This is a genomic window from Enterobacter sp. ENT02 (assembly GCF_019219165.1).
Taxonomy (GTDB): Bacteria; Pseudomonadota; Gammaproteobacteria; order Enterobacterales; family Enterobacteriaceae; genus Enterobacter; species Enterobacter mori.
The window spans coordinates 802,558-860,228 of the sequence record NZ_JAHUWD010000001.1; the positions used below are offsets into that span (position 1 = coordinate 802,558).

The window sequence follows — 57,671 nt, forward strand, 5'->3', positions numbered from 1 at the left end:
ATGCCACTATTGCCATGGCAAAGCTGGTGAAAACCGCCCAGCCGCGTCTGTTTGAGTATCTGTTGAGTCACCGCAGCAAACAGAAGCTGACTACGCTCATTGATGTACCGCAGATGAAGCCGCTGGTACACATCTCCGGGATGTTCGGTGCGTGGCGCGGCAATACCAGTTGGGTTGCGCCGCTGGCATGGCATCCCGACAACCGTAATGCCGTTATCATGGTGGATTTGGCGGGCGATATCTCCCCGCTGCTGGAACTGGACAGCGATACGCTGCGTGAACGGCTTTACACGCCGAAAAACGAGCTCGGCGATCTACCTGCGGTACCGGTGAAGCTGGTTCACATCAATAAATGTCCGGTGCTGGCGCAGGCCAATACGCTGCGACCGGAAGATGCTGACAGGCTGGGTATTAATCGTCAGCACTGTCTGGATAACCTGAAGGTGCTGCGCGACAACCCGCAGGTACGGGAAAAAGTGGTCGCTATCTTTGCGGAAGCCGAGCCGTTTGTGCCGTCTGAGAACGTCGACGCACAGCTTTACAACGGTTTCTTCAGCGATGCCGATCGCGCGGCAATGAATATCGTCCTGCAAACCGAGCCGCGTAATTTACCGGCGCTGGATATTACCTTTGCAGATAAGCGCATTGAAAAGCTGATGTTCAATTACCGGGCGCGAAACTATCCGGGTACTCTGGACGAAGTGGAGCAGGAACGCTGGCTGCAGCATCGACGTAACGTGTTTACACCGGAATTTCTCAACAGCTATGCGCAAGAGCTGGAAATGCTTTACGGCCAGTATGAAGGGAATGCTGAGAAACAGGCGCTGTTGAAATCCCTGTTCCAGTATGCGCAAGAGATTGTTTGAGTGATGGGTACAAAAAAGCCGGAGACATTGTCTCCGGCTTTTTTTGCCCGCTGGCGCGGGCCTACGTGTTTTGTAGGTCGGGTAAGGCGTAGCCGCCACCCGACACACTATTACGCAACGTCTTCGTACTGAGGTACCGGGTTACGGAAGCTTTTGGTTACGCAAGCCAGATAAATCAGACCGATAGCACCCCAGATCAGACCCAGAACCATTGAGCTCTCTTCCAGGTTAATCCACAGCGCACCCACCGTCAGCGCGCCACACATCGGCAGCACCAGATAGTTGAAGTGGTCCTTCAGCGTTTTATTACGCTTCTCGCGGATCCAGAACTGAGAGATCACCGAGAGGTTAACAAAGGTAAACGCCACCAGCGCACCAAAGTTAATCAGCGCGGTTGCAGTCACTAGGTCAAACTTAATGGCCATCAATGCGATTGCGCCAACCAGCAGTACGTTCCACGCCGGGGTACGCCATTTCGGATGAACGTAGCCGAAGAAACGGGTTGGGAACACGCCGTCACGACCCATTACGTACATCAGGCGAGAAACACCTGCGTGTGCCGCCATACCGGATGCCAGTACGGTGACGCTGGAGAAGATCAGCACGCCCCACTGGAAGGTTTTCCCTGCAACATACAGCATGATTTCAGGCTGTGATGCGTCCGGCTCTTTAAAGCGAGAGATGTCCGGGAAGTACAGCTGCAGGAAGTAGGAAGCACCGATAAAGATCATGCCGCCAATCAGCGCGGTCAGGAAAATCGCTCTCGGGATCACGCGCTCGGCGTCTTTGGTCTCTTCAGACAGAGAAGAGATACCGTCGAAGCCCAGGAACGAGAAGCACAGGATGGTCGCACCGGTGATCATCGGCACAACGTGCGCGCCTTCAGACCAGAACGGACGGGTGCTGGCCAGCGTACCTGCGCCTTCACCATGAGACACGCCGTAAATGATCAACCCCACGATAACCGCAACGATACCCATCTGCAGAATAACAATCAGGGTGTTGAAGTTCGCCACGGTCTTGATGCTGCGCAGGTTAGAGATGGTCATAAAGGCCACCAGCGCCACCACGAAGATCCACGACGGAACGGAAGGTACCAGTGCTTCGAAGTAAATTTTTGCCAGCAGAATGTTGATCATCGGCATGAACAGGTAGTCCAGCAGAGATGACCAGCCCACCATAAAGCCAACCGCCGGGCTAATAGATTTCTGAGCATAGGTGTAGGCAGAGCCTGCAGACGGGAAACGGCGAACCAGTTTTCCGTAGCTCAGCGCTGTAAAGAGAATGGCGACCAGCGCAAAGGCGTACGCCGTTGCAACGTGACCGTCAGTAAGGCCTGATACGATACCGAATGTATCGAACAGCGTCATCGGTTGCATATAGGCAAGGCCCATCATAACAACCGGAATCAACGTAAGCGTTTTACGTAATTCCACGCGAGAGGTGTTTGGAGTTGCGTTATGCGACATAGTTATTCTCCTTTACGGTAATAACCGCCACGTAAGCGAAAAATTGCCCCATTTCTTTCTTCCTCAGCGACAACAACTGTCGGATTTTAGTAAATATCTATCCGGTACGAAGCCCGGCCTCTTGGTTTTTAGTTTCGTTTCGTACATGCAAAAAAAAATAACCGACGCCTTTTATATCGTCGATTATTCATTTGTTTGCAGCGGCGGCATTTTGCCCCACATCAGATACAAAAGGCAATAGTTTGCAACGCACCGGGCAATTTTCTTTTTTCTAACTGGCTGATTTCTCGACGCTGCCCTGAGAGTAAACTGCAGCGATAGCACTATTTGCTAAAATTTCGTCCCGCCACCATGCGCTGGCAAGCCCGGCAGTTTGTTCATTCCAGCCCACCCACACCGATTCGTTGCTGCTTTGAGCAAGTACCTGTTTTTCAACAAGCGCACCGCTATCAATAAAGCGCTGCGCCAGATAGCGCGGCAAATAGCCGCACCCCAGACCGCTTATTTGCAGTTCCAGCTTGGTTTTAAAATCAAACACGGTAATCGCCTCTTGCTCATCAAGCAGCTGCGAAGAGACGCCACATTCAGGCCGGGAGCTGTCGCCCACCACAATGGCACGGTAGTTTTTAATAATACGGCGGTTAATGGGCTCCGGTTCATTCGCCAGCGGATGATGGGGTGCGACGGCAAAAATTTGCTCCAGTATACCCAGTCGCGCAAAGCCAAAATCGCTCAACTGGGGGGGCTCATGCAGTGCCCCAACGATGATATCCGCCCTGCCCCGCGTCAGGGCATCCCAGGAGCCGCCCAGCACACCATTAATGAAGATTAACCGGGTCACGCTGTGGCGCTGATAGAACGCTTCGATCAGCGGCGTCAGGAGAGAAAAGGGAAAGGTATCATCCACGCCGATCACCAGTTCGTTTTCCCACCCCTGATGAAGTTTTATGGCCTGTTTTTCCAGTTCGCGAACCGTATGGAGAACATCACGTCCCTTTTCCAGCAGCATCTGTCCGGTTCGCGTAAAACGCGCGCGATGCCCGGAGCGATCCAGCAGCTCAATGTTCAGATCGCTTTCAAGTTTATGCACGGTATAGCTGAGCGCCGAAGGCGTTTTATAAAGCTTCGCTGAAGCAGCGGCGAAGCTTCCCTCTTTTTCCAGTGCATCCAGAATAATAAGAACATCCAGCAGCGGTTTCATCTTCGCCCCCTTACGGTGTGCGATCGTCTCCGCTGATGGCATTATTCCATGGGCATCACCAGCGGATCGGGATACTGATATTCAAATCCCAGTTCATGACAAATACGATTGCCATCAACAATTTTGCCTTTCCCTTCCCCTTTCGCATCGCCAAAGACTGGCGGAGCCAGACCCAATTGACGAGCCATCAGCGGGTAGAAGGTACTTCTCGATGGATGAGAGGGTGCACATATATTATAGATGTGCCCACCCTTCGGAGCCTGTAATAGCAGCTCAATTGCCCCAATAACATCCTCAAGATGGACGAGATTGACGCCATGTTGTCCATCCGGAGCCGATTTTCCGGCAAAGAACCGTCCTGGATGACGGCCCGGCCCCACCAGCCCGGCCAGACGCAGGATATCTACCTGAGTGCCCGGCAGGTTATGCAGCCAGTCCTCCAGCTCTTTCAGCACGCGACCACTCGCGGTTACCGGTTGACGTTCACTGTTTTCCTTCACCGTCCCCTCAACGTCACCGTAGACTGAGGTGGAACTGGTGAAAATGATGCGCGGGATGTGATGCGCCAGCGCGCTGTCGACAATCTCCTGCATCGCCTGGAGATAAAAAGACTCTCCCGGCCCGCTGCGACGGGCGGGTAAGGTAATAACCAGCGCATCGACATCCATCAGCGCATCCAGATCGTCAGCATCACAAACCAGTTCGGGCTCAAGGCGCAGCTCAACGCCCTCGATGCCACACATGCGTGCGGCTTCTACCCCATCCGACGTGGTTTTGCTCCCGGTCACCTGCCAGCCTTTCGCGGCTAATGACATCGCCAGCGGCATTCCTAACCATCCTAAACCGACAATCGCGACCTTTTTCATGAAAACTCTCCGCTTACACATGCTTGTATTAAGGCTACGCCAGCCCGGCAGAACACACAATTCATAGCATCAATATGAAATGAATTAATGATCACAAAAAGCCCTTGCAATCTCCCGGGCAAGTGGTTTAGGTTAAAAGACATCAGATGCATAAGCATTCAACGAGAATTTATATGACACGCGTTCCATTTAAAAACCACCATCACCACCATCATCCTGACTAGTCTTTCAGGCGATGTGTGCTGGAAGACGTTTGGATCTTCCAGTGGTGCGCGAACGCAAGAGAAAGCCCCCGGAAGATCATCTTCCGGGGGCTTTTTTTTGGACCGCATTCAGACAGGTAAAAACAGGTTAACGAGGAATAAAGAATGTTAGATAACTCACGTTTACGCATAGCTATTCAAAAATCAGGCCGTTTGAGTGACGATTCACGCGAACTGCTGGCCCGCTGCGGGATTAAAATCAACCTGCACACCCAGCGCCTGATTGCCCTGGCTGAAAATATGCCTATCGATATTCTGCGCGTGCGTGATGACGATATTCCTGGCCTGGTGATGGATGGCGTCGTTGATCTCGGCATCATCGGCGAAAACGTGCTGGAAGAAGAGCTGCTGACCCGCCGCGCGCAGGGCGAAGACCCGCGTTACTTCACCCTGCGTCGTCTGGACTTCGGCGGCTGCCGCCTGTCGCTGGCTACGCCGGTCGATGAAGCGTGGGACGGCCCGGCTGCGCTGAACGGCAAACGTATCGCCACCTCTTACCCTCACCTGTTAAAGCGTTACCTCGACCAGAAAGGCGTGCAGTTTAAATCCTGCCTCCTGAACGGCTCTGTTGAAGTAGCACCCCGTGCGGGTCTGGCTGACGCCATTTGTGACCTGGTCTCTACCGGCGCGACGCTGGAAGCGAACGGTCTGCGCGAAGTGGAGGTTATCTACCGCTCCAAAGCCTGCCTGATTCAGCGCGACGGCGACATGGCCGACGCCAAGCAGCAGCTCATCGACAAACTGCTGACCCGTATTCAGGGTGTGATTCAGGCGCGTGAATCCAAATACATCATGATGCACGCGCCGACCGAGCGCCTGGACGAAGTGATTGCCCTGCTGCCGGGTGCGGAGCGTCCAACCATTCTGCCGCTGGCGGGCGATCAGCAGCGCGTAGCGATGCACATGGTGAGCAGCGAAACCCTGTTCTGGGAAACCATGGAAAAGCTGAAGGCCCTGGGCGCAAGCTCTATTCTGGTGCTGCCAATTGAGAAGATGATGGAGTAATGCCCATGAGCTTTAACACAATCATCGACTGGAATAACTGTAGCGACGCACAACAGCGCGAGCTGCTGATGCGTCCGGCGATTTCCGCGTCGGAAAGCATTACCCGTACCGTGGCCGAGATCCTCAACAACGTCAAAACCCGTGGCGACGATGCGCTGCGTGAATACAGCGCGAAGTTTGATAAAACCGAGGTTGGCGCGTTAAGGGTCACCGAAGAGGAAATCGCGGCAGCGGAAAGCCGTCTTGGTGACGAGATCAAACAGGCGATGGCCGTCGCGGTGGAAAACATTGATACCTTCCACACCGCGCAGAAATTACAGACCGTTGATGTGGAAACCCTGCCCGGCGTGCGCTGCCAGCAGGTGACGCGCCCGGTTGCATCAGTCGGCCTTTATATCCCTGGCGGCTCTGCCCCACTGTTTTCCACCGTACTCATGCTGGCTACCCCTGCGCGTATCGCCGGGTGTCAGAAAGTGGTGCTCTGCTCGCCACCGCCGATTGCCGACGAGATCCTTTACGCCGCGAAACTGTGCGGCGTGCAGGAGGTGTTTAACGTGGGCGGTGCGCAGGCAATTTCCGCGCTGGCCTTTGGCACAGAGTCCATCCCGAAGGTTGACAAGATTTTTGGCCCGGGCAATGCCTTTGTGACCGAAGCCAAGCGCCAGGTCAGCCAGCGTCTTGACGGCGCGGCAATTGACATGCCAGCCGGTCCGTCTGAAGTGCTGGTCATTGCCGACAGCGGCGCAACGCCGGATTTCGTGGCGTCCGACCTGCTTTCTCAGGCCGAGCACGGCCCGGACTCGCAGGTCATCCTGCTGACGCCGGATGCCGATATGGCGAAACGCGTAGGCGAAGCCGTTGAGCGCCAGCTTGCGGACCTGCCGCGTGCCGAAACCGCACGCCAGGCGTTGTCCGCCAGCCGCCTGATCGTGGCGCGCGATCTCGACCAGTGTATTGCCATCTCTAACCAGTACGGTCCCGAGCACCTGATCATTCAGACCCGCAACGCGCGCGATCTGGTCGACAGCATCTCCAGCGCGGGCTCGGTGTTCCTCGGTGACTGGTCACCGGAGTCCGCGGGCGATTACGCCTCCGGCACCAACCACGTGCTGCCGACATATGGTTACACCTCCACCTGCTCAAGCCTGGGCCTGGCGGATTTCCAGAAACGGATGACCGTACAGGAACTCTCCCGCGAGGGGTTTGCATCACTGGCTTCCACCATTGAAACCCTGGCCGCCGCCGAGCGCCTGACCGCCCACAAAAATGCCGTGACGCTGCGCGTTGCCGCCCTGAAGGAGCAAACATGAATATTGAAGAATTAGCCCGCGAAAATGTCCGTCGACTGACTCCGTATCAGTCTGCCCGTCGCCTGGGTGGTAACGGCGATGTCTGGCTGAACGCCAACGAATTTCCGACGGCGGTGCAGTTCGAGCTGTCGCAGCAAACGCTGAACCGCTATCCGGAGTGCCAGCCGAAAGCGGTTATCGAAAACTACGCCCAGTATGCGGGCCTGAAGCCGGAGCAGGTGCTGGTCAGCCGCGGCGCGGATGAAGGTATTGAACTGCTGATCCGCGCGTTCTGCGAGCCAGGTAAAGATGCGGTGATGTACTGTCAGCCTACTTACGGCATGTACAGCGTCAGCGCGGAAACCTTCGGCGTGGCGTGCCGCAACGTGCTGTCCCTGGAAGACTGGCAGCTCGATCTGCAGGGTATCGCCGACAACCTCGACGACGTGAAGGTGGTCTTCGTCTGCAGCCCAAATAACCCGACCGGCCAGATTATCAACCCGCAGGATATTCGTACCCTGCTGGAAATGACCCGCGGCAAGGCGCTGGTGGTGGCGGATGAAGCCTATATTGAATTCTGCCCGCAGGCGACGCTGGCAGGCTGGATTGAAGAGTACCCGCACCTGGTGGTGCTGCGTACGCTGTCGAAGGCTTTCGCCCTCGCCGGTCTGCGCTGCGGCTTTACGCTGGCCAATAAAGAGGTCATCGACCTGCTGCTGAAAGTTATTGCGCCTTACCCGCTCTCCACGCCGGTTGCCGACATTGCCGCACAGGCGCTGGCGCCGCAGGGTATCAACGCCATGCGTGAACGCGTGGCGCAAATTCTGGAAGAGCGTCAGTACCTGGTGACGGCCCTGAAAGCGATCCCCTGCGTAGAGCAGGTGTTTGACTCTGAAACCAACTACATTCTGGTGCGCTTTACAGCCTCAAGCTCCGTATTTAAATCTTTATGGGATCAAGGCATTATCTTACGAGACCAAAATAAACAACCATCCTTAAGCGGCTGCCTGCGTATTACCGTCGGCACCCGTGCAGAGAGCCAGCGCGTGATTGACGCCCTGAAAGCGGAGAAAGTATGAGTCAGAAGTATCTCTTTATCGATCGTGACGGCACCCTCATTTCGGAGCCACCTACCGATTTTCAGGTCGATCGTTTCGACAAGCTGGCTTTTGAACCCGACGTAATCCCGGTTCTGCTCAAACTGCAGAAGGCTGGCTTTAAGCTGGTGATGATCACCAATCAGGACGGGCTGGGTACGGACAGCTTCCCGCAGCCCGACTTCGACGGCCCGCATAACCTGATGATGCAGATCCTCACCTCGCAGGGCGTGGCGTTTGATGACGTGCTGATTTGCCCTCACCTGCCAGCCGACGAGTGCGACTGCCGTAAACCGAAAGTGAAGCTGGTTGAGCGTTATCTGGCGGAAGAAGCGCTCGATAAAGCCAACAGCTATGTGATTGGCGATCGCGCCACCGACATCACCCTCGCTGAAAACATGGGTATCGCGGGCCTGCGTTACAGCAGCAGCGATCTCAACTGGGCTAAGATTGGCGAACAGCTGACCAAACGCGACCGTTACTCACACGTTGAGCGCAACACCAAAGAGACGCAGATTGATGTGAAGGTCTGGCTGGACCGTGAAGGCGGCAGCAAGATCCACACCGGCGTCGGATTCTTTGACCACATGCTGGACCAGATTGCGACCCACGGCGGTTTCCGCATGGAAATTACGGTAAAAGGCGACCTTTACATTGACGATCACCACACCGTGGAAGACACCGGCCTGGCGCTGGGCGAAGCCCTGAAGCTGGCGCTCGGTGACAAACGCGGCATCAACCGTTTCGGCTTCGTCCTGCCGATGGACGAGTGCCTGGCACGCTGCGCCATGGACATCTCGGGTCGCCCGCACCTGGAATATAAAGCCGATTTCACCTACCAGCGCGTAGGCGATCTCAGCACCGAAATGGTGGAGCACTTCTTCCGTTCGCTCACTTACACTATGGGCCTGACGCTGCACCTGAAAACCAAAGGCAAGAACGATCACCACCGCGTGGAGAGCCTGTTCAAAGCCTTTGGTCGTACGCTGCGCCAGGCGATCCGCGTTGAAGGTGACGCCCTTCCCTCGTCGAAAGGAGTGTTGTAATGAACGTGGTGATTCTGGATACCGGATGCGCCAACCTGAACTCCGTGAAGTCGGCGATTGCCCGCCACGGCTACGAGCCGGTGGTGAGCCGTGACCCGGACGTGGTGCTGCGCGCCGACAAACTCTTTTTACCCGGCGTGGGCACCGCGCAGGCGGCGATGGATCAGATCCGCGAACGCGAGCTGGTCGATCTGATCAAAGCCTGTACCCAACCGGTGCTCGGCATTTGCCTGGGTATGCAGATCCTGGGCCGCCGCAGCGAAGAGAGCAACGGCGTCGACCTGCTGGGCATTATTGACGAAGACGTGCCGAAAATGAACGACCACGGTTTACCGCTGCCGCACATGGGCTGGAATCGCGTTTACGCCAAAGCGGGCGACCGGCTGTTTCGCGGCATCGAAGACGGCGCGTACTTTTACTTCGTCCACAGCTACGCCATGCCGGTGAACGCGAACACCATTGCCCAGTGCAACTACGGCGAGGCGTTTACCGCAGCGGTACAGAAAGATAATTTTTACGGTGTGCAGTTTCACCCGGAACGCTCTGGTGCCGCGGGCGCACAGCTGCTGAAAAACTTCCTGGAGATGTGATGATTATTCCCGCTTTAGATTTAATTGACGGCACGGTTGTTCGTCTCCACCAGGGCGATTACGGCCAGCAGCGCGACTACGGTAACGACCCGCTGCCGCGCCTGCAGGACTATGCGGCGCAGGGCGCTGAGGTGCTGCACCTGGTCGACCTGACGGGCGCGAAAGATCCGGCGAAACGCCAGATCCCTCTGCTCAAAAAGCTGGTTGCCGGCGTGGATGTCCCTGTGCAGGTTGGCGGCGGCGTGCGTACGGAAGACGATGTTGCCGCCCTGCTGGACGCGGGCGTGGCGCGCGTGGTGGTCGGTTCTACCGCCGTGAAAGATCCTGATACGGTGAAGGGCTGGTTCCGTCGCTTCGGCGCCGATGCGCTGGTGCTGGCGCTGGACGTTCGCATTGATGAACAGGGTAACAAGCAGGTTGCCGTTAGCGGCTGGCAGGAAAACTCCGGCGTAACGCTGGAAGAGCTGGTAGATATTTATCTTCCTGTCGGCCTGAAGCACGTGCTGTGCACGGATATCTCCCGCGATGGCACGCTGGCCGGCTCTAACGTTTCATTATACGAAGAGGTCTGCGCGCGTTATCCGCAGGTGGCGTTCCAGTCTTCTGGCGGTATCGGTGATATTGGCGACGTGGCCGCGCTGCGCGGCACCGGTGTGCAGGGCGTGATTGTGGGACGGGCCTTACTGGAAGGCAAATTTACGGTGACGGAGGCGATTCAATGCTGGCAAAACGGATAATCCCTTGCCTGGACGTACGTGACGGCCAGGTGGTGAAAGGCGTGCAGTTCCGCAACCACGAGATCATTGGCGACATCGTTCCGCTGGCGAAACGCTATGCCGATGAAGGTGCCGATGAGCTGGTATTTTATGACATCACCGCCTCCAGCGATGGACGCGTGGTCGACAAAAGCTGGGTCGCACGCGTGGCAGAAGTGATCGACATCCCGTTCTGCGTGGCGGGTGGAATCAAATCCGCTGACGACGCGGCCAAAATTCTCTCGTTTGGCGCGGATAAAATTTCCATCAACTCCCCTGCGCTGGCCGATCCGGAACTCATCACCCGCCTGGCCGATCGCTTTGGCGTGCAGTGTATTGTGGTCGGTATCGACACCTGGTTTGACGATACCACCGGAAAGTACCACGTTAACCAGTACACGGGCGACGAAAGCCGCACCCGCGTCACCCAGTGGGAGACGCTGGACTGGGTGCAGGAAGTGCAGAAGCGCGGCGCGGGCGAGATTGTCCTGAACATGATGAACCAGGACGGCGTGCGTAACGGCTATGACCTGGAGCAGCTGAAAAAAGTGCGCGCCTTGTGCCATGTGCCGCTGATCGCCTCCGGCGGCGCAGGCACCATGGCGCACTTCCTGGAAGCCTTCCGCGATGCGAACGTGGACGGCGCGCTGGCCGCGTCCGTGTTCCACAAACAAATTATCAATATTGGTGAGTTAAAAACGTACCTGGCCGACCAGGGCGTGGAGATTAGGGTATGTTAACAGAGCAACAACAGGCGCAGCTGGACTGGGAAAAGACTGACGGATTATTGCCGGTAGTTGTACAGCATGCTGTTTCAGGTGAAGTGCTGATGCTGGGGTATATGAACCAGGACGCGCTGGCAAAAACGCTCGACAGCGGTAAGGTGACCTTTTTCTCGCGCACCAAACAACGCCTGTGGACCAAAGGCGAAACCTCCGGTCATTTCCTGAACGTGGTCAGCATTACCCCTGACTGTGATAACGATACCCTGCTGGTGCTGGCAAATCCGATTGGCCCGACGTGCCACAAAGGGACCAGCAGCTGCTTTGGTGAGGCGAGCCACCAGTGGCTGTTCCTTTACCAGCTTGAGCAGCTTCTGGCTGAACGTAAAACGGCTGACCCTGAAAGTTCGTATACCGCGAAGCTGTACGCCAGCGGAACCAAGCGCATAGCGCAGAAAGTGGGCGAAGAAGGCGTCGAAACGGCGCTGGCGGCGACGGTGCATGACCGGGACGAGCTGACTAACGAGGCATCGGATTTGATGTACCACCTGCTGGTGCTGCTGCAGGATCAGGAGCTGGATTTAACGGCGGTGATTGAGAACTTACGTAAGCGCCATAAATAAAAAAAGACCGGGGAAACCCGGTCTTTTTTTGTCTGCTCAGGCTTTTGGCTTGTAGTTACGCAGCGCGTTGCGGCCCAGTACTACACCAGAACCGATAATCCCGCCCAGCAGTACGGCTAGAATCAGGGTGATGGCTTTTTTGGGGCTATCGCGACGGATAGGAAGATCCGGTTTCATGACGTAACGATAAACGTGAACGGTGTCTGGATTTACGTTCAGATTTTGAATATCAAGCAAATTTTGTTTGGTCTGGTAGTACGCACCAGAGAAGACCAACGGACGAGAAGCTTCGTTATCAATCATCGACTTCAGCGCTTCGCTACCCAGAAGGAACATCGTTTCCTGGGTTACATCCTGGGTTTGCTGAATCTGCGGCGTCGTGATTTTTGCGGCTTCGGCGTTTTTAAGCGCCTCGGTGATCTGTTTGATACGCAGATCTTTCTGCTCTTGAGAAACCTTCTCCTGGTTTTCCAGAGAGTCATTCAGAGTGTTGATCTGCTGCTTGATATTGTCTCGAAGGTCAAGCGTCAGTTCTTTTGCGGTTAGCTCGTCAATCCGCTGGATATACTGCGCGAGTTGCTTCTGAGCCGCTTCGGCAGATTCGCCCTGATAGGATACGGTTAATGGTAATGGTTGACCTTTGACTGTAGGCTCAATGGTCAGTTTCTCTGGTTCTTCCTGATTATCAAGTGCTTGAGCTAAAGCAGAAAAGGATGAATTAAAACGTCCGATCGCACGACTCTGAATGTCAAGCATTGAGGGCGCAGCACTGCCATAAAGGATATTCAACGCATTCGCATAAGTGGCAATCTGAGCCGCATCGGGCTGGGCAATGATAGCAGATGAGGTCCATTTCTCTTTTGCTACCGTGATGTATACGCCTGCCAATACGATAAAAACAGCGACAAACGCCCCTATTACCCACTTTCCGCGCCAAAGTTGCAGCACTAAATCAAGTAAATCAATTTGCTCCGGGTCAGTACTGCGAGTGACCAGGCTATTGTTGTTTTGTGTCATACAATCCCTAACAGATGAAAAGGGCAAAAAAATTATGTTTACGTAGTTTATCTCTTGTTGCGGATTTTTCTATAGGAATTCGATGAGTTATATCGGAAAGATGGGTTATGTAACTTATGCGCTACGCGCTATCATAGACAAATTCTGATGCCTCAGGCATCAACAAGAACGAAGCGTTAACGAGGAAAGATATGAAATTTTTGGTAACGGGCGCAGCAGGCTTTATCGGTTCACATGTCAGCAAGCGACTACTGGACGCAGGTCATCAGGTCGTCGGTATTGATAATCTGAATGACTATTATGATCCGAACCTAAAGCTGGCACGTCTGGATCTGCTCAACTCCGATAATTTCACCTTCCACAAGCTGGATTTGGCCGACCGTGAAGGTATGGCCACGCTTTTCGCCAACGAGAAATTTGACCGTGTGATCCATCTGGCCGCTCAAGCGGGCGTACGCTACTCGCTGGAAAACCCACACGCCTACGCAGATGCTAACCTGGTTGGCCATCTCAACGTGCTGGAAGGTTGCCGCCATAACAAGGTTCAGCACCTCCTGTATGCTTCTTCCAGCTCCGTTTACGGCCTGAACCGTAAGATGCCGTTCTCAACTGACGACTCAGTGGATCACCCGGTTTCACTGTACGCGGCGACCAAAAAAGCCAATGAGCTGATGTCGCACACTTACTCGCATCTCTACAACCTGCCGACAACCGGGCTTCGCTTCTTTACGGTGTACGGTCCATGGGGACGCCCGGACATGGCGCTGTTTAAGTTCACCAAAGCGATGATTGAAGGCAAGAGTATTGATGTCTACAACTACGGCAAGATGAAACGTGACTTCACCTACATCGATGATATCGCAGAAGCGATCATCCGCCTGCAAGATGTGATCCCTCGGGCCGATGCGAACTGGACCGTCGAGACCGGGTCGCCAGCGACCAGCTCCGCACCATATCGCGTCTACAACATCGGCAACAGCTCGCCTGTCGAGCTGATGGATTACATTACCGCGCTGGAAGACGCGTTAGGTAAAGTGGCAGAGAAAAACATGATGCCCATCCAGCCCGGTGACGTGCTGGAAACCAGCGCCGATACGAAGGCGTTATATGACGTGATTGGTTTTAAACCGCAGACCTCGGTAAAAGACGGAGTGAAGAACTTTGTCGACTGGTACCGTAATTTCTATAAGGTTTAATACAAAAAACCCGGCGCATGAGCCGGGTTTTTTATGTGCGGTAGACGGGAGATTAGTCGCTACCAAACAGATCGCGGGTATAAACCTTATCCGCCACGTCTGCCAGCTCTTCCGCCATGCGGTTCGAGATAATCACATCCGCTTCTTTCTTGAAAGCGTCCAGATCGCGAACCACGCGGGAGTGGAAGAACTCGTCTTCCTGCATCGCGGGTTCATAGATAATGACCTGCACGCCTTTCGCCTTAATACGCTTCATGATCCCCTGAATAGAAGAAGCGCGGAAGTTATCAGAGCCGCTCTTCATGATCAGACGATAGACGCCCACCACTTTCGGCTGACGCGCAAGGATAGAATCAGAGATGAAGTCTTTACGCGTGCGGTTGGCATCGACAATCGCGGAAATCAGGTTGTTTGGCACCGCCTGATAGTTTGCCAGCAGCTGCTTGGTATCTTTTGGCAGACAGTAACCGCCGTAGCCAAATGACGGGTTGTTGTAATGGTTGCCGATACGCGGGTCGAGGCACACGCCTTCGATGATCTGGCGGGTGTTCAGGCCCAGACTCTCTGCATAGCTGTCCAGCTCGTTGAAGTAGGCCACGCGCATTGCCAGATAGGTATTGGCGAAGAGCTTGATCGCCTCGGCTTCGGTAGAGTCAGTGAACAGTACCGGAATATCTTTCTTGATTGCGCCTTCCTGGAGCAGTGCGGCAAAACGTTCCGCACGCTCAGAGCGCTCACCGATCACGATACGGGATGGGTGCAGGTTATCGTATAACGCCCTGCCCTCGCGCAGAAACTCTGGCGAGAAGAAGACATTATCAATACCCAACTCTTCTTTAATCGATTTGGTGAAGCCTACCGGAATGGTCGATTTGATGATCATCACCGCTTTTGGGTTGATTGCGATAACATCTTTGATCACCGCTTCTACGGTTGAGGTGTTGAAGTAGTTGGTTTTAGGGTCGTAATCCGTTGGTGTGGCGATGATGACGAAATCAGCGTCGCGGTAGGCGTCTTCTTTGTCAGTCGTGGCACGGAAATTCAGCGACTTATTTGAGAGATAATCCTGTATTTCCTTATCAACAATCGGGGACTTCTTCTGGTTGAGCATATCCACTTTGGCCTGCACGATGTCCAGTGCAACCACTTCATGATTCTGAGCAATTAGAATGCCGTTTGAAAGACCAACATAGCCTGTTCCGGAAATAGTTATTTTCATTCGCTAATGACTTCTGTGAGTTAACTGTATTGATGGCCGCCTGACCATCGCGATGAACCTGACTGTTGGGCTTTGTACCTCCTTGCCAACAGAACTGTCAAGGCAAACCAGGAGTAATCCCTATGAGTGGGCTGACATTCAGACTTCTTCGAAAAAAATCGCCATTTTCAGAATAAAAAAAACCCGGAGAATTCTCCGGGTTATGTTCACAGCCAGTTGATTAAATTATTCCATCCATTCGGTATGGAATACACCGTCTTTATCGGTACGTTTATACGTATGCGCACCGAAGTAATCACGCTGTGCCTGAATCAGGTTCGCTGGCAGTACGGCAGCACGGTAGCTGTCATAGTACGCCACCGCAGCGGAGAAGGTCGGAACAGGGATACCGTTCTGCACAGCGTAAGCAACCACGTCACGCAGCGCCTGCTGGTATTCGTCAGCGATTTTCTTGAAGTACGGTGCCAGCAGCAGATTCGCGATACCGGCATTTTCAGCGTACGCATCAGTAATTTTCTGCAGGAACTGAGCGCGGATAATGCAACCAGCACGGAAGATCTTCGCGATTTCGCCGTAGTTCAGATCCCAGTTGTTTTCGTCTGAAGCGGCACGCAGCTGAGAGAAACCTTGTGCATAAGAGACGATTTTACCCAGATACAGCGCACGACGAACTTTCTCAACGAATTCAGCTTTATCACCAGCTGGCTTGGCCTGAGGGCCAGACAGTACTTTTGAAGCGGCAACGCGCTGCTCTTTGAGAGAGGAAATGTAACGCGCAAACACAGACTCAGTGATCAGGGACAGAGGCTCGCCCAGATCCAGAGAACTCTGGCTGGTCCATTTACCAGTACCTTTGTTCGCCGCTTCGTCCAAAATCACATCAACCAGGTATTTACCGTCTTCATCTTTCTTGGTGAAGATATCTTTGGTGATGTCGATCAGGTAGCTGTTCAGCTCACCTTTATTCCAGTCAGTGAAGGTTTCAGCCAGTTCTTCGTTAGAGAGGTTCAGGCCGCCTTTCAGTAGGGAGTACGCTTCAGCGATCAGCTGCATATCGCCGTATTCGATGCCGTTGTGAACCATCTTAACGTAGTGACCCGCACCATCTGCACCTATATAGGTAACGCATGGTTCGCCGTCTTCAGCAACCGCTGCAATTTTTGTCAGGATTGGCGCAACCAGTTCATACGCTTCTTTCTGGCCGCCAGGCATGATAGATGGGCCTTTCAGGGCACCCTCTTCGCCACCGGAAACACCGGTACCAATGAAATTAAAGCCTTCTGCTGACAGTTCACGGTTACGACGAATAGTGTCATGGTAGAAAGTGTTGCCGCCATCAATGATGATGTCGCCTTTATCCAGGTAAGGTTTCAGAGAGTCGATCGCTGCATCTGTACCTGCGCCTGCTTTCACCATTAACAGGATACGACGAGGCGTTTCCAGGGACTCAACAAACTCTTTAACCGTATAGAAAGGAACCAGTTTTTTGCCCGGGTTCTCGGCAATCACTTCTTCGGTTTTTTCACGGGAGCGGTTGAAAACGGAGACGGTATAACCACGGCTTTCGATGTTGAGCGCCAGGTTGCGCCCCATCACTGCCATACCGACAACGCCGATCTGTTGCTTGGACATTACATACTCCTGTCAGGTGTTTTTTACTGCACATTAAAAAAATGATTCAACACAAATCGCTATGATAACCTATCATGACCGGAAAACACGAAATAGGCTATTTAGTTTTTATCGTTGATAAAAGCTCTTTTAGTAAAAGTCCCTTTGCGTCTTTCTCCGACAACAACGGTTCCGATGCAGGCCAGGCAATCCCTACATCCGGGTCATTCCAGATCAAGCAGGCTTCATCTTCCGGATGATAGTAATCGGTGCATTTATATTCAAAATCAGCTAATTCGGATAAAACCAGGAAGCCATGTGCTAAACCAGGCGGGATCCAGAATTGCTTTTTGTTGCTTTCAGAAAGAAGCACCCCTTCCCATTTGCCAAAGGTCGGTGAGTCTGGGCGAATATCAACCGCAACATCAAATACTTCGCCACGCACAACACGAACAAGTTTCCCCTGAGGAAAGGTCTTTTGAAAATGTAATCCACGCAATACATTTTTTCTGGAGCGAGAAGAGTTATCCTGCACAAAAGAGATATCATCCCCAAGAATTTCAGCGTAGCGTTTTTGTTCAAATACTTCTAAAAAAAAACCACGTTCATCACCGAAAACCTTAGGTTCAATGATTTTACAACCAGCAACGGAAGTGTCATGCACTAACATACTATCTCCAGATTAAACAGTTAACCATTGTTCAGATTCAATATCATATTTTTTAATAATTTTAGCGGGAATTCCAGAGATTACGCAATAATCAGGGAAATTGCCTTTCACCACTGAATTGGCACCAACAATGCATTGTTTACCTAACGTCGTTCCCGCCAGAATCTTCGCACCTGCGCCAATAAAACAGTTCTCTCCTATCATAGTGATTTTATTATTCATAGGTTGCCGATAGATAGGAACATCAATCTCCATAAAACGATGGTCAGAATTAGTGATCAGAACATCTGCAGAGATAACGGTACCCTTTTTTATCACTAATTCGCTGCCCAAGGATACCAGATGAAAAAATTGACCTATCGAAACATCGTCCTCAATTGTTACCGTGCCTGAGTCTAATATTTCGAAACGCCACATCGGATAGAGCCTAAATTTTTTTCCTACACTGACGTTTCTCAGGCCTGTAAAATAGATTGGCTTGCCGATGTAACCATATAGCCCTGCTTTTTTAAAGAATAATATTCTATAAAAAAAGTTACGTATAAGCCAAAGTACTTTAATGTACATTTTCAGATATCCATTTAGCAATATTTGCAGGAGCAGGACCGTTTAAGTCCCTGAAGTGTCCCGGAGTAAAGTAATGATTAAAAAGATAAACCAAATATTTTTTCCTGAGCATTAAATCTTCTTGTGTCGATTCGCATGAAGCATCAACAAGAAGTTGTTCCAGATTCTCACCCTTGTATTTAAAACATAATGGGAATTGATCATAATAGGCATTACCCAAGATGACCACAGGCTTACCAATTTCAATAGATTCTAGACCCACAGTTGAGTTATTAACTACCACAACATTAGCAGTATTCATTGCATCGAAAAGACGAGCGGAACAATCAAAGAACACGTCAATATGTTCATTGATATAAGTGTACAATTCTGGCTCGTAGAGTTGCTTAAATAATGGGTGTTCACGAACGACCAGAACACTGCCCTCAGGAAGAGCTCGGTGTACAGCTTTGACAATTTCATAGTGATTAGAAAAATACGGACTATGATAAATCATGTTAACATCATCAGGAACCTGCAGGACGAGAAGATAAACGTCCTTGTTGAGAGCATCATTTTGAGAAAATCGACTCAATTGCAGGCTATGATATAATTTTTTATCTACAATGTTGCGCTTTGGCCTGATATGTTCAATAGGTTGCATGAAAGGCAAAAATTTCTCGATAAAAATATCAATAAATCTGTATTTTTTATAACCATCCCATTTGGTTTCTTTATAGGGCTTGATTTCATCCGTTTCATTAACTTTATTTAAATCAAGTGCACCTACATCTCTACATGAACAATTTGCATTAACTCCCCTGGAATCTAAAATTGTTCGTCCAAGTGGTGCTTGTTCGAAATGTAAAACCTCAATTGAACGTTGACTGGCGATGAACTGCAGGACCTCAATGGGCATACGAGAATCACCACTAACAATTATCAAATCAGGACGATAGTCGTTTAAAAAAACCTCAAAATAATCATAATACTTTGCAGTCTGCTGCTGAAGTTTAATTTTGTCAATGCCGGGATTTAGAGTGACGTGGTACTTAATAAAGCGTTCATAATCTTCCTGAATACTCCCTTCACCTTTGGATCTATGCCTGTTAGATGCCCATGGAAGGTATACCGATTTCTGTCTATGCATGAGTGAATATATGTATCCACTTAAATGCAGGTTAATATGGTAAAATGTATAGTCGGAAGATATCTTTGATGTTTCTAATTTGATTTGATTAAAGAATCTGGAAAAATCAGCATAATAACCAACAGTCAGTATTTTCTTCATGATTAATTTTTTCTTTTCACATTTACTCTACTAGTGATTTGACCCATGCACTCAGTCTGTATTTCCCTATAACCTCAGGGGGATACGGTCTGAAGGGGGTACTCAGAAAATCTGAGTCAAACTTAATGTCACAGCGGTCTATAATATGTACATTATCCGGGTGGTATATATCATAATTTACAATATCCTTATTGGTTGTAATAATTTTAATACCAGCAGCCAAAACCTCAAAAGTTCTCATTGTTAAGCCATTTTGCTTATCATGCTCGATATCAATAACCGATTTAGTTGAGGAAAAGATATCTATAATTTCATTAACCGACAGTGATTTGAAATTAAAAGAATAGTCTTTATATTGAGAAAAGCTCACATCTGTTAAACGCCGGACCCAGTAAATAATTCTGCTTTGTATAAAAAGATAATAGAAGAAATTATTGTTATTGCGTAAAGAAAAATCTCTAAAATACTGAACAACTTTCATTCGCTGACTATGTACTGTACCAATAAAAACAAAATCATAATCACGTTTATTTTTCAGGCTGATATTTTCATAATCATTTGAATAGAACAGCGGTAGAAAATTAAAATTATCAACCTTGCTCGCATCCGAACGATCGAAAGTGAAACATTTATTGTAATATTTTAGCGTTGGTTTTATCAGCGGCTTATTATCTATAGAGTCCCACAAATAAAGTCTAACATCTGCATCTTCTGTTAACTCTCTGAGATCCTGAAAAAAACGCTCATTAAAACCTTCAGGGTTTACAAACAATATTTTTGAAAAATCATTATTTTTGACAAGATTTAAAATTCTGTCGTGATGATTTCTAAGTTGGGATCGAATTAAATAATTCAATCCTAATCGAATCAATACTTTTGTAAGAAATGAGTTAGAAGGCCTTGTATCAATAAACGTAACGTCCCATCCCTGAACTTCCAATTCTCTTTGTATTTTTTTCTCATAGCCGAAGAATACCGGAGATATTAAAAGTAATTTTTTTTGTACAACTTCAGCCATTAATTAACCTCGAACCCTAACACAGATTTATACGGGAGCAAATTCTTCTCTATTCCAGTCAGATAAACAGCAACAAAATACAAGGAAAAATAAAGTATCAGCGATAAAACAAAGAGTGTGCGTGTTTTATCATTACTACATAGCCTAACTAAAAGAGGCAATGTGAATACTTTCGCCAATACGAAATAATACTCCACTCGGAGCATAATTCTTAATTCTAATGCCATAGTCAATGTTATAAGCGACAAATAAGTTATATTAAATAAAACTTGCTCGTTTCGAGTTACAATCACTTTATCTTTATAAATTATCAGGAGCAAAATAGGAATACACTGATAGATATAGCTAAACACTCCTTTAGTACTTAATGCATTAAGAAATTCACCATCTCTGAAATTAACATAAGTACCACCATACCCAGGTATACTTCCTAATATCATGAGCAGGCTGTTTTTAATGAATGGGACTTCAAGACTTAATGTTGCCCCGAGTACAACAAAATATATAAATAGGCTTTTCCGAGCACTTATATTCATTTTAATGACAAAGTACAATGGAATTAAGATCAGTGCTGATTTATGAAACAAAACACCAAGAACATTACAAAAAGAATAGCGTATAAACTGAGTGCGTACCAAATACACTATTGAAAGATAGAATAAAGCAACCGCCATATTCTGTCGTAAGTAATTAAAACCACCTTCTATAAGCCCATAAGGCATGATTATAAAAATAAGAAGATTTAGAACAGCTAAATTTCTGTAACGTAAAAATACACGGTAAATACAGTATATATATACTGATGTCAGTGAAAAATAAAATGCAGAAAATGGTAAATCATTCGCTCTGAACAAATATCCAAACTGGCGAAACAAATACTCCTGAAGGAAAAAGTTTTCATTGAGTGAGTCATACATGAATTTATATGCCTCATAATCAGGTCCAACATTTACACTAAATGAGACGATAAGCCAAATTGTAAAAAATGAAAATGCGACTAGCAGTCGTTCATATCGTTGAAAGACAGGAACCGTAGCGGCTAAAAGAACAAAAACAGTAAGGAAACTAACTGCTATGTATATAATCATGCAGCAACCTTTTTATTTCTAATAATCTTAAAAATATAGTGCCTTATCTTTTGGTCACTTAAAACAAAAATGATACCGGCAATACAGTAAATCCCGCACTTAATTAGAAATGATTGTTCACGGAAATAGATAGCTATGGCTATACAGATGACAATGCGTATGATTTCAAAAGGTCCAGCCACCAACTTTAAAACAGGCCCCTTAAAGATGATAAAAATAAATGCCATCATTTTTGAGAGAAAGAGTCCTACTCCTAGAGCAAGAGCTGCCCCTGTCAAACCGTACAAGGGTATAAGCAGATAGCATAATGCAATATTGATCGCAGCGCTGATTATAAGAAAAGCGAAATTATACTTAGCATACCCATTCATCGTCATCCATTCGCTTACAGCACCCCAGCAACTTATGAGAATATATGAAATGGACACCAGTAAAAATGCAAAATCGCCGCGAACATACTCTCGACCAAATAGCGCAAGTATTTCGCGACTAAAAATAATGAAAAATACGCCGCCTAGCGTAGTAAGTGTCATTGCTAAAGATAAATTTAATCGATAGGAACAATGTTTTTCTGGATGAACAAAATATTGATACAGGCGTGGTTCAAATGATTTTGATAATGCAATGTAAGGGAATAAGCACACTATAGCCAAGGAAGTGACAATGTCGTAAACAGCCACATCCACCACCGAAGACAGTTTGCCCAAAATTAGAACATCTATTTTGCCTGCAATAGCAAGCATAATAGAATTGACTCCCAGGCTTAGGGCATATCCAAACCTCGTAAAAAAACTACTTATTGCTGGAGTGCTCCACTGCACTACAGAAAATAAATAATATAACAAGATCCCAAGAAGAAGGATCTGTGACAAAATCATGCTCCAGGCCAAGCCAGCAAAACCTGTATAGCCTAAAATGACAAATACGACTAAAAATGGAAATCTTAAAAACCGCTGTAAAAGGTTAGATAATATGAAACTGGAGTTTACAAATCCTTTAACTCGAACCACGGGTGTAAGGAGGTTATATGCAGCCCATAAAGGGATCATCAATAATGATAAGTGATAACTTCCAGTGCTTACCTGGTTACTCAATAATGTTCTTATAAAAAAGTCATCAAATACATATAATACTATACACCCGATAGTAATAAGCAGTAATCCGCTCATAACTTCTTCGAGTATTACACTATCCTTCTTTTCTTTTTGATAGAAATACAAAACAGAACTATCTCGACCTAGCATCAAGGCTAATACAAGAATAGAAATAAGTGCAAATGTTAATCTAAACTCCCCATAAACCTGTTCTGTTACATTATTCGTTATATAAATTGTCGTCAGGAACATAATGACATTCCCAACCAGGTTGGTTCCTAAACCAACAACAACATTATTAACTTTCTCGATCTTCTCAAGCAAACTGTTTCCTGAACTCATGGATCATCTCAATTAAAAGGCTTTCTACTTTTCGCGGAGAGAAATCTAATGATTTATATTTATCTATATTGATCACAGGAAAGATGTCTTCGCTACTAACAGGGTGCCAAACAGAGCTACATTGGGTATACTCTTCAATAATTTGAACCAATTTTTTTGCACTCACGTTTTCGCCGGAAGCAATGTTATACGTTCCAATAACATGATTCTGAACAGCGTTCAAAATAAAATCGACCAAATCATCTATATAAACATAATCTTTCTCGTAATCCGGGGATACGAAAAGATTGATTTCACCTTTAGTAATAGCATCACGAACCAATGATGGCAGAAAAAGCGGACTATTGAATGCTTTACCGTATACGTTTGATGGCCTGACGATCAAACATGGCTTCTCTTGTGCCAGTGCAACACTCTCGCCAAGCAATTTTGCCTGGTTAAAGAGGCAACGCTTATCATCGAATGACAGACGTAACGCTGACGTCTCCGCTGAATCATCATTATTGAGATACACTCGGGTCGATGAAACATACACTATTTTATCGTAGGTAGCCGAATTAATTATATTACGCAATGCATCAACATGAGAGTAAATGACATCTTCAGTTCGCTTGCAATCACCTACTCCACAGCAATAAATCACTGTTCCTAACGATTGACCAGAAAAATCATTACACTGCCAGTCACCTTTCTCGACCTGAAAACCTGCCTTATCGAGTCTTGCAAACACCGCTGAACCGATAAAACCGCCAGAACCAAAAACGGTGATCTTATTGTTACTCATTTGGTTAACCTTAAATGATCATAAACTTTGAACTTCACAAATATTAACGTGTCGTCATACCGACTGATGGTTATAAATCATGTTCAACCATACGAAGAAGGTACGCGCCGTAATCATTTTTACCCAGTGGTTTAGCAAGGGCACGTACTTGGTCTGCAGTAATGAATCCTTTACGGTAAGCAATTTCTTCAGGACATGACACCTTGAGCCCCTGGCGAGTTTCAAGCGTTCTGATGAAGTTACTTGCTTCAATCAGACTTTCATGAGTTCCGGTATCGAGCCAGGCATATCCGCGCCCCATGAGTGCTACTGAAAGTTCATCCTGCTGCATATACAAGTTGTTAATATCAGTAATTTCTAATTCCCCACGTGCAGATGGCTTCAATTTCTTAGCCATTTCAATCACCTGGCGGTCGTAAAAATAAAGACCTGTGGCAGCATAGTTACTTTTTGGCTCTGTTGGTTTTTCTTCCAGAGAGATGACTTTACCTTGCTTATCAAACTCGATGACGCCATAGCGTTCAGGATCGGTAACATGGTAAGCAAATACAGTCGCCCCAGACTGGCGCTGCATTGCAATTTCAAGTTCTTTAGGCAAATCATGTCCGTAGAAAATATTATCACCCAAAATTAGAGCACAACAATCATCGCCGATGAATTCTTCACCAATAATGAATGCTTGGGCAAGTCCATCTGGGCTTTCCTGAACTTTATACTGAAGATTAATGCCCCACTTGCTACCGTCACCTAATAAATGTTGGAACCGAGGAGTTTCAAGAGGTGTGCTAATAATTAATATATCTCTGATACCGGCAAGCATCAGTGTTGACAAAGGATAGTATATCATTGGCTTGTCGTATACGGGTAATAATTGCTTACTCACTGCCATGGTAACAGGGTATAAGCGAGTGCCTGATCCACCAGCGAGAATAATACCTTTGCGATTTTCCATTTTAATATTCACTTAATTGGTTAAATTAATCTTTTCAATAACGAAGAATGTGGGCTTATCTATTTTCGTAGTTTGCTTTAACCCAATTTTGATATGCGCCATTCCGAATGTTATTTACCCAATCCTGATTGCTCAGATACCATTCAACTGTTTTGCGGATGCCGCTTTCAAACGTCTCTTCCGGATTCCAGCCTAATTCAGCACCAATTTTATGCGCATCAATCGCATAGCGGCGATCGTGTCCCGGTCGGTCAGCAACGTAAGTAATCTGGTCGCGATATGATCCCTCTTTCGGCACAATCTCATCCAGCAGATCGCAGATGGTGTGCACCACGTCCAGGTTCTCCTTCTCGTTATGCCCACCGATGTTATACGTCTCACCGGGTTTACCCTGAGTTACTACGGTGTACAGGGCACGCGCATGATCTTCAACATACAGCCAGTCGCGGATCTGGTCGCCTTTGCCGTAAATAGGCAGCGCTTTACCGTCCAGGGCATTCAAAATTACCAGCGGGATCAGCTTCTCTGGGAAGTGATACGGGCCATAGTTATTGGAGCAGTTGGTCACAATCGTTGGGAAACCGTAGGTACGCAGCCATGCGCGAACCAGGTGATCGCTGGACGCTTTAGAAGCAGAATACGGGCTACTTGGCGCATAGGCTGTGGTTTCGGTAAACAGCGGCAGCTCAGCAGAGGCCGGATGTTCATCAGGATGAGGTAAATCACCGTACACTTCGTCAGTGGAGATGTGGTGGAAGCGAAACGCCGCTTTGGCCGCGTCATCCAGCGTCGACCAGTAAGCCCGTGCGGCTTCCAGCAGCACATAGGTACCGACAATATTGGTCTCAATAAACGCAGCGGGGCCGGTAATAGAACGGTCAACGTGACTTTCTGCCGCAAGGTGCATCACCGCATCCGGTTTGTGCTCGGCGAAAATGCGATCCATTGCCGCTTTATCGCAAATATCCGCATGTTCAAAGACATAACGATCACTATCATTAACGTCGGTCAGTGACTCCAGGTTACCGGCATACGTCAGTTTATCCACATTGACAACTGCATCCTGGGTATTATTAATAATATGTCGCACCACTGCTGAGCCGATAAAACCGGCACCGCCCGTAACAAGAATCTTCACGTTAGCTATTCCATCTAATGGGTATATCGAGATATTGATGCTCTGGAAGCCGATTAATAATAGCGGCTTCAGAAATTTTACACGCTACCGCCCCTGGCTTAACAGCTACCAGTGCACTGAGCGAATGTTGAATAAAGGATTCTGAGGTCTGATTACAGACAAAAAACTGGCGTTAATTGTCGTCCTAAATGCTCCAGGAAACAAGCACAAATCGTTACAAATCAGTCCACATTTGAATCAGATAACTCCATGTTATCACTAGAATTAATAACAAAAAGCGGCAGTTACCATTTTGGTTATGTTTACACATACCAAATGATAACTGCCGCTTTTTCAAACAGACAGAGACAAATCAGTCGTTAGCCAGCAACTTCTCAATGCGGCTTCTGAACTTCGCCCCTTCCTTCAGGTTACGCAGGCCGTAGTTCACAAACGCCTGCATATACCCCATTTTCTTGCCGCAGTCGTAGCTGTCACCGGTCATCAGCATGGCATCTACGGACTGTTTTTTCGCCAGTTCAGCAATCGCATCGGTCAGCTGGATACGGTCCCAGGCGCCTGGCTCCGTTTTTTCCAGCTCGGCCCAGATATCTGCGTTCAGAACATAGCGGCCAACGGCCATCAGGTCGGAGTCCAGCGTTTGAGGCTGATCCGGTTTTTCGATGAACTCAACAATGCGGCTCACCTGCCCTTCCGTCTCCAGCGCTTCTTTCGTCTGAATGACAGAGTACTCAGAGAGATCGCCATCCATGCGTTTCGCCAGCACCTGGCTGCGGCCCGTCTCGTTGAAACGCGCCACCATCGCCGCCAGGTTGTAACGCAGCGGATCCGCAGATGCGGTATCAATGATGATATCCGGCAGAACGACGATGAACGGGTTATCACCCACGACCGGACGCGCGCACAGAATCGAGTGGCCCAGACCCAGCGGCTGCGCCTGGCGCACGTTCATGATAGTCACGCCAGGCGGGCAGATAGATTGAACTTCTGCCAACAGCTGACGCTTAACGCGCTGCTCAAGCAACGCTTCGAGTTCGTAAGAGGTGTCGAAGTGGTTTTCAACCGCATTCTTCGAGGAGTGCGTGACCAGAACGATTTCTTTGATCCCTGCAGCAACAATCTCGTCGACGATGTACTGAATCATCGGCTTGTCGACGATCGGCAGCATCTCTTTAGGAATTGCCTTGGTGGCTGGCAGCATATGCATGCCCAGACCCGCTACCGGAATGACTGCTTTCAAATTAATCATTATATCTTCCACCTTAAAATGGTTGACGAATTATAGCTTTTAAACCTGTTTTCGCCAGTACGTTTTGCTGTAATTCTGGATTCATGTTACGCCCAGGCACCACAAATTACAGTAGTTGTAATCTGAATAGATCACATTATCCAACCAGGAATCGTCGCAAAAATTACCCGCGGGTGATTATCTACTCGGCAGCGCAAAATTCAGCCGTTCCGTATTCACAACATGCTGGTCAACCCGGTCAATATCCACCGAGCTTTGCCCCTTTTCATTGACGGCCTTAATGTTTGCCAGCGACAGCAGCGTTTCGTCTTTGGCCATAAACTTGCCCCGCACGTCCTTACGCAAATCGAATTTGATTTTCAGCGCCGGTCCCACAGCAGCTTCCTGCATCACGTTGATGTTACGCAAGAAAAGATGCTGAGGCTTGTTGTGCAGCTCAAGCGTCGCGCGCTGCATGTCAACGTTAGTGATGGCGACAAACGAGGTCGCGTTGCCGGATGAAATTTGTATTCCGCGCAGCTTATAGGCAAGTTGCCGATTATCCAGGCGAATATCGTTGAGCTTAAAATTCTGCGGTATCGACAGGTAGTTGCCTTTAATTACGCCGTAACCGATTAACATTCCAGCACTATTGACCATGTCGACATTATCAATAACGAAATTATCACAGCCGTAAATCGCTACCGTGGCGTTATCTATTCCCGCTTTTTTGCTGAAGTCGGGGGTAATGTTTTTAGCCTTAATATTGCGAATAACAAAGTGCTTACCGTTTTCGACATGGACTAACTGACGACAGTTGCTGCCCGTTATATTGGACACCACGAAGTTCTTCACGGTCTGCTTTTCAGGGTAGTCATTGTCGTAGGTACTTCCCGCAAGCCCGATGCCAATCCCCCAGTTGATTTTGCCGTTGGTGCAGTTGATGTTGTCGATCACATGGTCTGAGATCAGAATGTTACGGTCGTTGATCGCCACGTTCCACTCAATCGCGTCACCCTGCAGGTGGCTAAATCGACTGTTGGTAATGCGCGCACCGTCCACCTGATTATGGAAGCCCTGTCGCAAAATGGCGTAGTTGGCCTGGCTCACGTTGATATTATCGATGAGGAGGTTGCGCATCACCCTCGGCTTTTTGCCGCCGATGTAGATCTGCGTGACGGGGCCAAAGCCGCTCATCGCCAGACCTTTGATGACGCAATCGGAGCCGCGGACATCCAGCGTGATGTTGTGCGTGCGCCCTTCTCCCTCACCGATGACTTTACTGCCTTCCTGGAGCACAAAGCGCCCGCGCCCGTTGCCTTTGAGCCCACCCCGTATCAGGAGCGTTTTACCGTCGGGGATAAAAATCCCGGTATTGATGTTATCGCAGACGAGATCGGCGGGTACCACAACGGTGTCGGCCTCGGAGAACGCCTGCTTAAAAGCGGCGATCCAGTCGCTGTTGTTGTACTGTTCCACAGAGACCGTCCTCCCGGTGGCTGCCCGCGCGGCGTGCGGCGACAGCAGCGGCATTGCCGCCAGGACGGTTAAGGAAGAGACAAAATGGCGTCGGGTAATCTTTTTCAGCATACAACCTCGGCGTTACAGCGTTTGCAGCAGGCTCGCTAACTGGCGATTAATCACCTGCTGGTTAAATTCTGTTTCGACTTTTTGTCGGGCATTTTGCAGCACCGGTACCAGCTCCTGCTGGTCGATGTCGCTGAAGGCCGCTAAGCGATCGGCCAGGGCGAAAGCATTATTTTCAGGCACCAGCCAGCCGGAATACTCCGATCTGATCAGTTCCGGGATCCCGCTGTGCAGCGTCGACACGACAGGAATCCCCACGGCCATGGCCTCCATCAGCGCGACCGGAATACCTTCCATATCACCGTCCGCACCGGTCACGGAGGGCAGCAGGAAAACGTCCGCCTCGTCGAGCATCGCCTTCACCTCATGGCTTGGCTTGAAGCCCGGCATCTCCACACAGCCTTCCAGCTGGTACTGTTCGATCAGCGTGCGCAGTCGGCGCTCCCAGGGGCCGATACCTAAAATGCGATAGTGGAAATCCACCCCACGCGCTTTTAGCTGACGACAGGCTTCAATCGCGACGTGCAGCCCTTTCTTCTCGGTTAAACGCGCGACCGAGATAATCTGCAGCGGTTTCCCCGGCACCTTCACCGGGCGCTGGGTGAAGCGCTCCATATCGACGCCCATCCGCGAAACGGTAATTTTTTCGCTCGGGCAGCCCATCTTTTTCAGCCGACCGGCCCACAGTTCGCTAATGGGCAGCATCATGTCACCGCGGCGGAAAAGCTGCTGATACTCCGGGGTATAGTGGTTCAGCACTTCCCGGCTGGAGATATCGATACCGTGGAAAATGGTCGCGATTTTGCCGTCAATTACCCCCAGCTCGCGGAGCTTCGCGGCGGTCACGCCCGCCGGGCCGAAGTGGGCGATAAACACATCCGCACGATACGGCTGCGCCGTTTGCCCGCAAATGGCGGAGAGGATCAGATTGCGGGATTCCGCCCCGTAGCGTGACACGTTCAGCGCCCGCCACGTCGAGGGACGGTGCAGCCCGCGCAGCGTCTGGCTGGCGCGGTAGCGCAGTTTGTTCAGCCGCCCGCCCGGCTCATCCTGCAGCCAGCGGGTTTTGGCTTCCAGCCCATACTGGGTGTACGCCGCATGGGTGTTTTGCGTATCGCCCTTTTGCAGGGCGATAATCTCCACGTCATATCCCATATCGATAAACGCAGTGATTTGGTTCAGTACAAAGGTCTCAGACGACAGCGGAAATTTCAGTAAGAAGAAACCAACCTTCATTTCCCCTCCCCGACGCGGTCGAGCACCGATTTCACCATGCCGATCCCTTTTTCGCGCTCGGCTTTCACCGCCACGGCCAGGCGTTCGTTAATCTCAGGCAGCTGTCCCAGCGTGTCGCCGACCATGGCGCCCAGCGAACCGTCGAGAAGATGACGAATATCGACCGCCATTTCCGGCATGCCAAGCTGCTGCATAATGCCCGCTGATTTGTGCTCGTAGTTGATGGCAATCGCTGGCGTGCCGAAGTTCATGGAGATAATGGCCGAGTGAAGGCGCGTGCCAACGGTGAGGTCACAGGCGGAGAGCAGTTTGCCCATCTCCAGGTCGTTCAGCTCGTCCATCACCACGTGGTAGCGTGACGGGTCGTTCACCAGGTGACTCAGGTTAAGCGCCACCATGCGGTCATCTTTGTTGTAGCTGTCGATACCGGTACAGGTGGAGAGCGCCAGCACCTGGTATCCGCTGTCCAGCACGCGGTTCACCACGTCGGCGAAGGCTTTCTCATACGCCGCCTGCGTGGTGCCAAGACGTTTATCAAATGGCGCGAGCTCGCGCAGGGTGATGGCGACGGTTTTCTGTTTCTCCGCCACGTCGAGCCAGTGCTGTACCGCGTAGCTCGGCTGGAAATTATCGACCTGGTGATCCACCAGCCAGGCGGTGTCCACGCCGTGCTCAACTTTTGACGTGTCGATCTCGCTACGCTTCATCAGGTCCAGGCTCACGGACTCGCGCAGGATCAGCGCGTCGCAATGACCAAACACGTAGTTCGCCAGCTGGTTAAACTGCGGATCCTGGAAGGGCCCGACGCTGTGGCCGATCATAAACAGCGGCTTTTTCGCCATAAAGGTACAGAGCGCATGCTCAAACTGCGGCACACCGTAAAGATCGACGAAGAACGAACCGCCGACCTGAATAATGGCGTCATAGCCGGAGAGCAGACGGACAAAATCCGTAAAGCCCTGGGCAATGGCGATATTGCGCAGCTTGCCGGTGTCGGTCACGCGGGAAAGCAGCACCTGATGCTGGTAGCGACGGCGCAGGACTTTCTTCACGCGCCCCATCACGCCCGCGGCGTTGTTGTGCTGTTTCATCTGGCTGTAGAGCGGGTCGCCCATTACCGGGCGGTTCAGTAACCAGGATGAGCTGACCGGATAACGGCTCATCACATCCACTTCTGTCTCAGGCTCAAGGGTGTTAATTGCATCCAATAAACCGCGCAGGATGGCGCTGTCGCCACGGTTGCCGCAGGTATGGTTGCCAAGAATAAGTAATTTCATAATGGCCTCTTAAAATTAGCCTGCGCGAAGCAGCGTTTTCATTTTTTCGTTACGGCAAAACTGGCGCTTCATCTCAACCACCAGCGCATTACGCGACAGCACAATCATCACGCAGAACGCCAGTGCGCCCGAGGCGACCTGTACCGCCAGCAGCGCCGCCAGCGGCAGATGACCGCTGAGCACCACGCCCAGGCCATAGCTGACCGCAAGCGTAGGTAAGGAGAGATAAAACGGCAGCCACAGGCTCAGGATGTACTGACGGTAGCTGGAGCCCAGCACCGGCTTGATCATCACGAAGTAGCTCAGCACGGTGTTGATAATTTGTACCAGCAGGAACCCGAGCGTAACGCCGATAGCGCCCGCCATGTGTCCACCCACGATGATTGCCGGAATAAACAGGAAGGTTTTAAACACGTTGAACTTAAAGCTGATATCCACGCGCGCTTTTGCCATCAGCAGGGAACCAATCGGATTTCCCACGGATCGCAGTAGCCCTACCACACACAGCAGCTGCAGGATCGGGATGATGCCGTTCCACTTCTCACCAAACACCAGCGGCACGAAGTTGCTGGAGACCACCATCAGCCCCAGCAGCACCGGGAAGTTAATAATCCCCACTACGGAAAGCAGCTTGTAGAAGTTAACGCGCAGCTTTTCGGTGTCGTCCTGAATCTTGGCAAACGCCGGGAACAGCACGCGGGTGATAATCGGGTTCAGCTTCATCGGCGGTACGACCGCGACGTTGTAGGCCAGGTTGTAGCCCCCCGCCACGCTCGCGCCCAGAATGCGCGCCAGTACCAGCGTCGAAAGGTTGGTATTGACGTAGTTGATAATGCTGTCCGCCGTCAGCCACGCGCCAAAGCGCAGGTTGGACGACACGGACGCGAGAGAGAAATGCAGCCCCGGACGGTAAATCTTGCGGCCAAAGTAACCGAACAGCAGCGTACGCACGGCAGAGTTAACCAGGTAACCGAGGATGGCGGTCATCGCCAGCGGCCAGAAATGGGCGCTCACCACGGTGAAGGTAAAGCCCGCCAGCACGGCACTTGTTTCAATCATGCCGATCTTGTTGAACTCCAGCTCTTTTTGCATCAGCGCGCGGAATTGCTGCCCGTGTGGGATCACCACAAATGCAAACGACAGCGTACGCATCAGCGGAGCCAGATCCGGGTTGTGCAGCACGCGGGCGATGGTGTCACTCAGCAGGAACACCAGTACGAACACGAAGATCCCCAGCCCAACGTTCAGCCAGTAGAGCGTGGTCAGCTCCAGATGGCTGATCTCTTTGCGCTGGATAATCGAGTTGGCGATACCGAAGTCAGACAGCGTATCGGCCAGCGCGATAATCACCAGCGAGACGGTCAGCAGGCCGAACTGGTGGTTATCGATAATGCGCGCCAGCACCGTCATCTGCACCAGCCCAAGGCCGATGATGACGATGGTGGCCATGGCCGACCACTTGGCGCCGCTGATGGTTTTTTCACGTAAGCTCATCTTAGTACGCCGCTTTGTTCACGAAACCTTTGAAGATGGTCAGAAAAACAATCTTGATATCGAACCAGAGGCTCCACTCACGGATGTACTCCAGATCGAACTCAATGCGTTTTTCCATTTTTTCCAGCGTGTCGGTCTCGCCGCGCCAGCCGTTGATCTGCGCCCAGCCGGTGATGCCTGGCTTCACCTTATGGCGCAGCATGTAGCCTTCAATCAGTGAACGGTACTGCTCGTTATGGGCTACCGCGTGAGGACGCGGGCCAACAATCGACATGCCGCCGGTGAAGACGTTAATGAACTGCGGCAGCTCGTCCAGCGAGGTCCGGCGCAGGAAGTTCCCCACGCGGGTCACGCGCGGATCGTTCTGCGTCGCCTGGGTCACCACCTTGTCGTTTTCCATCACCTTCATGGAGCGGAATTTCCACACCATGATCGGCTTGCCGTCCATGCCGTAGCGTGTCTGGCGGAAGATAATCGGCCCGGGTGAACTGATTTTCACCGCCAGCGCGATGCAGCACAGTACAGGCGAAATCAGCAGCAGGATCAGCGAAGAGAGAACAATATCTTCCACGCGCTTGAGCACGCGGTTAATACCGGACAGCGGCGTATCGTACAGCGGCACAACCGGCACGCCGTTCACTTCTTCAATGCGAGAATGGAGGATGTTGAAGGTAAAGACATCCGGGATCAGGATCACCGAACAGGTGGTATCCGCCAGCTCGCGCATCAGTTTCTTAATGCGGGATTCGTCTTTCATCTGCATGGCGATATAGACGTTGTGGATCTTCCCTGCTTTCGCGTCGTCGATAAGCTGCTCGTAGTTGCCAGCCCACTCAGACGGGACGCCGCCCGGCTTCGCGTCGTGGTAGATCCCCACCACTTCAAAACCTAACCACGGCTCTTTGCGGAAGCTGTCGAGCAGCACCTGGCCGACGGGCAAATCCCCTGCTACGGCCACATAGCGTCTGTTGTAACCCCGATTGCGCAGCCAGCCCGCACCGAAGCGGATCAGCGAACGGCACACCACCATGCCCACGCTGGTCAACAGGTACCAGCAGAGATAGGTCACGAGGCGGTTATCAAAATCATGGCTGAATGCCACCAGCCCGGCGCTGAAAATCAGGCTTAAGGTCCAGTTTTGCAGCAACAACATCAGCTCGGTGGTGATTTTCACCCCACGCCACGAGCGGTAAAAATCGGTCATCCCGCCGATCATCTGAAACACGACCAGCGCAATCAATGCCATCAGCAGATGCATATATAAGAACGGTTGCCCGCTAATCCGACACACCGCCCACAATCCGCCGACCATGATGGTGATATCAGAAAAACGCTGCACCATAGAGATTAACGATGCATTCGTTCTCGCTCGTTCGCGTTTTTTTAGATTCGTCATCGTTGTTCCTTTAGTTCAAAACCTTACCCCTCACCCTACCCCTCTCCCCACAGGGGAGAGGGAACTTGAACACCCTCTCCCCTGTGGGGAGAGGGCTGGGGTGAGGGGCAATTGTTACTGATTCAACAGCGCCAGAATGTCCTTCGTTCGGGCTTCCATCAGCGCCGTGTCGGCACGGGATTCCACGTTCAGGCGCACCACCGGCTCGGTATTGGACGAGCGCAGGTTGAAGCGCCACTGCGGGAACGCCATGCTGATGCCGTCGGTACGGTCAATTTCCAGCGCGTGAATGGCAAAGTGCTGTTCCACACGGGCAATCGCGTCGGCAGGCTGCGCCAGCTTGCTGTTGATCTCCCCGCTCGCCGGGAAGGCCGCCATGCGGTCACGCACCAGCTCGCCCAGGGTCTGCCCTTTCAGGCACAGCAGCTCGGTCACCAGCAGCCACGGGATCATCCCGCTGTCGCAGTAGGCAAAATCACGGAAGTAGTGGTGAGCGCTCATCTCGCCGCCGTAAATAGCGTCTTCTTCACGCATGCGCTCTTTGATAAAGGCGTGCCCAGTTTTGGACATCACCGGCGTACCGCCCGCCGCGGACACCACATCGACGGTGTTCCAGGAGAGGCGCGGATCGTGAATGATCTTCGCCCCAGGGTTTTTCTCGAGGAAGGCTTCCGCCAGCAGGCCGACGATGTAGTAGCCCTCGATGAACTGCCCTTTTTCGTCGAACAGGAAGCAGCGGTCGAAGTCACCGTCAAAGGCGATCCCCATATCGGCACCGTGCTCAATCACCGCGTTACGGGTGTCGTCGCGGCACTCCGGCAACAGCGGGTTAGGAATACCGTTCGGGAAGTTGCCGTCCGGGGTGTTATGCACTTTGATGAAGGTGACCGGCACGTTCAGCGCCTTAAAGCGGGCCTCCAGGGCATCCACCACCGGACCGGCCGCGCCGTTACCGGAGTTGATGACCAGCTTCAGCGGCTTCAGGTTTGCCACGTTGATGTAGCCCAGCAGGTGGTCGATGTACTCTTTTTGCAAATTGATCTGCTTGTAGCTGCCGCGCTTCGCGTCATTCACCGGCGGGAAGTCGTTGGCTTCGGCCAGACGCTGCACGTCGCGCAGGCCGGTATCGCCACTGATCGGACGCGCGCCCTTGCGCACCAGCTTCATGCCGTTGTAGTCCATCGGGTTGTGGCTGGCGGTCACTTCAATACCGCCGTCCACGCCCAGGTGGAAGGTGGCAAAATAGATCTCTTCTGTACCGGAAAGGCCGATATCCAGCACGTCCACGCCCGCATCCTGCAGCCCTTTCGCCAGGGCCAGCTTCAGGGACTCGCTGGTCAGGCGCACGTCGCCGCCCAGCACGATAGTTTGCGGCTTTAAATATTCGCCGTACGCGCGGCCAATGCGCCACGCAATATCTTCATTCAGCTCTTCGCCCAGCTTGCCGCGAATATCGTAGGCTTTAAAACAGGTTAACTTTTCCATGATGACCCCTTTTTCAGGCAACAGTTGGCCCTGACCAATTAATGGCCAAATTCTTTTTTTTCATTCGTAGGCCCGGTTAGCGCAGCGCCACCGGGCAGGAAGCAGAGGCGCTACACCCGTCCGTAACGATCCTGGAAGCGAACGATATCGTCCTCCTCCAGATACGAACCGGAGCGCACTTCAATTAAGTCGAGCGGAATTTTCCCCGGGTTCTCCAGACAGTGCGTGGCCCCCAGCGGAATGTAGATGGATTCGTTTTCGCCCAGCAGTTTGATTTCGCCGTCGATGGTGACTTTTGCGGTTCCCGCCACCACCACCCAGTGCTCGGCGCGATGGTGGTGCATCTGTACGGACAGCCCTTCACCCGGCTTCACGGTAATACGCTTCACCTGATAGCGGTCGCCGGAGTCGATGGAGTCATACTTGCCCCACGGACGGTAGACTTCGCGGTGAATGTGGTGCTCGTGACGACCATCGGCCTTGATTTGTTCAACCACTTTTTTAACGTCCTGCACGGCGTTACGGTCGGCAATCAGCACCGCATCTTTGGTCTGCACGACCACCAGATCCTTCACCCCAACCGTGGTGACCAGGCCGGATTCGGCATAAACATAGCTGTTTTCCGTTTTGTGGCTAATCACATCACCGTGATGGACGTTACCCTCCGGGGTATGCGCACTGATCTCCCACAGGGATGACCAGGACCCCACATCGCTCCAGCCCGCGTCCATCGGAACCACGACGGCATCCGCCGTGCGCTCCATGACCGCGTAGTCAATGGACTCCTCCGGGCAGGCGAGGAAAGATTGCTCATCCACACGAATAAAGTCGAGGTCAGGATCGACTACCGCCATCGCTTTCTCGCAGGCGCTCAGGATGTCCGGACGGTATTTTTCCAGCTCTTCCAGGTAGCGTCCGGCTCGGAACAGGAACATGCCGCTGTTCCAGTAATATTCCCCGCTGGCCACGTAGGCCTGCGCGGTTTCCAGATTCGGTTTTTCGACGAACTGCGCCACGTCAAACGCCACGCTGTCGCCTTCGCCCGGCGTCACGCTGCCGCGACGGATGTAGCCATAGCCGGTTTCCGGCAGGTCCGGCACGATGCCGAAGGTCACCAGCTTGCCGCTTTCCGCGTAAGGAATGGCCGCACGGACCGCGTCGCGAAACGCCTCTTCCTGCTGAATGACGTGGTCAGCCGCCAGCACCAGCATCAGCGGGTCGCAGTTCGGGCTGCTGCGTTTTGCCGCCAGCGCCGCCAGGGCGATCGCAGGGGCAGTGTTACGACCGGCAGGCTCCAGAATGATGTTTTCTGTGAGTTTGTTCAGCTGGCGCAGCTGCTCGGCAACGATAAAACGGTGCTGTTCGTTACAAATAACGACCGGACTTTCACACTCCACGCCGTGCAGACGGTTGACCGTCGTTTGCAGCATGGTGAGGTCCCCTTTCAGGCAGAGGAACTGTTTTGGATAGAGCACGCGGGACAGCGGCCACAACCGGCTACCAGAGCCACCTGCCATCACAACCGGATACAACGTGGTTTGACTCATGATTTATCCCCGTATATCTGCAATAAATTGGCTCAGCACGTTCTCTTTTTCGAGCGTGCGTTCGGCATATTCACGTGCCACCGTGTTCTCTTTTGGCATGGCGAGTGCCTGCTCAATACCGGCTACCAGCGCGGGAACGGATTCTGGCTCCACGCAAACGGCAATGCCGGGATAGCTGTTACACAGCTGGCCTAATTCTGTTTCGGCTTCTGCCGTAATCACCGCGTTGCCGCCCACCGCCAGAATGTTGGTCAGCTTGGACGGCAGCACCGCGTCCGCCGCGCCGCGCTTTTGCACGACCAGATGGCAGTCGCCCATCTTCAGCAGGGCAGGTAGCGCCTCGTAAGACTGAAGCGGGAAAAATTTCACGTTGATCAGGCCGCGTTCGAGGGCCATTTTTTCCAGCCGCGCTTTTCCACCGCCCTGCCCGACAATCACAAACGTCCACGGATGTTCGCTAAGCTGCTGCGCCGCTTCAATGACGCTCTCCAGCCCCTGCTTTTCGCCGATGTTGCCCGAGTAAAGAATGATTTTTTGGTCTTCAGGCAATCCGAGCTGCGCGCGGAGCGCATGAGCGTCTTGCTCTGTCACATCGCGGAAACGCGCCACTTCGGACCAGTTCGGGAAGAAAATGACTCTCTCCGCCGGGACGCCCTTTTCCTGCGCCTTGTTCATCATCGAGCGCGAGATAGTCGAGACGTAATCCACGTTGTGCAGCCCGCTGCGCTCAAAGGCGCTGGCGAGCTTCGCCACCTTGCCGCCCTTGCCCTTGCCCGCCATTCCCAGGCCGAGCATGGCGTCCACTTCATAATCCTGAATGTGCAGCAGGGTGCGCGCGCCGGAAAGTTTGCCCAGCAGGCGCATGCCCGGCGTGCAAAACAGCGTCGGCACCACACCGATAATGCGATCCGGCTTCCAGCGACGCTGCGCCATCAGCGGGAAAAAACTGCTCAGGGCAAAGCTGCCCAGATGAATTAAACGTTTCAGCGTCGAAGGCTGTTTTGGCACGTAGAGCGGGCAGCGCCACACGGTCGCTGCGCCCTCTTCGCGGCGGTAGCGCCAGCTTGAGTAGCGCTCGCCCACCTTCCACTCCGGGTAGTACGGCGGCGCGGTAATGACCCGCACGTCATGTCCCTGGCTCGCCATCCACTCGACCATCTCGCCGGTGTATTTCCCGATGCCGGTTAATTCCGGCGAATAGTTAATGCCATACACAAGGATCTTCATAAACCCGGCACCTCGGCCTGACGTTCTGCGAGGAAGTACGCTCGACTGTTATCGTGAACGTTATCGCTCGCCAGCAGCGCCTCTCGCGTCTGCCAGCGGTAGTCGTCATGCTGAGAATCAGGCAGATGCAGAACTGCCTCATTCACCTTCAGGCGGAACCCCAGCACGATGTAGTGCGTGGAGAACCCGGTGCCTGAAAAGTTATCGTCATAGAAGTGCTGCCAGACCCCGTAAAACTGGCCAGCCGCCATCGGCAACTGCAGGCCCAGCTCCGCCAGAGTGAGACGCTCAAACGCATCGGTGAGCGTCTCATCCTTCTGCACGCGCCCGCCGGGCACGAACCAAAAGCCCTGTGCAGGACGATTGGTTCGTTTCCCCAGCAAGAACTCGCCGCGTTCGTTCTCCACGATCAAATCGATTGAGATCAGCGGAGTAGAACGCACTACCGTGGCAAAATCTTCCTGACTTAAAAACATCATTACCCCCGGAAGCGGTGCTGGTTTTCCAGGAACCACTGGTAGGTGCTGGCCAGCCCCTGCTCCAGTGACACCTCGTGATACCAGCCCAGCTGATGCAGGCGGGTCACGTCCAGCAGTTTGCGCGGCGTGCCGTCCGGCTTGGTGGCGTCAAACACCACGCGGCCTTTGTAGCCCACCACCTGCGCGATAGTCTGCGCCAGCTCGCGGATGGTGCAGTCAACGCCGGTACCGACGTTGATGTGCGACAGCATTGGCTCGGTGTTCTCCTGCCACACCTCGCGATCCAGCTCCATTACGTGAATACTGGCCGCCGCCATGTCGTCCACGTGCAGGAACTCACGCATTGGCGTACCGCTCCCCCACACCACCACGTCCGGCGCGTTCTCGGCGGTCGCCTCGTGGAAGCGGCGCAGCAGCGCCGGGATCACGTGCGAATTGCTCGGGTGGAAGTTGTCGTGCGGTCCGTACAGGTTGGTCGGCATCACCGAGCGATAGTCACGGTTGTACTGACGGTTGTAGGACTCACACAGCTTGATCCCGGCAATTTTGGCAATCGCGTACGGCTCGTTGGTCGCTTCCAGCGTGCCCTGCAGCAGCTCGCTTTCGGCGATCGGCTGCTTCGCCATTTTCGGGTAAATACAGGATGAACCGAGGAACAGCAGCTTATTCACGTTGTGCAGGTGCGCCGCGTGAATGATGTTGCTCTCGATCATCATGTTCTCGTAGATGAAATCTGCCGGGTAGGTGTTGTTGGCAACAATGCCGCCCACTTTCGCCGCCGCCAGATACACCTGGTCAATACGTTCGTTGGCAAAGAAATCCTGCACCGCTTTGCTGTCGAGCAGATTCAGCTCGTCGCGCGTGCGGACAATCACCTCTGCGTCACCGCGCTGTTCCAGCTGGCGAACAATCGCGGAACCCACCATTCCGCGATGACCGGCGACAAAAATACGTTGTTTTGTCATTCTCAGGACTCCAGCGCGATGGCAACCTCGTAGCCATGAGACTTGAGCAGGGAGTGTTTTTTCGCTGCTTCAAGATCTTTGGCCACCATCTCGGAAACCATCTCCTGCAGAGTGGTCTCTGGTTTCCAGCCCAGGGTTTCGTGCGCTTTGGTTGGGTCGCCCAGCAGGGTTTCCACTTCAGCAGGACGGAAGTAGCGTGGGTCAACCTGAACGATAACGTCGCCTGGCTTCACGCCCGGTGCGTCGTGACCCGTCACGGAAACCACAATGCCCTTCTCTTCCACGCCAGTACCTTCAAAGCGCAGTTTGATGCCCAGCTGCGCGGCAGCCATTTCAACGAACTGACGCACGGAATACTGCACGCCGGTCGCGATCACGAAGTCTTCTGGTTTGTCCTGCTGCAGCATCATCCACTGCATTTTCACGTAGTCTTTCGCATGGCCCCAGTCACGCAGGGAGTCCATGTTGCCGAGGTGCAGGCAAGATTCCAGACCCTGAGCGATGTTGGCGATCGCGCGGGTGATTTTACGGGTCACGAAGGTTTCGCCGCGACGCGGGGATTCGTGGTTGAACAGAATGCCGTTACAGGCGTACATGCCGTAGGATTCACGGTAGTTTACGGTGATCCAGTAGGCGTACAGTTTAGCGACCGCATACGGAGAGCGCGGGTAGAACGGCGTGGTCTCTTTCTGTGGAATTTCCTGCACCAGGCCGTACAGCTCGGAAGTGGACGCCTGGTAGAAACGGGTTTTCTTCTCGAGGCCCAGGAAGCGAATGGCTTCCAGCAGACGCAGGGTGCCCATGGCGTCAACGTCGGCGGTGTATTCCGGGGATTCGAAGGAGACCGCAACGTGGCTCATCGCGCCCAGGTTGTACACTTCATCCGGCTGCACTTCCTGCAGGATGCGGGTCAGGTTTGAGGAATCGGTCAGATCGCCGTAATGCAGATGGAATTTCGGGTTCGCGGAGTGAGGATCCTGGTAGATATGGTCAACACGCTCGGTGTTGAACGAAGAGGCACGACGTTTAATACCGTGTACTTCATACCCTTTTTCCAGCAGCAGTTCTGCCAGGTAAGAACCATCTTGTCCGGTAACGCCGGTGATGAGAGCGACTTTAGACATGTTTATATTCCTCTGTACTTATCAAAGTTTTTCAGTTTCAACGCGTTCGCGTATCACCACTGCGGGGTTGCCACGGCAAATTGTATTTGCCGGTAGCGATTTAAAAACGCTGCTGCGGGCACCGACTACCGTGCCATCGCCAACAGAAACACCAGGTGCAACAAAGACATCTGTTGCCAGCCAGCATTTTTCACCAATCACAATTGGCGAAGCGGTAATATCAAAATGCTGACTCATAAAATCATGGCTGCCGGTGCACAAATAACACTTCTGCGATACCACCGAATTTGCGCCAATCGTAACCTCGCCCAGGGTATATAACACCGCGTCATCCCCTACCCAGGCGTAATCCCCAAGCGTTAATTTCCAGGGATAGGTAATTTTCACCGAGGGGCGAATTACTACGTTTTTTCCGATTTTTGCGCCAAAGAGACGCAATAAAAAGGCTCGCCAGCGGTACAGTATTTGAGGAGACCAGGCAAATAATGTCGCCTGAACCGCCCACCACAACTGCACCTTAATACCGTTCCCGCCCCGAAAGCCTTTCGGCACGGAGAATCCGTTAAGTTCCTGCATTAGGCTTCCTTATATTTCAGGCTTTGTTATATAAGGCTTTCGCTTTACCTGTCGTTTTCAGGCGTAAAAAATAAGACAATTCCGCCCAGAACCCCGGCACACGTAATATTTTACGCTGCACGTTTTTTGCATCCTGGCACAATTCCAGATTATTTGAAGTTGACACACCGCCCATGGAAAATTCAGATACCAGCCCTTTAATTCGACGGAATGGATAACCTGATTTGTACAAGCTGGCAGTCAGTGCATAATCTGAAGACACTTTATACTGCAAATCGTAAGGCTGTTTTTTCAGACCCTCGACCGGGAAGAAAATGGCCTGATGGCTTGCCGGCAGGCTGTGGTAGATATACCAGCCCGGCTTGGCGCTGCGCAGCACTTTATTTCCGTCACCAAAATCGAGCAGGGCATCGCCGATATACAAGGCGTCCTCTTTCTGGCGGGCGAGCTGACGGGCAAACAGGGCCACGTCGTCATGGAACACATCGCCAGAATTCAGGAAGATGGCGTAACGCCCCTGCGCCATCGCGATGCCTTTATTCATCGCGTCGTAAATGCCTTTATCTTTCTCGCTGATGTAACGTAAGTTGAACTCACCGTTGAGTTTTTCCAGAAACTCAGCCGTACCGTCGTTCGAACCGCCATCAACCACGATCCACTCAAAGGTGAGGCTCGGATCGCGCGCCAGGTTGCGCAGCGAGCGCCAGGTTTTTACCACCCCTTCGTAGTTACGAAAGGCGACAGTAATGACGCTAAGAAACATAAATCACCTCATTTCGTCATACGCGCGTAATATTGAGCGCTTTGCGCAAAATAAACGGGCAGACAATCAAGAAAGCATATTCCGGGCTAAATATTGACCCCGTAAAGAACAACGACACTGGCGTAAAAAGATAAAGCTGCACGCGAAAGTTTTGGTTATCACCAAACGCGTTAATCATCATTTTAAAAACTTTAAACAGATACCAGATCGTCAACAGTACGGCGAACCACGAAAAATAAATAATTAACAGATACAAACCATTGTCTATGGTTTTACCGACATCCGCACCGTTAAAGATTCCGAATGATGCAACATATTCGTAAAGTGAGCCGAATCTTACTACCCCATCAATATGGGTTAAGGAATAACCCACCATCACCAGTGGCCCGATGATGCGATAATAGGACGAAGACCCTTCCGTTCCCAAATCTCCCAGACGTTCTGAGATGTACGGGAAGGCAAATATCACGCCAACCATAAATACCGTCAGGGAGATAATCGCCAGCGGCAGTTTTTTCTTAATCGCATCTTTGTTCAGGTACTGGAATGCCCACTCCAGGAGGTAAAACAGGATAAATGTCATTACCCCTGAGAACGATCCAGACAGAACAATTCCTGCAAGAATCATAGCATCGGTTTTGGGGGTTTTGATACCAAACTGTTTGATGCTGAGCCAAATTGAGATTAACGCCAGAGCGAAAAACGCCGGTTCAAAATAGAGCGCAGTAGTACGCTTACCACCAAACTTAATGAAGTTCAGTACATAGCTGTTACTGTATATGAGATATTTCGAAATTATCTCCATCAGGCTGCTGCCGCCGGTCAAAATAATTTGCGCCATTTCCATCGCGGCAAGCATAACAATGACCCCAACGACAATATAAAAGAACCTAAGGATTTTCTTATAATTGTGCGGGGAAATAGTTTTAAAGCGAATACTCCACACCATGCCAATAATGATAACGATATAAACAAACAGCATGGTTGAGGTGACGTATTTGCTGGCATCCAGCGACTGACCAAAGATGTAGTTAAACGCGGTCAGACCCACCCCGAGCCCTAACGCTATCATCAGCTTCTTGAGACTGATTTTCTCAACGTAGAGTAAAAGCAGAACAGGCAAGAAGGTGACGATGGTAATCGGGAAGCTCTCCCCCAGCTGGGCAATCTTGACGTTGACCAGCAGGTAGATCAGCGGCAGCAGCAGATAACTACAGATTCTGATAGAACGAGACATACTCCTCCAGCATCTGTTGTCCACTGTAGGCCTTGCGGCTGCGGTTGCGGAACGATTCCAGGTCAGTGCCAAAAACGGCCTGCGCAATCGCGGCCTTCGGTAGTTGCACCAGCGGCAGCACCTCCTGCTCCGCGAAGGTTTTTCCGCCGGATTTCTCCAGTACTTCGCGCGCGGCGTCGCTGTGGGTGGCAATGACAGGCACGCCAATAGAGAGCGCTTCGCAGAGGATCAGCGGATAGTTGTCCACGCGGGAGCTGAACACCAGCGCATCCATACCGTTCAGGGCGCTCATCAGCTTGCGCTTGTCGGTTTCAAATCCGTGGTTCACCACGTTCGCCCCTTCAAACGGGGAAAACTTGCCGAAGGTGTGCAGTTCAACCTTATCGCCGAGCGCCATGATGTCGCGCACCAGCTGCTGGTTGGTTTTGCCGTCGTAGCGCAGGTCATGCGCAACAATGGCAATTTTCGGTTTGCCCGGCGTTTCGGCTACGGGCGTCAGTTCCGCCAGGATCTCTTCCGTTGCCACGTCGATGCCGTTGTTGATGATCTTACAGCGCCCTGCCCCGTACAGGCTGTTGAAGGCATCCGCCACGTGCTGGCTTGGGGAAATAAAGGTGCAGCCGAGAGAGAGCATATCGCGGAACAGCTGACGCTTGCCCTCAACCAGCTGATGCGCGCGATCCACCTTCACCGGCGGGTAATTGCTCAGCGTCGGGCATTTCTGGCAGTTATCTTTCCAGCCTTCGCAGCCGTCGGTGAAGGCGCAGCGTCCGGTCACGCTCCAGTGATCGTGCAGTGTCCAGACGAATCGGGTGTCCGGCTTGTGCGCTTTCACCTTCTCACAAAACGCCACCACCTCTTCCAGATTCAGCCAGTAGCTGTGCAAAACGTGAAAATGCAGCACAACCGGACCTGTCGTGCGCGTCACGGTGCGGTAAAGGTTGTTCAGGTTGCCAAACAGATCGCGGTTAAACAGGCGGAACAGCGCAATGTTGGCAATGGAGGTCAGACGCGGGGTCTGCTTCAGCACCTGAGGATAGTTATCATGGCTAACGCTTTTTTTGCCGCCTTTGCCGTAGCCGTAAACAAAACGCGACTGTAATCCTTTTTGCAGCGCGCGCTGGTGCAGATCCAGCGCCACGCCAGCCGCCCCGCCTTCTGCGAGGCGTACGTTAAATTGCAGAATGTTCATTTAATCACCTTCACGCGGGCTTTCTCTCCCACCACCAGCGCGTTATCCGGAATGCTGTCCAGCACCACGCTACCTGCGCCAATCGTGACGTTGTTGCCGATCGTGATGTCACCGATGATCACCACGTTGGCGCCCAGCTCGACGTTATTGCCAATCACCGGGCAGGCCAGACTTTCTGGCCCACGGTTGCCGATGGTGACCGCGTGGCGAATAGTGAAATCATCCCCCGCCACGACGAACTTATTGATCACCACGGCATACCCGTGGTGGATGGTGAAGCGTCGGCCAATGGTGGCAGCGGCCTGAATTTCATAGCCAAAAAAGCATTCAGTAATGATGCGATACAGCACCAGCACGGGTGCCGCCCAGATATTGTTTAAAACGTTTTTCTTACGCCACACCGAGCAAAAGTGCGCGATGCGGTACGCCAGAACCATGCAGCACGGGCGCAGGCTCCAGCTGTTAGCGCGGCAATCTTCCAGAAACATTATTTCCCCCGAAGCCCGTCAGCCAGACGCTTGCCGTTACGCACGGAAAGCAGCGTCAGCAGCGTGCGCCAGTTCATGCGCTTGTTGCGGATCTGATACAGGGTAAAGAGCTGATACTTCCGGCTGGCACGGTCAAACTTGTTCTTGTGCTTGCGGTAGAAGTGGAAATAGCCCGAGAATTTCTTCGGTGACGAGGTGATTTGCATCTCCCCGTGGTTGATGTGCAGGATCTGCGTAGCCTCTTCCACTTTCCACGGCTCGCCGTACTCCACCACCATCCGCAGGAAGATGTCGTAATCCTGCGCGGCCTTCAGTTCGGTATCGAACAGGCACTCTTTGAAGCGCCATGCCCAGGTGAAGACCTGATTACCGATAATATTGCGCTTGTAGAACAGGCGGCGGGAGTATGGTGATTTCGGGTACAGCGGCAGGCTGGCCGGCTGCGAGTACACTTCCCCCTGGCAAACGTAGTCGTTGGCATACAGGAACGCGTGCGTCCCCAGCTGCGCTTTGTGAGAGAGGAAGATGGACAGACGGTTTGGCGTCCATTCGTCATCGTCGTCAATCCCGGTCAGATACTGCCCTTTCGCCTGCATAATCGCCTGATTACGCACCGCACAAGCGCCGGAGTTAATGGCGTTATGCGTATAGACCACCCGCGGGTCGTTGAGGTCAGTCACAAACTTTTGCAGCTGTTCATACGAGGAAGAGCAGTCATCGACGATGATCAGCTCCCAGTTATCGTAATCCTGTCGCAGGACGGATTTGATTGCGCGGATCGCCAGCTGCTGACGATTCCATGTCGGCATATAGATTGAAACTAAAGGGCGTTGTGTGGTCATGGTCTTCCCCTTATCCCTCACCCCGCCCCTCTCCCGGAGGGAGAGGGAGAAAAGCTGCTCTCCCTCAGAGGAGAGGGTTAGGGTGAGGGGGATTTTTATTTACTGTCAGATTTATATTCGTACTCGTAATACCCGTAATCCTGGTATCCGGTCGCGCGGCGGAAGATGGAGTTCAGGATCACCCCTTTCACCTCAATACCGTTCTGCTCGAAGCGGCTCAGGCTGGTCTCGACTTCCTTCAGCGTGTTCACCGCGTAGCGCGCCACCATCAGCGTGGTGCCTGCATGACGGCCCACCACGGCGGCATCGGTCACGGCCAGAATTGGCGGGGTATCGATCAGCACCAGGTCGTAATGCTTACTCGCCCACTCCACCAGCTCGGTGAAGCGTTCGCTCATCAGCAGCTCGGACGGGTTCGGTGGCACCTGACCACGCGGGATCAGGTCAAATTTCGGGATAGAGGTCGGTTTCGCGCTCTCGCTAATCTCCCCTTTGCCGAGCAGAATTTCCGACAGGCCGTTAACGTTGTTGGTGCCCAGCAGCTCATGGGTGTAGCCCTTACGCATATCGCAGTCGATCAGCAGCACGCGCTTGTTGGTCTGGCTTACCACCGCCGCCAGGTTGGCACAGACGAAGGTTTTACCGATTGACGGGCTAACGCCGGTCATCATCAGGACGTTGTTTTTCGCCTGCATCATGGCGAAGTGAAGGCTGGTACGCAGGCTGCGCACTGCTTCAATCGCCAGGTCAGTCGGGTTACCCACGGCCAGCAGCTGGCTCTGTTTGTAACGCTTAACCCCTTTGATGGTTTTGACGCTGTCACGCGATTTTTGCCATTCGGAAAGCGGGATGCTGGCGTACACGTTGATGCCGTGCTCTTCCAGCACCTGCGGACTTTCGATACCGCGGTTGAACAGCGAGCGCAGCAGCACACCCACGATGGAGAGCATCAGACCGAGAATAATGCTGCCCAGAATAATCAGCGCTTTCTTCGGCTTCAGCACGCCGGGCTGGGTGATGGCAGGGTCGACGATACGCACATCACCCACCGTACTGGCTTCGGTGATCTTCAGCTCCTGCTGTTTGTTCAGCAATTGCATATAGACCTGCTGACCGGATTCCACATCGCGGGTCAGACGCACAATTTCCTGCTGCGTCTTCGGCATGGCGGTCACGCGGTTGTTCAGCTTGGCCTTCTCTTCTTCCAGCGTCTGGCGTTTTTCCAGAAGCGTGCGGTAGGCCGGGTGGCGTTTGGTGTAGAGCTTGGAGATTTCCGCCTCTTTGAAGGTCAGTTCATTGAGCTGCGCATCAATGTTCACCATCGAATCAAGAACGGATTTCGCTTCCAGCGGCAGGTCAACGGAGTCTTTGTCCTGACGATAGGCATTCAGCTTGTTCTCTGCGGCATCCAGACGGGAGCGCACTTCCGGCAGCTGTTTGGCGAGGAAGGCCAGGCTTTTTGCGGCTTCCGCAGATTTACGCTCGACGTTCTGCTCAAGGTAGTTGCGGGTAATGCTGTTCAGGATATCGCGGATTTTGTCCTTATCTTCACCGGTGAAAGTCATGCTCAGGACGCCGGTGTCCTTCCCATTTTCGGTGACGGTGAGGTTGTTTTGCAGATTATTGATCATCCCCAGCGTGGAGAATTTGGTGACGGTAAACTCACCCCCTTCCTGGGCGTGGATTGCACTCACCATCATGCTGACGCCGTCTTTGGTCAACATCTGTCCCACTTCACCGCGCGCACTAAGGCCCGCATCGCTGGTCAGCTGGTACTGCTTCGGACCCAGCACCGTCAGGGTAAAGGTCTGATCGCCCGCCCCTTTTGGCAGCACGAAGTCCGTCACTTTGACAGTGTCATTGCTGCGCCCCATCAGGCGATCCCAGCCCGCCCCGAATATCGGGAAGGTGTTTTTGGTGACGGAGATATCAAGCCCGAGGTCGTGCACCGTTTTGCCCAGTACCAGACGCGACTGGATCAGCTGAATTTCAGCGTCAGATGCGGGCGGTTTGTTCGCCAGCGCAGAGCCGATATCCTGTACCAGCGAGTTACCGGTGTTCTGTTCAATTTGCACCAGCGCGTCAGCGCTGTAGATAGGCGTCGCGAACAGCGTATAAACGATAGCCGCCACGGCAAACACGGCGGTGATCCCTATCACCCACCACTTCGCTTCAACAACGGTGCCGACCAGGCGACCAATATCGATTTCATCACTGCCCGAAGTCGGGGCGGCAGAAGGTTTTGTTTTTTCTGTCATTGTTATCCCTGCTGAGCTTTCAGTGCCTGCGCCCACTGACGGGCAGACTGGTCAAGTAAGGTGTATACCGCCTCAAATGCCTCACGGCTCTTGCGATACGGATCGGGGATTTCACGCTCGCCATCCCAGTGACCAAACAGCATCACCTTGCCGCGCATCTCCGGTGCGATCTCGCACAGCGCGTGAATGTGGCGTCTTTCCATCGTGAGGATCAGGTCATATTCCCGGCACATCCGGCCTGAGACCTGACGGGCAACATGCCCGTCAAGGGAGAGGTTATGAGCCTGCGCAACGCTCGTCGCTCGCTCGTCGGCCCCTTTGCCAACCAGCGCGCCAAGCCCTGCGGACTCCACCGTTAACGCTGGCTCGTACTGCTTCAGCAGCCGCTCAGCCGTGGGGGAACGGCAAATGTTCCCCACGCATACCACCAGAATTTTGTTAAACATCGCGGATTACCAGGTATGAATGTCGCGCGCCGTATCCGTCATGTAGCGAACGCCACTGATGGTTGGCAGCAACTGGTTGATCAGGCGGTTCCAGCGAGCAACCGGCGCGGTGGTAACGTAGACCACATCGTATGGCTGGAGGCGGAACTCCGTTGCCATCACCAGCGACGTCGCGTCAGACATATCCAGCTGGTAGATGTTGGCAATCTTGCCTTTCGTGCCCTCGCCTTTCAGCGGACGAATAACGAAGATACCGCTGGCGTTCGACGAGGTCAGGTCGATGCCTTCCGCGTTGCCCAGCGCTTCGGTCAGGGTCATACCGCTGAAGTCCATCTTGAGGGTGCTCTGTTTCTTCACTTCACCCATCACGAACACTTTTAGATCGTCGTTGCGTGGCACATACAGAATGTCACCAGGATAGAGCAATCGGTTCTGCGTCAGGTCGCCATTCTGCATCAGCGCCTGCAGCGAAATGCGCTGCTCTTTGCCTTCGTGGGTCAGGACAACGTTGCGCCAGTCGGCGCCGTCGGTTAAGCCGCCTGCGGCGTTGATGGCATCCAGAACCGTCAGCGGGACGTTAGTGATGGCCTGCTGGCCGGATTTGTTCACCTGGCCGGAGATATAGGCTTTCTGCGAGCGGAAGGCGGCGATATTAACGTCCACCTGCGGGTCAGCGATGTACTGCGCTAAGCGGCCGGTAATATCACTACGGATCTCGGCCAGCGTCTTGCCAACCACATGCACTTTGCCTATGTACGGATAGAACATCGTGCCATCAGACTGAACCCAGTTACCGGTGTCGCTTGAGCTGCGGTACTGGCCCGCTGGGGTCGTCAGTTCCGGGTGGTCCCATACGGTCACGTTAATCACGTCACCCGGTCCTACGCGGTACTGGTAAGAGGCGATTTCCTGGTCCAGCGACATATTCGGCTGGGCAACATTGGGACGCGGACGTAATTGTTCCACCAGACGTGGGGTCAATGGATAAACATTCACCATTTTGTCGAGGTCAAAATCGGCGTCCTGCTGTTTGATCACATCCTTGCCCATAGTTGACATATTGCTGCCGGGAAAGACCGTGCAACCACTCATCAAGGTCACAGACACCAATAATGGCATCAATTTCATTTTGGATTTCATCATTGATTATTTATCACTTTGGCAGAGTAATTATCCTGTGCAATTTAAATAAGCGCGGGTCGTTTTGGCATTCAGAATGCAGTTAAGCAATTAGAAATATAACTGGCATCAGTCCTAAAAAAAGCTTATTCATCCATTGGCTATTGACAGAATAATCGAGGCTGATTCACACGCTTTCAGGCACGCTACCGCCCTTGGCTTTCAGTTACCAATCCACTGACTAAACAATGTGTTATGGATAGACACCCTCTTAAACAAGGTCTTATGGAAATATTTCAGCCACGTTAAATAGCCCGTTAGCAATGAATTGCCACACCATAAGAACGAAACAAAAATAGCAACAAAGAAATTTAACATTTGATGCTGGGAGAATTGTTGCAGCTAACCTAATAGCAGGCAAGGAGACAACCCTCCTAATATCTGTTTTTAAGATTAATATTAAGAGCAAAGTTTTGAGGTTTTAGGATTTTCTTTATATTGACAAAATATGCATTAAAACCATTTATTGCGATATATCCTAAATGTGACCCAGTGTAATTAAATCTTCTCCATTACCTTATTTACACGGCTCATTTTTTCATTCGTTTTATCCCCTCTTCTATTAAGAGAAATCTCAGCCTGGCATTGCAATTTCGGTCAGCTTTATCCATGATCGAAGTGTGACATTGCTCATATAACTGAAGGTATTGCTATTACTATGGAATGGATTGCCGATCCATCAATCTGGGCCGGGCTGGTAACGCTGGTCGTCATCGAATTAGTGCTCGGTATTGATAATCTGGTCTTTATCGCCATCCTCGCCGAAAAGCTGCCCCCTGCGCAGCGCGACCGTGCGCGCGTTACGGGTTTGCTGCTGGCGATGGTGATGCGTTTGCTGCTGCTGGCCTCAATCTCCTGGCTGGTTACCCTCACCACACCGCTATTTACGCTCTACGGCCTGAGCTTCAGCGCGCGTGACCTGATCATGCTCTTTGGCGGGTTGTTCCTTCTTTTCAAAGCCACGGTTGAACTCAATGAGCGGCTCGAAGGCAAAGACAGCGATAGCCCCACGCAGCGGCGCGGGGCGAAATTCTGGCCGGTGGTGGCACAGATTGTGGTGCTCGACGCAGTTTTCTCCCTGGACTCCGTCATCACCGCCGTGGGCATGGTCGATCACCTCGCGGTGATGATGGCCGCCGTGATCATCGCCATCACGCTGATGGTAATGGCAAGTAAAGCGCTCACGCGGTTTGTGAACAGCCACCCGACCATCGTGATCCTGTGTCTGAGCTTCCTGCTGATGATTGGTTTCAGCCTGGTCGCCGACGGATTTGGTTTCCACATTCCTAAAGGCTATCTGTACGCGGCGATTGGCTTCTCGGTCATGATCGAATCGCTAAATCAGCTGGCAATCTTTAACCGTCGCCGCTTTCTCTCTGCAAATCAGACGCTGCGCCAGCGCACCGCCGATACGGTAATGCGCCTGCTGAGCGGGCGAAAAGAGGATGCCGAGCTGGATGCCGAATCCTCTGCGATGCTGGCCGATCACAGCGACGGGCAGATCTTCGATCCGCAGGAACGACGGATGATTGAGCGGGTGCTCAACCTGAACCAGCGCTCCGTCAGCAGCATCATGACCTCGCGTCACGATATCGAGCATATCGATTTGACGGCGCCGGAAGAGCAAATCCGCGCCTTGCTGGATAAAAACCAGCACACCCGGGTCGTGGTGACGGGCGGTGAAGAGGAAGAGGAGCTGCTGGGCGTGGTGCACGTCATTGACCTGCTACAGCAGCAACTGCACGGCGAGCCGCTTAATCTGCGCGTGCTGGTACGCCAGCCACTGGTGTTCCCGGAAGGACTGCCGTTGCTCTCTGCACTTGAGCAGTTCCGTAACGCGCGGACCCACTTCGCGTTTGTCGTTGATGAGTTTGGTTCTGTGGAAGGGCTGGTGACGCTCAGCGACGTTATGGAAACCATCGCCGGTAATCTGCCAAATGAGGTGGATGAAATCGATGCGCGCCATGACATTCAGAAAAATGCAGACGGTACGTGGACGGCCAACGGTCATATGCCGCTGGAAGACCTGGTGCAGTTTGTGCCGTTGCCGCTGGATGAGAAGCGTGAGTATCACACCATTGCGGGTCTGCTGATGGAGTATTTACAGCGTATCCCGCAGCCGGGGGAAGAGGTTCAGGTAGGTGACTATCTGCTGAAAACGCTGCAAATTGAAAACCATCGCGTGCAGAAAGTGCAGCTCATTCCACTGCGGGATGAGGAAGAAATGGATTTTGAGGTGTAGGTAAAAAAAACGGCAACCTGGCTGCCGTTTTAGGGTTTGCTCCCTCTCCCGTGGGAGAGGGCTGGGGTGAGGGCATCAGGCCGCACTGGCTGCCGGGTAAGGCGTAGCCGCCACCCGGCACCACTGACATCAAAGCTTATCTAACAGCTTCTTCACGTCCTTGCCGGTTTGGGAATCTTTATTGCGGTCCGCCCAGCTATTCAGCCGACGTTTTGCTTCGTCCTGCAGATGCTTACGCAAGATCTGATCGACCTGCAGGCTGTAATTCAGCGCCTGCCATTTACCGTAAACGTTCAGCGGGATCGGCGTCTCTTTCAGGAAATCGATAAGCTCGCCTTCGCCTTCCCATCCGGAAAGCACACGAACGTTAAACCGCGTATCCGCCGTCTCTTTCACTAAATCCAGCTTGCCCTCCCCCGTCAACGACAGCAGAGAAGATGTTCCCTGCATCTCGTCCAGGGACAGCTTTCCGTTATCCAGGGTCAGCTCACTGGTAAAGTTATCGAGACGCGTTGCGCTATCGTAGTTTTCTTGCGCTTTAACATTGCTGCTGCGCTCTACCGCCTGTTGCACCAGCTGCTGGAAGTTGAGGCCTTCCATTCGGGTGTCTTTCAGCTCAACGTGCGCCTGACCCTGCCAGTCGCGCCGAAATGCCTCCGCGTCAATCTTCGTGCCGGAGAAATCCCCCGCCAGCGTCAGCTGCCCCGTGAGGTCAATCGGATAATTGAAGGCTTTGAGGATCGCCCCGATCTCAATGTTTTCAAGGCGTGGCTGGAATTCGGCGCTGGCCACGTCTTTGCGCACGTCCAGCGTGCCCGGCAGCGACATGTTCCCCGCACCCATCTTGCCGCTGAGTTCAGAGATCACCAGCAGGCCATTATGGTTGAACATCTGGCTGCTGACGTCGGTGAAATCAATACCGCGCCAGCGTACGCTGTTGGCTTTCAGCAGTATGTCGGCGGTAAATCCGCGCAGACCGTTGTAATTGGGCTGATCGAGATTTGAGGAGATCACCGGACGCGGTTTCGCGGCCTGGCTTTGCCCTGTCTGCGCGACATCGCCGTCAGCCGCAGCGTTCGGCTGCGGTGGCAGCAGGTTTTCCAGGTTCAGCTTGTCGAACTGCAGGTCAAAAACCCATTTCGGTTTTTCAGCAAGCGAGACGCTCGCCTGCCCTTTCAGGGTACTGTCGTTGGCCTGCAGGTTGAGCGCGTTTAGCTCCAGCTGCTTGTTTTCTTCATGCCAGACGGCCTGCAGCGTACCCTGACCGGTAATCCCTGCTGTCGGCAGGTCTGCACCCGTCAGTTGCCAGTTCAGCTGCTGGACATCCGCCGTCAGACGATGGGGATAGTCCGACGCGTTCACGTTAGCGTTCATGGAGAGGTTCAAATCGCGCTGATCGCGGTTGACCCGCCCGGAGAACTCCACGGTGGCGATATGGTTGGCGTCCTGCTCCATCTTGAGGTTGATGTTGCGCACGGTGACCTGCTCGTCACCTTCATGCTGGAAGACCAGCACGCTGTCGGCCACTTTCAGGTTACCTATATCGAACGACCAGCCGGTATCAGACGGCTCATCCGGCAAGGTATTTTCGCGTGGCGCGACGGGGGCATCCGCTTTACGCACAGCCTCAGTTTGGGGAGTCAGCTGGATCACCGCCCCTTTCAGCATCACCTGGTCAACCTGAAGCTGATGCGAGAAAAGCGGGATCAAAGCCACATCAAGGCGCATATTGTCTGCCGACACCAGCGGCTGAGACGCCCCTGGCGCGGTTAACGACATACGACCCGAGAGAATGCTGAGTTGCGGCCAGACGTGCCAGCGCAGCGGCCCGTCCAGCTTCAGTTCATACCCGCTGCGTGCTTCGACCTGCCGCACCATATAAGCACGGAAATCATTGGGGTTAACCAGCAGCACCAACGCAGAAAGGCCAGCCACCAGTACCACCAGCAAAATCATCAGCGTTGTCAGAACTCTTCTCATGGCATCCTCAGTGAACGAACAATCAGTCTTTATCAATACGACTGGCAACCGCACCCTGCTGGTCGCGATATTTCGCGTCCTGACGGCGGTTGTAAGGACGATCTGCCGGGCCAGTCAGCGGCTCAAAGCTCAACGCGCCAATCATCATGCCCGGGCGCAGTGCCAGAGGCAATTTACCGGCGTTGAAGAACTCCAGCACGATGCGGCCAGACCAGCCGGGATCGATACGATGAGCGGTAACGTGAACCATCAGGCCCAGGCGTGCCAGCGAAGAGCGGCCATCCAGCCAGCCCACCAGATCGGCAGGCAGCGTCACCGACTCAAAGGTCACTGCCAGCGCCAGCTCACCGGGATGCAGATAAAACGCCTCGCCCTCATCAAGGACGATTTCGTCACTCATCACGCGATCGAGCGCGGCGCTGACTTCATCTTTCGGCCCGCTGAGATCGATAAACGGTGCCGTGTGGCCGCTGAAGGTGCGGAATTTATTCCCCAGGCGCACGTCAACGGTGACACCGTTAATGCGCTCTACCGGCGGACGCGGGGTGATAGACAGGCGGCCTTCATCCAGCCAGGCTTCTATATCGCGGTCACAAAGACGCATGGCACTTTCTCCTTTCGTGCATCATGCCCCGCAACCGTAGGGTCGCAGAGCAAAACCAGGTTATCTCTGAACGGTACACAATTCGCGCGGCTTATTCAAAAAACTGGCTGATTTTCGCTTTTAAGATATCAATAGCAATACGGTTTTTACCGCCACGAGGCACGATAATATCGGCGTATTGCTTAGATGGCTCGATAAATTGCAGGAACATTGGACGCACGGTTTTCTGGTATTGCGCCATGACGGAGTCCATGGAACGACCGCGTTCGTTAACGTCGCGCTTGATGCGGCGCATCAGACAGATATCCAGCGGCGTATCGACGAAAATGGAGAAATTCATCGATTCACGCAGACGCGCATCCGTCAGCAGCAGGATGCCTTCAAGGATAATGACTTTTTTCGGTTCAATGTGAACCGTTTCCTGCGTGCGGGTGTGCTCTACGTAGCTGTAGACCGGCAGTTCAATGGCCGTACCGTTTTTAAGCGACTGAAGATGCTGGAACAACAAGCTGTGATCCATCGCACTGGGGTGGTCGTAGTTGGTTTTGACGCGCTCTTCCATCGAAAGATGGGATTGGTCTTTGTAATAGCTGTCTTCGGGAATGACGCCGATGTGCTCATCACCGACTTGTTCACGCAATTCGCGATAAAGCGTACTGGCAATTAGACTCTTACCTGAAGCCGATGCGCCGGCGATGCCTATGATGACGCACTGATGAGACTTATCAGTCATAAATTTAGCGACCTGATTAACCTGGATGTTAAGGAAGGACGACGCCGGAGCGTCAAACGCGGCAATTATAGGGATTTCGCGGGCGTGATACCAGTCGAAAGCGCAGGTTATGCGAGACTGCCTGAAAAGTCTCTTTTTACGCCCTGAGTGAAATTTTAATGCCTGCTTTTTCGGCGTTCACCCGGAATTTTTCCCGGAGTAACTATTTAATAAGTCTATGATGTCAAAATCTGAGCAGTCAGCATATGATTTGTAAATTGTTTGTACTAGCATAAACGAAATTAATCCTTTCACGCGCCCGGACCTCGCTCCTGACGGCATGGCGTCCCTGGATAGAGCGGTAATGAATAAACAATACCAACGGGTTTTGGTTACCACCCCACATCCTTTATTACGACTTGTCTGCCTGGGCCTGGTCACCTTCATTTTTACCTTATTTTCACTCGAGCTAACCCGCTTTGGTACGCTGCTGGCACCGCTGTGGTTCCCGACGTCCATCATGATGGTGGCCTTTTATCGCCACGCCGGGAAAATGTGGCCGGGCATTGCGTTGGCCTGTTCGTTCGGCAATATTCTGGCCTCGTGGATGCTGTTCTCATGGGGATCCCTCAACCTCGCCTATACCTTTGTGAATATTATCGAGGCGTGCGTTGGGGCGTTACTGTTACGCAAACTGCTCCCCTGGTACAACCCGCTGCAGAACCTGAACGACTGGATCCGCCTGGCCGTGGGCAGTGCGTTGATCCCGCCTCTTGTGGGCGGGGTACTGGTTTATTTACTGGTACCGAACCCTGAACCCCTGCGTAATTTCCTCATTTGGGTGTTGTCGGAATCCATCGGCGCGCTGGCGCTGGTGCCACTAGGACTGCTGTTTAAACCACACTACCTGCTGCGTCACCGTAACCCGAAACTGCTGCTGGAAACGCTGGTGACGACGGTGATAACGCTGGTGCTCTGTTGGGCGGCGATCACCTGGCTCCCGTGGCCTTTCACCTGCGTCATCGTTCTGCTGATGTGGAGCGCCGTTCGTCTGCCGCGGATGGAAGCCTACCTGGTATTTTTAGCCACTATCATGATGGTCTCCCTGATGATGGCAAGAAATCCGGCGTCCATAACGCCGCAGAATGTTATCGTTGCGTTCAACGCCCCCTGGCTCCCCTTCCTGATGATGCTGCTGCCCGCCAACGTCATGACGATGGTGATGTACGCGTTTCGCGCCGAACGCAAGCACATCACCGAAAGCGAAGAGCGTTTTCGTAATGCGATGGAGTATTCCGCCATCGGTATGGCGCTGGTGGGGATCGAAGGCCAGTGGCTGCAGGCCAACAAAGCGTTATGCAATTTCCTTGGCTATAGTCAGACGGAGCTTCAGTCCCTCACCTTCCAGCAGTTGACCTGGCCTGAGGATTTGAACACCGACCTTGAGCAACTTGAGCAACTGGTAAGCGGCGAAATTAATACCTACACGCTGGAGAAACGCTATTACACCCGTAATGGCGAGGTTGTCTGGGCGCTGCTCGCCGTCTCCGTTGTCCGTCATGCTGACGGCACGCCGCTCTATTTCATCGCCCAGATTGAAGATATTAACGACCTGAAACAAACCGAGTGGGTCAACAAACGCCTGATGGAGCGCATTACGCTCGCCAACGAAGCGGGCGGGATTGGCATCTGGGAGTGGGATCTGGAGCCGGATATTATTAGCTGGGACAAGCGGATGTTCGAGCTTTACGAAATCCCGCCGCACATCAAACCGACCTGGCAGCTCTGGCATGACGCCATGGTGCCAGAAGACCGGGAGCATGCAGAAAAAGTGCTGCGCGATTCATTAATCGCAAGGCTGCCGTTTAAGCTGGAATTTCGCATTCGGGTGAAGGACGGCATTCGCCACATTCGTTCACTGGCCAATCGGGTGCTGAACAAGCAGGGCGAGGTGGAACGCCTGCTCGGCATCAATATGGATATGACCGAGGTGAAGCAGCTTAACGAAGCGCTGTTCCAGGAAAAGGAACGTCTGCATATTACGCTCGACTCCATCGGCGAAGCGGTGATCTGTACCGACATCGACATGAACGTTACCTTTATGAACCCGGTCGCCGAGAAGATGAGCGGCTGGCCGCAAACCGAGGCCATCGGGCAACCGATTCTGCGCGTGCTGCACATTACCTTTGGCGAAAATGGACCGTTGATGGAGAACATCCACAGCGGCGATATGTCACGGTCCGATATCGAACAGGACGTGGTGCTCAACTGCCGCAACGGCGGGAGCTTCGACATTCACTACAGCATCACTCCATTAAGTACTCTGGACGGGCACAATATTGGCTCCGT

General features: G+C 52.3%; 53 protein-coding genes and 1 other annotated feature (2 of these 54 only partly in view). Of the genes, 13 read left to right on the plus strand and 40 right to left on the minus strand.

Annotation, left to right across the window (positions count from 1 at the left end):
* Positions 1 to 866, plus strand: partial view of an exodeoxyribonuclease I gene (sbcB, locus tag KW829_RS03710; protein WP_371317564.1) — the 3' portion only. 571 nt of this gene lie to the left of the window's left edge; only the last 866 of its 1,437 coding nucleotides appear in the window; its start codon lies beyond the left edge, outside the window; the stop codon is at positions 864 to 866.
* A gap of 110 nt (positions 867 to 976) precedes the next feature.
* Here sbcB and KW829_RS03715 read toward each other — a convergent pair whose 3' ends face one another.
* The 4 genes from KW829_RS03715 to KW829_RS03730 form a co-directional block, all read right to left on the minus strand.
* On the minus strand, positions 977 to 2,335 hold the full coding sequence (locus KW829_RS03715) for an APC family permease (RefSeq protein WP_010432055.1): 1,359 nt from the start codon (positions 2,333 to 2,335) through the stop codon (positions 977 to 979).
* Entirely contained in the window at positions 2,325 to 2,387 is a 63-nt protein-coding gene (gene yoeI, locus KW829_RS03720; RefSeq protein WP_099458931.1) for a membrane protein YoeI, read from the minus strand. The genes KW829_RS03715 and yoeI overlap by 11 nt, the downstream gene beginning before the upstream one ends.
* A 219-nt stretch (positions 2,388 to 2,606) precedes the next feature.
* Positions 2,607 to 3,536, minus strand: a complete 930-nt coding sequence (locus tag KW829_RS03725; RefSeq protein WP_042716033.1) for a LysR substrate-binding domain-containing protein — start codon at positions 3,534 to 3,536, stop codon at positions 2,607 to 2,609.
* Between the two features lie 41 nt (positions 3,537 to 3,577).
* Entirely contained in the window at positions 3,578 to 4,402 is an 825-nt protein-coding gene (locus KW829_RS03730) for an SDR family oxidoreductase (RefSeq protein WP_042716031.1), read from the minus strand.
* 173 nt (positions 4,403 to 4,575) lie between these two features.
* On the opposite strand from KW829_RS03730, the gene hisL reads away from it, so the two are divergent.
* The 9 genes from hisL to hisIE all read left to right on the plus strand — a co-directional run bounded on the left by hisL (position 4,576) and on the right by hisIE (position 11,792).
* Positions 4,576 to 4,626 (plus strand): his operon leader peptide, encoded by a 51-nt coding sequence (gene hisL, locus KW829_RS03735; protein WP_099516347.1) that lies wholly within the window; start codon positions 4,576 to 4,578, stop codon positions 4,624 to 4,626.
* Positions 4,602 to 4,725, plus strand: a sequence feature (His leader region). It overlaps the preceding gene by 25 nt.
* A gap of 45 nt (positions 4,726 to 4,770) precedes the next feature.
* On the plus strand, positions 4,771 to 5,670 hold the full coding sequence (hisG, locus tag KW829_RS03740; protein ID WP_028018500.1) for an ATP phosphoribosyltransferase: 900 nt from the start codon (positions 4,771 to 4,773) through the stop codon (positions 5,668 to 5,670).
* Positions 5,671 to 5,675: 5 nt separating this feature from the next.
* A complete protein-coding gene (hisD, locus tag KW829_RS03745; RefSeq protein WP_218307624.1) occupies positions 5,676 to 6,980 on the plus strand; it encodes a histidinol dehydrogenase in 1,305 nt (434 codons plus the stop codon).
* Positions 6,977 to 8,038: a histidinol-phosphate transaminase gene (hisC, locus tag KW829_RS03750; protein WP_218307625.1), complete on the plus strand. Its 1,062-nt coding sequence runs from the start codon at positions 6,977 to 6,979 to the stop codon at positions 8,036 to 8,038. Before hisD ends, hisC begins: the two co-directional genes overlap by 4 nt.
* The gene (gene hisB / locus KW829_RS03755) at positions 8,035 to 9,102 is read left to right on the plus strand and encodes a bifunctional histidinol-phosphatase/imidazoleglycerol-phosphate dehydratase HisB (RefSeq protein ID WP_218307626.1); all 1,068 of its coding nucleotides are present in this window, start codon (positions 8,035 to 8,037) and stop codon (positions 9,100 to 9,102) included. Before hisC ends, hisB begins: the two co-directional genes overlap by 4 nt.
* Entirely contained in the window at positions 9,102 to 9,692 is a 591-nt protein-coding gene (hisH, locus tag KW829_RS03760) for an imidazole glycerol phosphate synthase subunit HisH (protein ID WP_010432035.1), read from the plus strand. The genes hisB and hisH overlap by 1 nt, the downstream gene beginning before the upstream one ends.
* Positions 9,692 to 10,429 (plus strand): 1-(5-phosphoribosyl)-5-[(5-phosphoribosylamino)methylideneamino]imidazole-4-carboxamide isomerase, encoded by a 738-nt coding sequence (hisA, locus tag KW829_RS03765; RefSeq protein ID WP_089600476.1) that lies wholly within the window; start codon positions 9,692 to 9,694, stop codon positions 10,427 to 10,429. The genes hisH and hisA overlap by 1 nt, the downstream gene beginning before the upstream one ends.
* A complete protein-coding gene (gene hisF, locus KW829_RS03770) occupies positions 10,411 to 11,187 on the plus strand; it encodes an imidazole glycerol phosphate synthase subunit HisF (RefSeq protein ID WP_218307627.1) in 777 nt (258 codons plus the stop codon). Before hisA ends, hisF begins: the two co-directional genes overlap by 19 nt.
* Positions 11,181 to 11,792, plus strand: a complete 612-nt coding sequence (gene hisIE, locus KW829_RS03775) for a bifunctional phosphoribosyl-AMP cyclohydrolase/phosphoribosyl-ATP diphosphatase HisIE (protein ID WP_042716020.1) — start codon at positions 11,181 to 11,183, stop codon at positions 11,790 to 11,792. Before hisF ends, hisIE begins: the two co-directional genes overlap by 7 nt.
* A 36-nt stretch (positions 11,793 to 11,828) precedes the next feature.
* Here the strand turns inward: hisIE and wzzB are convergent, their stop codons facing one another.
* Positions 11,829 to 12,809, minus strand: coding sequence for an LPS O-antigen chain length determinant protein WzzB (gene wzzB / locus KW829_RS03780; protein WP_218307628.1), 981 nt, complete (start codon positions 12,807 to 12,809; stop codon positions 11,829 to 11,831).
* Positions 12,810 to 13,000: 191 nt separating this feature from the next.
* On the opposite strand from wzzB, the gene KW829_RS03785 reads away from it, so the two are divergent.
* Positions 13,001 to 14,005, plus strand: a complete 1,005-nt coding sequence (locus KW829_RS03785; protein ID WP_218307629.1) for an NAD-dependent epimerase — start codon at positions 13,001 to 13,003, stop codon at positions 14,003 to 14,005.
* Positions 14,006 to 14,057: 52 nt separating this feature from the next.
* Here KW829_RS03785 and ugd read toward each other — a convergent pair whose 3' ends face one another.
* The 32 genes from ugd to KW829_RS03945 form a co-directional block, all read right to left on the minus strand.
* The gene (gene ugd, locus KW829_RS03790) at positions 14,058 to 15,224 is read right to left on the minus strand and encodes a UDP-glucose 6-dehydrogenase (protein WP_126816532.1); all 1,167 of its coding nucleotides are present in this window, start codon (positions 15,222 to 15,224) and stop codon (positions 14,058 to 14,060) included.
* 225 nt (positions 15,225 to 15,449) lie between these two features.
* Positions 15,450 to 16,856, minus strand: coding sequence for an NADP-dependent phosphogluconate dehydrogenase (gndA, locus tag KW829_RS03795; RefSeq protein ID WP_218307630.1), 1,407 nt, complete (start codon positions 16,854 to 16,856; stop codon positions 15,450 to 15,452).
* A gap of 97 nt (positions 16,857 to 16,953) precedes the next feature.
* Positions 16,954 to 17,505, minus strand: a complete 552-nt coding sequence (gene rfbC / locus KW829_RS03800; RefSeq protein WP_218307631.1) for a dTDP-4-dehydrorhamnose 3,5-epimerase — start codon at positions 17,503 to 17,505, stop codon at positions 16,954 to 16,956.
* A gap of 12 nt (positions 17,506 to 17,517) precedes the next feature.
* Positions 17,518 to 18,072 carry a DapH/DapD/GlmU-related protein gene (locus tag KW829_RS03805; protein WP_218307632.1) on the minus strand — a complete coding sequence of 185 codons (555 nt, stop codon included), beginning with the start codon at positions 18,070 to 18,072 and terminating at the stop codon, positions 17,518 to 17,520.
* Positions 18,062 to 19,342 carry a hypothetical protein gene (locus KW829_RS03810; protein ID WP_218307633.1) on the minus strand — a complete coding sequence of 427 codons (1,281 nt, stop codon included), beginning with the start codon at positions 19,340 to 19,342 and terminating at the stop codon, positions 18,062 to 18,064. The genes KW829_RS03805 and KW829_RS03810 overlap by 11 nt, the downstream gene beginning before the upstream one ends.
* Before the next feature lie 22 nt (positions 19,343 to 19,364).
* On the minus strand, positions 19,365 to 20,360 hold the full coding sequence (locus KW829_RS03815; protein ID WP_218307634.1) for a hypothetical protein: 996 nt from the start codon (positions 20,358 to 20,360) through the stop codon (positions 19,365 to 19,367).
* Positions 20,360 to 21,448 (minus strand): EpsG family protein, encoded by a 1,089-nt coding sequence (locus KW829_RS03820; protein ID WP_218307635.1) that lies wholly within the window; start codon positions 21,446 to 21,448, stop codon positions 20,360 to 20,362. Before KW829_RS03820 ends, KW829_RS03815 begins: the two co-directional genes overlap by 1 nt.
* Positions 21,445 to 22,866, minus strand: coding sequence for a lipopolysaccharide biosynthesis protein (locus KW829_RS03825; protein WP_218307636.1), 1,422 nt, complete (start codon positions 22,864 to 22,866; stop codon positions 21,445 to 21,447). The genes KW829_RS03820 and KW829_RS03825 overlap by 4 nt, the downstream gene beginning before the upstream one ends.
* Positions 22,859 to 23,668 carry an NAD(P)-dependent oxidoreductase gene (locus KW829_RS03830; RefSeq protein WP_218307637.1) on the minus strand — a complete coding sequence of 270 codons (810 nt, stop codon included), beginning with the start codon at positions 23,666 to 23,668 and terminating at the stop codon, positions 22,859 to 22,861. The genes KW829_RS03825 and KW829_RS03830 overlap by 8 nt, the downstream gene beginning before the upstream one ends.
* A 70-nt stretch (positions 23,669 to 23,738) precedes the next feature.
* Positions 23,739 to 24,620: a glucose-1-phosphate thymidylyltransferase RfbA gene (rfbA, locus tag KW829_RS03835; protein WP_218307638.1), complete on the minus strand. Its 882-nt coding sequence runs from the start codon at positions 24,618 to 24,620 to the stop codon at positions 23,739 to 23,741.
* Between the two features lie 55 nt (positions 24,621 to 24,675).
* Positions 24,676 to 25,758: a dTDP-glucose 4,6-dehydratase gene (rfbB, locus tag KW829_RS03840; RefSeq protein WP_218307639.1), complete on the minus strand. Its 1,083-nt coding sequence runs from the start codon at positions 25,756 to 25,758 to the stop codon at positions 24,676 to 24,678.
* A gap of 352 nt (positions 25,759 to 26,110) precedes the next feature.
* Complete coding sequence (gene galF, locus KW829_RS03845) at positions 26,111 to 27,007, minus strand: GalU regulator GalF (protein ID WP_010431970.1); 897 nt, start codon at positions 27,005 to 27,007, stop codon at positions 26,111 to 26,113.
* A gap of 177 nt (positions 27,008 to 27,184) precedes the next feature.
* A complete protein-coding gene (gene wcaM / locus KW829_RS03850) occupies positions 27,185 to 28,576 on the minus strand; it encodes a colanic acid biosynthesis protein WcaM (protein WP_218307640.1) in 1,392 nt (463 codons plus the stop codon).
* 12 nt (positions 28,577 to 28,588) lie between these two features.
* Complete coding sequence (gene wcaL, locus KW829_RS03855) at positions 28,589 to 29,809, minus strand: colanic acid biosynthesis glycosyltransferase WcaL (RefSeq protein ID WP_010431964.1); 1,221 nt, start codon at positions 29,807 to 29,809, stop codon at positions 28,589 to 28,591.
* Positions 29,806 to 31,086, minus strand: coding sequence for a colanic acid biosynthesis pyruvyl transferase WcaK (gene wcaK, locus KW829_RS03860; protein WP_218307641.1), 1,281 nt, complete (start codon positions 31,084 to 31,086; stop codon positions 29,806 to 29,808). The genes wcaL and wcaK overlap by 4 nt, the downstream gene beginning before the upstream one ends.
* A gap of 15 nt (positions 31,087 to 31,101) precedes the next feature.
* Complete coding sequence (wzxC, locus tag KW829_RS03865) at positions 31,102 to 32,580, minus strand: colanic acid undecaprenyl disphosphate flippase WzxC (RefSeq protein ID WP_218307642.1); 1,479 nt, start codon at positions 32,578 to 32,580, stop codon at positions 31,102 to 31,104.
* Position 32,581: 1 nt separating this feature from the next.
* Positions 32,582 to 33,976, minus strand: a complete 1,395-nt coding sequence (wcaJ, locus tag KW829_RS03870; RefSeq protein ID WP_108418179.1) for an undecaprenyl-phosphate glucose phosphotransferase — start codon at positions 33,974 to 33,976, stop codon at positions 32,582 to 32,584.
* A 114-nt stretch (positions 33,977 to 34,090) separates the two neighbouring features.
* A complete protein-coding gene (gene cpsG / locus KW829_RS03875) occupies positions 34,091 to 35,461 on the minus strand; it encodes a colanic acid biosynthesis phosphomannomutase CpsG (RefSeq protein ID WP_010431951.1) in 1,371 nt (456 codons plus the stop codon).
* A gap of 110 nt (positions 35,462 to 35,571) precedes the next feature.
* Positions 35,572 to 37,008 (minus strand): mannose-1-phosphate guanyltransferase, encoded by a 1,437-nt coding sequence (gene cpsB, locus KW829_RS03880; protein ID WP_089598073.1) that lies wholly within the window; start codon positions 37,006 to 37,008, stop codon positions 35,572 to 35,574.
* A gap of 3 nt (positions 37,009 to 37,011) precedes the next feature.
* Positions 37,012 to 38,235, minus strand: a complete 1,224-nt coding sequence (gene wcaI / locus KW829_RS03885) for a colanic acid biosynthesis fucosyltransferase WcaI (RefSeq protein ID WP_218307643.1) — start codon at positions 38,233 to 38,235, stop codon at positions 37,012 to 37,014.
* The gene (locus KW829_RS03890; RefSeq protein WP_010431942.1) at positions 38,232 to 38,711 is read right to left on the minus strand and encodes a GDP-mannose mannosyl hydrolase; all 480 of its coding nucleotides are present in this window, start codon (positions 38,709 to 38,711) and stop codon (positions 38,232 to 38,234) included. The genes wcaI and KW829_RS03890 overlap by 4 nt, the downstream gene beginning before the upstream one ends.
* 2 nt (positions 38,712 to 38,713) lie before the next feature.
* Complete coding sequence (locus KW829_RS03895) at positions 38,714 to 39,679, minus strand: GDP-L-fucose synthase (RefSeq protein ID WP_042715903.1); 966 nt, start codon at positions 39,677 to 39,679, stop codon at positions 38,714 to 38,716.
* Positions 39,680 to 39,681: 2 nt separating this feature from the next.
* Positions 39,682 to 40,803, minus strand: a complete 1,122-nt coding sequence (gmd, locus tag KW829_RS03900; protein ID WP_010431938.1) for a GDP-mannose 4,6-dehydratase — start codon at positions 40,801 to 40,803, stop codon at positions 39,682 to 39,684.
* A 21-nt stretch (positions 40,804 to 40,824) separates the two neighbouring features.
* Positions 40,825 to 41,379, minus strand: coding sequence for a colanic acid biosynthesis acetyltransferase WcaF (gene wcaF / locus KW829_RS03905; RefSeq protein WP_218307644.1), 555 nt, complete (start codon positions 41,377 to 41,379; stop codon positions 40,825 to 40,827).
* A gap of 16 nt (positions 41,380 to 41,395) precedes the next feature.
* Complete coding sequence (gene wcaE, locus KW829_RS03910) at positions 41,396 to 42,142, minus strand: colanic acid biosynthesis glycosyltransferase WcaE (RefSeq protein WP_089598071.1); 747 nt, start codon at positions 42,140 to 42,142, stop codon at positions 41,396 to 41,398.
* A 16-nt stretch (positions 42,143 to 42,158) separates the two neighbouring features.
* Positions 42,159 to 43,379 (minus strand): colanic acid polymerase WcaD, encoded by a 1,221-nt coding sequence (gene wcaD, locus KW829_RS03915; RefSeq protein ID WP_089598070.1) that lies wholly within the window; start codon positions 43,377 to 43,379, stop codon positions 42,159 to 42,161.
* Complete coding sequence (gene wcaC / locus KW829_RS03920; protein WP_089598069.1) at positions 43,354 to 44,571, minus strand: colanic acid biosynthesis glycosyltransferase WcaC; 1,218 nt, start codon at positions 44,569 to 44,571, stop codon at positions 43,354 to 43,356. The genes wcaD and wcaC overlap by 26 nt, the downstream gene beginning before the upstream one ends.
* Positions 44,568 to 45,059, minus strand: a complete 492-nt coding sequence (gene wcaB / locus KW829_RS03925; protein WP_042715911.1) for a colanic acid biosynthesis acetyltransferase WcaB — start codon at positions 45,057 to 45,059, stop codon at positions 44,568 to 44,570. Before wcaB ends, wcaC begins: the two co-directional genes overlap by 4 nt.
* Positions 45,059 to 45,901, minus strand: a complete 843-nt coding sequence (gene wcaA / locus KW829_RS03930) for a colanic acid biosynthesis glycosyltransferase WcaA (protein WP_089598068.1) — start codon at positions 45,899 to 45,901, stop codon at positions 45,059 to 45,061. The genes wcaB and wcaA overlap by 1 nt, the downstream gene beginning before the upstream one ends.
* A gap of 95 nt (positions 45,902 to 45,996) precedes the next feature.
* A complete protein-coding gene (gene wzc, locus KW829_RS03935) occupies positions 45,997 to 48,159 on the minus strand; it encodes a tyrosine-protein kinase Wzc (RefSeq protein ID WP_089598067.1) in 2,163 nt (720 codons plus the stop codon).
* Between the two features lie 2 nt (positions 48,160 to 48,161).
* Entirely contained in the window at positions 48,162 to 48,605 is a 444-nt protein-coding gene (gene wzb, locus KW829_RS03940) for a low molecular weight protein-tyrosine-phosphatase Wzb (RefSeq protein ID WP_010431923.1), read from the minus strand.
* Positions 48,606 to 48,611: 6 nt separating this feature from the next.
* The gene (locus KW829_RS03945) at positions 48,612 to 49,748 is read right to left on the minus strand and encodes a polysaccharide export protein (RefSeq protein ID WP_063144532.1); all 1,137 of its coding nucleotides are present in this window, start codon (positions 49,746 to 49,748) and stop codon (positions 48,612 to 48,614) included.
* Between the two features lie 694 nt (positions 49,749 to 50,442).
* Between KW829_RS03945 and KW829_RS03950 the strand changes: the two genes are divergently transcribed.
* Positions 50,443 to 52,026 carry a TerC family protein gene (locus KW829_RS03950; RefSeq protein ID WP_120157864.1) on the plus strand — a complete coding sequence of 528 codons (1,584 nt, stop codon included), beginning with the start codon at positions 50,443 to 50,445 and terminating at the stop codon, positions 52,024 to 52,026.
* Between the two features lie 129 nt (positions 52,027 to 52,155).
* Here the strand turns inward: KW829_RS03950 and asmA are convergent, their stop codons facing one another.
* From asmA to udk, 3 genes are all read right to left on the minus strand, one after another.
* On the minus strand, positions 52,156 to 54,006 hold the full coding sequence (gene asmA / locus KW829_RS03955; RefSeq protein WP_148400028.1) for an outer membrane assembly protein AsmA: 1,851 nt from the start codon (positions 54,004 to 54,006) through the stop codon (positions 52,156 to 52,158).
* 22 nt (positions 54,007 to 54,028) lie between these two features.
* Complete coding sequence (dcd, locus tag KW829_RS03960; protein WP_006176323.1) at positions 54,029 to 54,610, minus strand: dCTP deaminase; 582 nt, start codon at positions 54,608 to 54,610, stop codon at positions 54,029 to 54,031.
* A gap of 91 nt (positions 54,611 to 54,701) precedes the next feature.
* A complete protein-coding gene (udk, locus tag KW829_RS03965) occupies positions 54,702 to 55,343 on the minus strand; it encodes a uridine kinase (protein ID WP_010431898.1) in 642 nt (213 codons plus the stop codon).
* A 343-nt stretch (positions 55,344 to 55,686) separates the two neighbouring features.
* On the opposite strand from udk, the gene KW829_RS03970 reads away from it, so the two are divergent.
* Positions 55,687 to 57,671 carry the 5' portion of a diguanylate cyclase gene (locus KW829_RS03970; RefSeq protein WP_218307645.1) on the plus strand. The gene runs 1,345 nt beyond the window's last position, so 1,985 of the gene's 3,330 nt are visible here — the first part of the coding sequence; its start codon is at positions 55,687 to 55,689; its stop codon lies beyond the right edge, outside the window.

Excerpts from the sequence above, each read along its gene's own strand:
- KW829_RS03715 (WP_010432055.1), bottom strand. The coding sequence starts at position 2,335 with ATGTCGCATAACGCAACTCCAAACACCTCTCGCGTGGAATTACGTAAA.
- KW829_RS03725 (WP_042716033.1), bottom strand. The coding sequence starts at position 3,536 with ATGAAACCGCTGCTGGATGTTCTTATTATTCTGGATGCACTGGAAAAA.
- KW829_RS03730 (WP_042716031.1), bottom strand. The coding sequence starts at position 4,402 with ATGAAAAAGGTCGCGATTGTCGGTTTAGGATGGTTAGGAATGCCGCTG.
- hisG (WP_028018500.1), top strand. The coding sequence starts at position 4,771 with ATGTTAGATAACTCACGTTTACGCATAGCTATTCAAAAATCAGGCCGT.
- hisD (WP_218307624.1), top strand. The coding sequence starts at position 5,676 with ATGAGCTTTAACACAATCATCGACTGGAATAACTGTAGCGACGCACAA.
- hisC (WP_218307625.1), top strand. The coding sequence starts at position 6,977 with ATGAATATTGAAGAATTAGCCCGCGAAAATGTCCGTCGACTGACTCCG.
- hisB (WP_218307626.1), top strand. The coding sequence starts at position 8,035 with ATGAGTCAGAAGTATCTCTTTATCGATCGTGACGGCACCCTCATTTCG.
- hisH (WP_010432035.1), top strand. The coding sequence starts at position 9,102 with ATGAACGTGGTGATTCTGGATACCGGATGCGCCAACCTGAACTCCGTG.
- hisA (WP_089600476.1), top strand. The coding sequence starts at position 9,692 with ATGATTATTCCCGCTTTAGATTTAATTGACGGCACGGTTGTTCGTCTC.
- hisF (WP_218307627.1), top strand. The coding sequence starts at position 10,411 with ATGCTGGCAAAACGGATAATCCCTTGCCTGGACGTACGTGACGGCCAG.
- hisIE (WP_042716020.1), top strand. The coding sequence starts at position 11,181 with ATGTTAACAGAGCAACAACAGGCGCAGCTGGACTGGGAAAAGACTGAC.
- wzzB (WP_218307628.1), bottom strand. The coding sequence starts at position 12,809 with ATGACACAAAACAACAATAGCCTGGTCACTCGCAGTACTGACCCGGAG.
- KW829_RS03785 (WP_218307629.1), top strand. The coding sequence starts at position 13,001 with ATGAAATTTTTGGTAACGGGCGCAGCAGGCTTTATCGGTTCACATGTC.
- ugd (WP_126816532.1), bottom strand. The coding sequence starts at position 15,224 with ATGAAAATAACTATTTCCGGAACAGGCTATGTTGGTCTTTCAAACGGC.
- gndA (WP_218307630.1), bottom strand. The coding sequence starts at position 16,856 with ATGTCCAAGCAACAGATCGGCGTTGTCGGTATGGCAGTGATGGGGCGC.
- rfbC (WP_218307631.1), bottom strand. The coding sequence starts at position 17,505 with ATGTTAGTGCATGACACTTCCGTTGCTGGTTGTAAAATCATTGAACCT.
- KW829_RS03805 (WP_218307632.1), bottom strand. The coding sequence starts at position 18,072 with ATGTACATTAAAGTACTTTGGCTTATACGTAACTTTTTTTATAGAATA.
- KW829_RS03810 (WP_218307633.1), bottom strand. The coding sequence starts at position 19,342 with ATGAAGAAAATACTGACTGTTGGTTATTATGCTGATTTTTCCAGATTC.
- KW829_RS03815 (WP_218307634.1), bottom strand. The coding sequence starts at position 20,360 with ATGGCTGAAGTTGTACAAAAAAAATTACTTTTAATATCTCCGGTATTC.
- KW829_RS03820 (WP_218307635.1), bottom strand. The coding sequence starts at position 21,448 with ATGATTATATACATAGCAGTTAGTTTCCTTACTGTTTTTGTTCTTTTA.
- KW829_RS03830 (WP_218307637.1), bottom strand. The coding sequence starts at position 23,668 with ATGAGTAACAATAAGATCACCGTTTTTGGTTCTGGCGGTTTTATCGGT.
- rfbA (WP_218307638.1), bottom strand. The coding sequence starts at position 24,620 with ATGGAAAATCGCAAAGGTATTATTCTCGCTGGTGGATCAGGCACTCGC.
- galF (WP_010431970.1), bottom strand. The coding sequence starts at position 27,007 with ATGATTAATTTGAAAGCAGTCATTCCGGTAGCGGGTCTGGGCATGCAT.
- wcaM (WP_218307640.1), bottom strand. The coding sequence starts at position 28,576 with ATGCTGAAAAAGATTACCCGACGCCATTTTGTCTCTTCCTTAACCGTC.
- wcaL (WP_010431964.1), bottom strand. The coding sequence starts at position 29,809 with ATGAAGGTTGGTTTCTTCTTACTGAAATTTCCGCTGTCGTCTGAGACC.
- wcaK (WP_218307641.1), bottom strand. The coding sequence starts at position 31,086 with ATGAAATTACTTATTCTTGGCAACCATACCTGCGGCAACCGTGGCGAC.
- wzxC (WP_218307642.1), bottom strand. The coding sequence starts at position 32,580 with ATGAGCTTACGTGAAAAAACCATCAGCGGCGCCAAGTGGTCGGCCATG.
- wcaJ (WP_108418179.1), bottom strand. The coding sequence starts at position 33,976 with ATGACGAATCTAAAAAAACGCGAACGAGCGAGAACGAATGCATCGTTA.
- cpsG (WP_010431951.1), bottom strand. The coding sequence starts at position 35,461 with ATGGAAAAGTTAACCTGTTTTAAAGCCTACGATATTCGCGGCAAGCTG.
- cpsB (WP_089598073.1), bottom strand. The coding sequence starts at position 37,008 with ATGAGTCAAACCACGTTGTATCCGGTTGTGATGGCAGGTGGCTCTGGT.
- wcaI (WP_218307643.1), bottom strand. The coding sequence starts at position 38,235 with ATGAAGATCCTTGTGTATGGCATTAACTATTCGCCGGAATTAACCGGC.
- KW829_RS03890 (WP_010431942.1), bottom strand. The coding sequence starts at position 38,711 with ATGTTTTTAAGTCAGGAAGATTTTGCCACGGTAGTGCGTTCTACTCCG.
- KW829_RS03895 (WP_042715903.1), bottom strand. The coding sequence starts at position 39,679 with ATGACAAAACAACGTATTTTTGTCGCCGGTCATCGCGGAATGGTGGGT.
- gmd (WP_010431938.1), bottom strand. The coding sequence starts at position 40,803 with ATGTCTAAAGTCGCTCTCATCACCGGCGTTACCGGACAAGATGGTTCT.
- wcaF (WP_218307644.1), bottom strand. The coding sequence starts at position 41,379 with ATGCAGGAACTTAACGGATTCTCCGTGCCGAAAGGCTTTCGGGGCGGG.
- wcaE (WP_089598071.1), bottom strand. The coding sequence starts at position 42,142 with ATGTTTCTTAGCGTCATTACTGTCGCCTTTCGTAACTACGAAGGGGTG.
- wcaD (WP_089598070.1), bottom strand. The coding sequence starts at position 43,379 with ATGTCTCGTTCTATCAGAATCTGTAGTTATCTGCTGCTGCCGCTGATC.
- wcaC (WP_089598069.1), bottom strand. The coding sequence starts at position 44,571 with ATGAACATTCTGCAATTTAACGTACGCCTCGCAGAAGGCGGGGCGGCT.
- wcaB (WP_042715911.1), bottom strand. The coding sequence starts at position 45,059 with ATGTTTCTGGAAGATTGCCGCGCTAACAGCTGGAGCCTGCGCCCGTGC.
- wcaA (WP_089598068.1), bottom strand. The coding sequence starts at position 45,901 with ATGACCACACAACGCCCTTTAGTTTCAATCTATATGCCGACATGGAAT.
- wzc (WP_089598067.1), bottom strand. The coding sequence starts at position 48,159 with ATGACAGAAAAAACAAAACCTTCTGCCGCCCCGACTTCGGGCAGTGAT.
- wzb (WP_010431923.1), bottom strand. The coding sequence starts at position 48,605 with ATGTTTAACAAAATTCTGGTGGTATGCGTGGGGAACATTTGCCGTTCC.
- KW829_RS03945 (WP_063144532.1), bottom strand. The coding sequence starts at position 49,748 with ATGATGAAATCCAAAATGAAATTGATGCCATTATTGGTGTCTGTGACC.
- KW829_RS03950 (WP_120157864.1), top strand. The coding sequence starts at position 50,443 with ATGGAATGGATTGCCGATCCATCAATCTGGGCCGGGCTGGTAACGCTG.
- asmA (WP_148400028.1), bottom strand. The coding sequence starts at position 54,006 with ATGAGAAGAGTTCTGACAACGCTGATGATTTTGCTGGTGGTACTGGTG.
- dcd (WP_006176323.1), bottom strand. The coding sequence starts at position 54,610 with ATGCGTCTTTGTGACCGCGATATAGAAGCCTGGCTGGATGAAGGCCGC.
- udk (WP_010431898.1), bottom strand. The coding sequence starts at position 55,343 with ATGACTGATAAGTCTCATCAGTGCGTCATCATAGGCATCGCCGGCGCA.